At 64.4% G+C, this 57,671-nt stretch carries 49 protein-coding genes and 1 tRNA gene (1 of these 50 cut by a window edge); 27 read left to right on the top strand and 23 right to left on the bottom strand.

Features of this window, described 5'->3' with window-relative positions:
• Positions 1-170 precede the first annotated feature (170 nt).
• A complete protein-coding gene (locus tag V3B41_RS14815; protein WP_099553760.1) occupies positions 171-506 on the top strand; it encodes a Rieske (2Fe-2S) protein in 336 nt (111 codons plus the stop codon).
• 306 nt (positions 507-812) lie between these two features.
• On the opposite strand, the gene V3B41_RS14810 is transcribed toward V3B41_RS14815, so the two are convergent.
• From V3B41_RS14810 to thiS, 4 genes are all read right to left on the bottom strand, one after another.
• Positions 813-2,660 carry an SLC13 family permease gene (locus V3B41_RS14810; protein ID WP_197633144.1) on the bottom strand — a complete coding sequence of 616 codons (1,848 nt, stop codon included), beginning with the start codon at positions 2,658-2,660 and terminating at the stop codon, positions 813-815.
• 27 nt (positions 2,661-2,687) lie between these two features.
• A complete protein-coding gene (gene trmB, locus V3B41_RS14805; RefSeq protein ID WP_049429900.1) occupies positions 2,688-3,422 on the bottom strand; it encodes a tRNA (guanosine(46)-N7)-methyltransferase TrmB in 735 nt (244 codons plus the stop codon).
• On the bottom strand, positions 3,422-4,216 hold the full coding sequence (locus tag V3B41_RS14800) for a thiazole synthase (RefSeq protein WP_005410813.1): 795 nt from the start codon (positions 4,214-4,216) through the stop codon (positions 3,422-3,424). The genes trmB and V3B41_RS14800 overlap by 1 nt, the downstream gene beginning before the upstream one ends.
• A 117-nt stretch (positions 4,217-4,333) precedes the next feature.
• Complete coding sequence (gene thiS / locus V3B41_RS14795) at positions 4,334-4,534, bottom strand: sulfur carrier protein ThiS (protein WP_049429902.1); 201 nt, start codon at positions 4,532-4,534, stop codon at positions 4,334-4,336.
• 207 nt (positions 4,535-4,741) lie between these two features.
• Here thiS and V3B41_RS14790 point away from each other — a divergent pair, with 207 nt between their 5' ends.
• The 7 genes from V3B41_RS14790 (at position 4,742) to V3B41_RS14760 (ending at position 16,453) form a co-directional block, all read left to right on the top strand.
• Entirely contained in the window at positions 4,742-6,577 is a 1,836-nt protein-coding gene (locus V3B41_RS14790) for an autotransporter domain-containing protein (RefSeq protein WP_329861620.1), read from the top strand.
• Between the two features lie 117 nt (positions 6,578-6,694).
• Positions 6,695-6,768 (top strand) — tRNA-Gly (locus V3B41_RS14785).
• A 103-nt stretch (positions 6,769-6,871) separates the two neighbouring features.
• Positions 6,872-8,485 carry a site-specific integrase gene (locus V3B41_RS14780; protein WP_329861618.1) on the top strand — a complete coding sequence of 538 codons (1,614 nt, stop codon included), beginning with the start codon at positions 6,872-6,874 and terminating at the stop codon, positions 8,483-8,485.
• A 1,036-nt stretch (positions 8,486-9,521) separates the two neighbouring features.
• Positions 9,522-10,169, top strand: a complete 648-nt coding sequence (locus tag V3B41_RS14775) for a CPBP family glutamic-type intramembrane protease (protein ID WP_029379755.1) — start codon at positions 9,522-9,524, stop codon at positions 10,167-10,169.
• A gap of 359 nt (positions 10,170-10,528) precedes the next feature.
• Entirely contained in the window at positions 10,529-12,649 is a 2,121-nt protein-coding gene (locus V3B41_RS14770; RefSeq protein ID WP_329861639.1) for a peptidase domain-containing ABC transporter, read from the top strand.
• Positions 12,646-13,890 (top strand): HlyD family efflux transporter periplasmic adaptor subunit, encoded by a 1,245-nt coding sequence (locus tag V3B41_RS14765; RefSeq protein WP_134959406.1) that lies wholly within the window; start codon positions 12,646-12,648, stop codon positions 13,888-13,890. Before V3B41_RS14770 ends, V3B41_RS14765 begins: the two co-directional genes overlap by 4 nt.
• 1,117 nt (positions 13,891-15,007) lie before the next feature.
• Positions 15,008-16,453: an AAA family ATPase gene (locus V3B41_RS14760; protein ID WP_285308899.1), complete on the top strand. Its 1,446-nt coding sequence runs from the start codon at positions 15,008-15,010 to the stop codon at positions 16,451-16,453.
• Between the two features lie 145 nt (positions 16,454-16,598).
• Here V3B41_RS14760 and V3B41_RS14755 read toward each other — a convergent pair whose 3' ends face one another.
• The 3 genes from V3B41_RS14755 to V3B41_RS14745 all read right to left on the bottom strand — a co-directional run bounded on the left by V3B41_RS14755 (position 16,599) and on the right by V3B41_RS14745 (position 17,765).
• Positions 16,599-16,889 carry a hypothetical protein gene (locus V3B41_RS14755; protein WP_285308900.1) on the bottom strand — a complete coding sequence of 97 codons (291 nt, stop codon included), beginning with the start codon at positions 16,887-16,889 and terminating at the stop codon, positions 16,599-16,601.
• Between the two features lie 87 nt (positions 16,890-16,976).
• Complete coding sequence (locus tag V3B41_RS14750) at positions 16,977-17,438, bottom strand: hypothetical protein (RefSeq protein WP_285308901.1); 462 nt, start codon at positions 17,436-17,438, stop codon at positions 16,977-16,979.
• A 3-nt stretch (positions 17,439-17,441) separates the two neighbouring features.
• The gene (locus V3B41_RS14745; protein WP_134959421.1) at positions 17,442-17,765 is read right to left on the bottom strand and encodes a hypothetical protein; all 324 of its coding nucleotides are present in this window, start codon (positions 17,763-17,765) and stop codon (positions 17,442-17,444) included.
• 110 nt (positions 17,766-17,875) lie between these two features.
• On the opposite strand from V3B41_RS14745, the gene V3B41_RS14740 reads away from it, so the two are divergent.
• On the top strand, positions 17,876-18,214 hold the full coding sequence (locus tag V3B41_RS14740) for a helix-turn-helix transcriptional regulator (RefSeq protein WP_134959420.1): 339 nt from the start codon (positions 17,876-17,878) through the stop codon (positions 18,212-18,214).
• 20 nt (positions 18,215-18,234) lie between these two features.
• On the opposite strand, the gene mobQ is transcribed toward V3B41_RS14740, so the two are convergent.
• Positions 18,235-19,932, bottom strand: coding sequence for a MobQ family relaxase (mobQ, locus tag V3B41_RS14735; RefSeq protein WP_285308903.1), 1,698 nt, complete (start codon positions 19,930-19,932; stop codon positions 18,235-18,237).
• 383 nt (positions 19,933-20,315) lie between these two features.
• On the opposite strand from mobQ, the gene traD reads away from it, so the two are divergent.
• Both traD and V3B41_RS14725 read left to right on the top strand, forming a co-directional pair.
• Positions 20,316-20,681, top strand: a complete 366-nt coding sequence (gene traD, locus V3B41_RS14730; RefSeq protein WP_241873125.1) for a conjugal transfer protein TraD — start codon at positions 20,316-20,318, stop codon at positions 20,679-20,681.
• Positions 20,682-21,295: 614 nt separating this feature from the next.
• On the top strand, positions 21,296-21,517 hold the full coding sequence (locus V3B41_RS14725; protein ID WP_010481480.1) for a DUF2188 domain-containing protein: 222 nt from the start codon (positions 21,296-21,298) through the stop codon (positions 21,515-21,517).
• 374 nt (positions 21,518-21,891) lie between these two features.
• On the opposite strand, the gene V3B41_RS14720 is transcribed toward V3B41_RS14725, so the two are convergent.
• Genes V3B41_RS14720 through V3B41_RS14710 form a run of 3 tightly spaced genes read right to left on the bottom strand, consistent with a single transcriptional unit; the run spans position 21,892 to position 25,031 of the window.
• A complete protein-coding gene (locus V3B41_RS14720) occupies positions 21,892-23,370 on the bottom strand; it encodes an acyl-CoA dehydrogenase family protein (protein WP_049429904.1) in 1,479 nt (492 codons plus the stop codon).
• Positions 23,364-23,792, bottom strand: coding sequence for a thioesterase family protein (locus tag V3B41_RS14715; RefSeq protein WP_049429905.1), 429 nt, complete (start codon positions 23,790-23,792; stop codon positions 23,364-23,366). The genes V3B41_RS14720 and V3B41_RS14715 overlap by 7 nt, the downstream gene beginning before the upstream one ends.
• A 27-nt stretch (positions 23,793-23,819) precedes the next feature.
• Complete coding sequence (locus V3B41_RS14710) at positions 23,820-25,031, bottom strand: YbfB/YjiJ family MFS transporter (protein WP_329861607.1); 1,212 nt, start codon at positions 25,029-25,031, stop codon at positions 23,820-23,822.
• A 92-nt stretch (positions 25,032-25,123) separates the two neighbouring features.
• Here V3B41_RS14710 and V3B41_RS14705 point away from each other — a divergent pair, with 92 nt between their 5' ends.
• The 6 genes from V3B41_RS14705 (at position 25,124) to V3B41_RS14680 (ending at position 30,394) form a co-directional block, all read left to right on the top strand.
• On the top strand, positions 25,124-26,149 hold the full coding sequence (locus tag V3B41_RS14705; protein ID WP_329861605.1) for a helix-turn-helix domain-containing protein: 1,026 nt from the start codon (positions 25,124-25,126) through the stop codon (positions 26,147-26,149).
• A 67-nt stretch (positions 26,150-26,216) separates the two neighbouring features.
• Positions 26,217-27,095: a 30S ribosomal protein S6--L-glutamate ligase gene (gene rimK / locus V3B41_RS14700; protein ID WP_005410807.1), complete on the top strand. Its 879-nt coding sequence runs from the start codon at positions 26,217-26,219 to the stop codon at positions 27,093-27,095.
• A 246-nt stretch (positions 27,096-27,341) separates the two neighbouring features.
• A complete protein-coding gene (locus tag V3B41_RS14695) occupies positions 27,342-27,818 on the top strand; it encodes a hypothetical protein (RefSeq protein WP_295546038.1) in 477 nt (158 codons plus the stop codon).
• Between the two features lie 89 nt (positions 27,819-27,907).
• On the top strand, positions 27,908-28,378 hold the full coding sequence (locus V3B41_RS14690; RefSeq protein WP_005410805.1) for a hypothetical protein: 471 nt from the start codon (positions 27,908-27,910) through the stop codon (positions 28,376-28,378).
• 8 nt (positions 28,379-28,386) lie between these two features.
• Positions 28,387-29,064, top strand: coding sequence for a response regulator transcription factor (locus V3B41_RS14685; RefSeq protein WP_005410804.1), 678 nt, complete (start codon positions 28,387-28,389; stop codon positions 29,062-29,064).
• A complete protein-coding gene (locus V3B41_RS14680; RefSeq protein ID WP_049429909.1) occupies positions 29,027-30,394 on the top strand; it encodes a HAMP domain-containing sensor histidine kinase in 1,368 nt (455 codons plus the stop codon). The genes V3B41_RS14685 and V3B41_RS14680 overlap by 38 nt, the downstream gene beginning before the upstream one ends.
• 205 nt (positions 30,395-30,599) lie before the next feature.
• Here the strand turns inward: V3B41_RS14680 and coaE are convergent, their stop codons facing one another.
• Genes coaE through V3B41_RS14665 form a run of 3 tightly spaced genes read right to left on the bottom strand, consistent with a single transcriptional unit; the run spans position 30,600 to position 33,353 of the window.
• On the bottom strand, positions 30,600-31,211 hold the full coding sequence (gene coaE / locus V3B41_RS14675) for a dephospho-CoA kinase (RefSeq protein WP_329861601.1): 612 nt from the start codon (positions 31,209-31,211) through the stop codon (positions 30,600-30,602).
• A gap of 11 nt (positions 31,212-31,222) precedes the next feature.
• A complete protein-coding gene (locus V3B41_RS14670; protein ID WP_049429911.1) occupies positions 31,223-32,086 on the bottom strand; it encodes an A24 family peptidase in 864 nt (287 codons plus the stop codon).
• Between the two features lie 7 nt (positions 32,087-32,093).
• A complete protein-coding gene (locus tag V3B41_RS14665) occupies positions 32,094-33,353 on the bottom strand; it encodes a type II secretion system F family protein (protein ID WP_197613900.1) in 1,260 nt (419 codons plus the stop codon).
• Between the two features lie 352 nt (positions 33,354-33,705).
• Here V3B41_RS14665 and V3B41_RS14660 point away from each other — a divergent pair, with 352 nt between their 5' ends.
• The 3 genes from V3B41_RS14660 to pilB all read left to right on the top strand — a co-directional run bounded on the left by V3B41_RS14660 (position 33,706) and on the right by pilB (position 36,655).
• Complete coding sequence (locus V3B41_RS14660; protein ID WP_059035220.1) at positions 33,706-34,140, top strand: pilin; 435 nt, start codon at positions 33,706-33,708, stop codon at positions 34,138-34,140.
• A 151-nt stretch (positions 34,141-34,291) separates the two neighbouring features.
• Positions 34,292-34,699, top strand: coding sequence for a pilin (locus tag V3B41_RS14655; protein ID WP_197633135.1), 408 nt, complete (start codon positions 34,292-34,294; stop codon positions 34,697-34,699).
• Between the two features lie 222 nt (positions 34,700-34,921).
• Positions 34,922-36,655, top strand: coding sequence for a type IV-A pilus assembly ATPase PilB (gene pilB, locus V3B41_RS14650; protein ID WP_197633134.1), 1,734 nt, complete (start codon positions 34,922-34,924; stop codon positions 36,653-36,655).
• A gap of 110 nt (positions 36,656-36,765) precedes the next feature.
• Here the strand turns inward: pilB and V3B41_RS14645 are convergent, their stop codons facing one another.
• Positions 36,766-38,139, bottom strand: coding sequence for a sigma-54 dependent transcriptional regulator (locus V3B41_RS14645; protein ID WP_329861595.1), 1,374 nt, complete (start codon positions 38,137-38,139; stop codon positions 36,766-36,768).
• 60 nt (positions 38,140-38,199) lie between these two features.
• Positions 38,200-39,813: an ATP-binding protein gene (locus V3B41_RS14640; RefSeq protein ID WP_295546019.1), complete on the bottom strand. Its 1,614-nt coding sequence runs from the start codon at positions 39,811-39,813 to the stop codon at positions 38,200-38,202.
• Between the two features lie 357 nt (positions 39,814-40,170).
• Here V3B41_RS14640 and sucC point away from each other — a divergent pair, with 357 nt between their 5' ends.
• From sucC to V3B41_RS14625, 3 genes are all read left to right on the top strand, one after another.
• The gene (gene sucC, locus V3B41_RS14635) at positions 40,171-41,340 is read left to right on the top strand and encodes an ADP-forming succinate--CoA ligase subunit beta (protein WP_004154430.1); all 1,170 of its coding nucleotides are present in this window, start codon (positions 40,171-40,173) and stop codon (positions 41,338-41,340) included.
• Between the two features lie 21 nt (positions 41,341-41,361).
• On the top strand, positions 41,362-42,237 hold the full coding sequence (gene sucD / locus V3B41_RS14630) for a succinate--CoA ligase subunit alpha (RefSeq protein WP_005410793.1): 876 nt from the start codon (positions 41,362-41,364) through the stop codon (positions 42,235-42,237).
• A 238-nt stretch (positions 42,238-42,475) separates the two neighbouring features.
• A complete protein-coding gene (locus tag V3B41_RS14625) occupies positions 42,476-44,110 on the top strand; it encodes an NAD+ synthase (RefSeq protein WP_106549571.1) in 1,635 nt (544 codons plus the stop codon).
• 113 nt (positions 44,111-44,223) lie between these two features.
• Here the strand turns inward: V3B41_RS14625 and V3B41_RS14620 are convergent, their stop codons facing one another.
• Both V3B41_RS14620 and V3B41_RS14615 read right to left on the bottom strand, forming a co-directional pair.
• Positions 44,224-45,417, bottom strand: a complete 1,194-nt coding sequence (locus V3B41_RS14620) for a lipase family protein (protein ID WP_049429148.1) — start codon at positions 45,415-45,417, stop codon at positions 44,224-44,226.
• Positions 45,418-45,612: 195 nt separating this feature from the next.
• A complete protein-coding gene (locus V3B41_RS14615) occupies positions 45,613-46,500 on the bottom strand; it encodes an outer membrane protein assembly factor BamD (protein ID WP_024956778.1) in 888 nt (295 codons plus the stop codon).
• Positions 46,501-46,612: 112 nt separating this feature from the next.
• Here V3B41_RS14615 and rluD point away from each other — a divergent pair, with 112 nt between their 5' ends.
• Genes rluD through V3B41_RS14595 form a run of 4 tightly spaced genes read left to right on the top strand, consistent with a single transcriptional unit; the run spans position 46,613 to position 49,311 of the window.
• On the top strand, positions 46,613-47,602 hold the full coding sequence (gene rluD / locus V3B41_RS14610) for a 23S rRNA pseudouridine(1911/1915/1917) synthase RluD (RefSeq protein ID WP_019660164.1): 990 nt from the start codon (positions 46,613-46,615) through the stop codon (positions 47,600-47,602).
• Positions 47,602-48,372 (top strand): peptidoglycan editing factor PgeF, encoded by a 771-nt coding sequence (pgeF, locus tag V3B41_RS14605; RefSeq protein WP_329861590.1) that lies wholly within the window; start codon positions 47,602-47,604, stop codon positions 48,370-48,372. Before rluD ends, pgeF begins: the two co-directional genes overlap by 1 nt.
• A gap of 20 nt (positions 48,373-48,392) precedes the next feature.
• Positions 48,393-48,899, top strand: a complete 507-nt coding sequence (locus tag V3B41_RS14600) for a DUF4166 domain-containing protein (RefSeq protein ID WP_049429150.1) — start codon at positions 48,393-48,395, stop codon at positions 48,897-48,899.
• On the top strand, positions 48,874-49,311 hold the full coding sequence (locus V3B41_RS14595) for a thiol-disulfide oxidoreductase DCC family protein (RefSeq protein WP_197633131.1): 438 nt from the start codon (positions 48,874-48,876) through the stop codon (positions 49,309-49,311). Before V3B41_RS14600 ends, V3B41_RS14595 begins: the two co-directional genes overlap by 26 nt.
• A 121-nt stretch (positions 49,312-49,432) precedes the next feature.
• On the opposite strand, the gene V3B41_RS14590 is transcribed toward V3B41_RS14595, so the two are convergent.
• The 5 genes from V3B41_RS14590 to V3B41_RS14570 form a co-directional block, all read right to left on the bottom strand.
• Positions 49,433-50,734 carry an OmpA family protein gene (locus tag V3B41_RS14590; RefSeq protein ID WP_329861587.1) on the bottom strand — a complete coding sequence of 434 codons (1,302 nt, stop codon included), beginning with the start codon at positions 50,732-50,734 and terminating at the stop codon, positions 49,433-49,435.
• Between the two features lie 357 nt (positions 50,735-51,091).
• Positions 51,092-52,456: an alpha,alpha-trehalose-phosphate synthase (UDP-forming) gene (gene otsA / locus V3B41_RS14585; RefSeq protein ID WP_049429153.1), complete on the bottom strand. Its 1,365-nt coding sequence runs from the start codon at positions 52,454-52,456 to the stop codon at positions 51,092-51,094.
• Positions 52,453-54,234, bottom strand: a complete 1,782-nt coding sequence (locus V3B41_RS14580; RefSeq protein WP_286074066.1) for a glycoside hydrolase family 15 protein — start codon at positions 54,232-54,234, stop codon at positions 52,453-52,455. The genes otsA and V3B41_RS14580 overlap by 4 nt, the downstream gene beginning before the upstream one ends.
• Positions 54,235-54,274: 40 nt before the next feature.
• On the bottom strand, positions 54,275-55,033 hold the full coding sequence (gene otsB, locus V3B41_RS14575; protein ID WP_049429154.1) for a trehalose-phosphatase: 759 nt from the start codon (positions 55,031-55,033) through the stop codon (positions 54,275-54,277).
• Positions 55,034-55,275: 242 nt separating this feature from the next.
• Positions 55,276-57,671, bottom strand: the 3' portion of a protein-coding gene (locus V3B41_RS14570; protein WP_329861583.1) for a TonB-dependent receptor. It continues 40 nt past the right edge of the window; the window shows 2,396 of its 2,436 coding nt (coding positions 41-2,436); the start codon falls outside the window, past its right edge; its stop codon occupies positions 55,276-55,278.

Here is a 57,671-nt window from a genome sequence, read left to right as displayed (position 1 = left end):
GATAGGCTGGGATCAGCGAAACCAGAGTATCGGGACGCGCCACTGTCATTGAGTGAAAAACTCGTTAAATATAGCCTGTGCTTATTACGGATCAATGACTTGTGTTCATGTCGCAGCCAGTCACCTGAGCAGGCATGCGACAATTCCGGTTTACCGTCCGAGCCTTCGCCATGACTACCGCCGCTGCCCTGATCGCCCTTGAAGCCATTGCCGATGGCGCGTTTGCCGAGGTCGAAGCGGTGGTTGATGGCGATGCCGAGTCGCTGGTGCTGTACCGCGACGGCGGGCAGGTCCGAGCCTTCCTGAACATCTGTCCGCACGCCGGCCGCCGCCTGGACTGGGCTCCTGGCCAGTTCCTGAAGAGCCGTGAGGGCCACCTGGTGTGCGCCGCGCATGGCGCCTCGTTCGCCCTGGACAGCGGCGACTGCATTGCCGGCCCGTGCAAGGGCGACCGCCTGCGCGCCGTGCCGGTGGACGTGCGTGACGGGCAGGTTTACCTGGCCTGAGGCCGGAAGCAGTCGAGCACGGCTCGACTCTACAAAAGCCGTGTCGACCAAGGTCGACACCCACCAGAGCGAGATCCGTGCCGACCAAGGTCGGCACCCACCATCAGCAGCATGAACCTGTCGAAGGCGGGGCACTGTGGGTTTGCGGGGTGTGAGCGGCATGGATGCCGCGACCAAGCCCCCATGGACGGGTTCACGGCGTCCCCGCAAACCCACAGTGCCCCGCCATCCCACGGAATGCACGCTGTTGCCGTTGCTTCGGCTTCTGCGGGTGCAGGGCGCAGCCCTGCCAACAAACCCCAACCCTCAGAACATCAGGTTGATCATCAATACCACCACGCAGGTGTAGATCAGCGACAACGGTCCGCCGACCCGCCACATCTCGCGCGGGGTGTAATTGGCCGGACCGGTGATCATCGAAATCACCGGGTTCGATGCCGTCATCAGGTTGTTGGACGCCGACAGCGCCACGATCAGCGCGAACGCGGTCGGGTTGCCACCGGCCGCCAGTGCCAGGTTCACCGCAATGGGCACCATCACGATGGTCGCACCCACGTGGCTGATCACCAGCGAGAACGCCGTGGTCAGCAGCGCCAGTGCCACTTCCAGCACCCAGATCGGGATACCGGTGGGCAACTTGTCGATGGTATGGCCAGCCACCCACGCCGCCGCACCGCTGGAATCCATCGCCCAGCCGAGCGGAATCAGCCCGGCCATCATGAACACCGTCTTCCAGTTGATCGAGGCGTAGGCCTCGTCCATGCGCAGCACGCCGGTCAGCAGCATGCCAGCCACGCCGGTCATCAGCGTCAGCGCCACCGGCAGCTTGCTGGTCAGCGCGATGAGGATGGTCAACGCGAAGATCGCCATCGCGATCTTGAACTTGTGCGGGCGCTGTTCGCCCGTCGGGTAGTCGGTCACCACCACGAAGTCGCGGCTGCGCGCGGCCTGCGCCAGGTCGGTCCAGATGCTGTGGAACACCAGCATGTCACCGGCGCGCAGCTGCACATCGCGCACGTCCTCGCGGATCACCTGCTTGTCGCGGTTGATCGCCAGCAGGCTGATGCCGCGCTCCTTGCGCAGGCGCAGATCGGCCGCGCTCTTGCCGATCACGTTCGAGGTCGGCGGCACCACCGCCTCGGAAATACCGGCACGGCTGGGATTGAACAGGTCGCCCAGGTGCTTCAGGCGCGAGGACATGCGCAGGAACTGGTTCTGCGCGAAGTCGCTGATCTGCTCACGCGGCCCCATCGCACCGAGCACGCTGCCAACCCAGATGCGCATTTCCGCCGGCGGCGCCAGGCGGGTGTCGTTGCCGGTCTTCAGGGCAAGCAGCAGCGGCGCGTCGTGCAGGTTCTCGGCCTCGCCCAGGGTCATGCCCACCAGCGGGCTTTCGGCACTGACCACCAGCTCGAACACATCACCTTCAATGCCGTAGGTCTTGGCGAAGTAGCTCTCGGTGCGCGCCGGCGTGACACCGTCGTTGACCAGGCTTTCTTCTTCGACCAGCTTGCGGTCGCCGTAATAGCGGAAATACAGCAGCGAGGCGATCAGCAGGGCCACGCCGATGGGCAGCGGCGCGAACATGCGCAGCGGTTCGATGGTGGCCAGGCCCGAGGGCAGGTTGTTGTTGGCCGAGGCCAGCAGATCGTTCAGCAGGATCAGCGGCGAGTTGCCGACCATGGTCAGCGCGCCGCCCATCACGATCGCCGCCGAGATCGGCAGCAGCAGGCGCTGCAGGGTCAGGCCGGTGCGCGCTGCCAGCCGCGAAGCGACCGGCAGGTACAGCGCCATCACCGACGGGTTCTGCATGAAGGACGAGTTCAGGCCGGCGATGGCCGTGGTCATCATCAGCAGCCGCTGCTCGACGCCATGGCCGCGCCGCAGCAGCCAGGCGGCCAGCCGGTTCAGCGCCCCGGTGCGGTCCAGACCCGCACCGAGGATGGTCGTGGCGATGATGCTCATCACCGCGTTACCGGAGAAGCCGCCGAAGATCTCTTCTGGCGCGATCAGGCCGGTGACACCCAGCACCACCAGCACCACCAGCGCGACCACGTCGGCGCGGATGCGCTCGAACAGGAACATCGCCATCGTGAAGCCGACCAGCCCGAGCACGAGCTTCATGTCGTTGGTCAGCGTCAGCGCGGTATCCATGTGGGGCGCGGTGTCCTCAGATGATCGTCAGGTGCGGTCGTACAGCAGGTCCCAGACGCCGTGGCCGAGCTTCTGGCCGCGGGTCTCGAAGTGGGTCTGCGGGCGCCAGTCCGGGCGCGGCACGCTGCCACGCGGGCCGGCACGGTTGACCAGGCCGGCAGTGGCATCGAGCACGTCCCACATCTGCTCGGCGTAGTCTTCCCAGTCGGTCGCGCAGTGCAGGCGGCCACCCGGGCGCAGCTTGCGCACCAGCAGGTCGGCGAACGCCGGCTGCAGCAGGCGGCGCTTGTTGTGGCGCTTCTTGTGCCACGGGTCCGGGAAGTAGATGCGCACTTCATCCAGCGCACCGTCGGCGATCTCGTTCTGCAGCACCTCCACGGCATCGTGGTGGTACAGGCGCACGTGGTCGGCGTTGTCCTCGGCCAGCGCGTTCAGCAGGCGACCCACGCCCGGGGCATGCACTTCGATGCCGATGTAGTCGCGCGACGGGTCGTGCTGGGCGGCGAAGCGCAGCGCGGCACCGTTGCCGAAGCCGATTTCCAGCACCTTGTGCGCCGGGCGGCCGAAGGTGGCATCCAGGTCGCGCGGCTGGCCGTTGTAGTCGATGCCGAAGCGCGGCCAGCGTTCATCGAACGCGCGCTGCTGGGCGGGAGTGAAGCGGCCCTGGCGCAACACGAAGCTGCGCACCTCGCGGCGGCCCTCGCTCACAGTGAAGGGCTTGGGCGGGGCCTTGGAGCCGGCGCTGTCAAAAGGATTGGTCATCAGCCGATCAGCCCATCCACCGGGGAGGAGGCGCTGGCGTAGCGCTTGCGCGGAATGCGCCCGGCCAGGAAGGCCTCGCGGCCGGCCTCGACTGCCTTGCGCATGGCGCTGGCCATCAGCACCGGGTGGCGTGCACCGGCAATGGCGGTGTTCATCAGCACGCCATCGCAGCCCAGCTCCATTGCGATCGCCGCGTCGGAGGCGGTGCCCACGCCGGCGTCGACGATGATCGGCACCTTGGCGTCTTCGATGATCTGCAGCAGGTTGTACTTGTTCTGGATGCCCAGGCCCGAACCGATCGGCGCGGCCAGCGGCATCACCGCGGCGCAGCCGATCTCTTCCAGGCGCTTGGCCAGGATCGGGTCGTCGGAGGTGTAGACCATCACCTCGAAACCGTCCTTGACCAGCTGCTCGGCAGCCTTGAGGGTCTGCACCACGTCCGGGTACAGCGACTTCTGGTCGCCCAGCACTTCCAGCTTGGTCAGGTTGTGGCCGTCCAGCAGCTCACGGGCCAGGCGGCAGGTGCGCACGGCATCTTCGGCGGTGTAGCAGCCGGCGGTGTTGGGCAGGATGGTGTAGCGCTCCGGCGGCAGCACGTCGAGCAGGTTCGGCTCCCCCGGGTTCTGCCCGATGTTGGTGCGGCGGATCGCCACGGTGACGATCTGGGCGCCTGCAGCCTCGGTGGCCAGGCGGGTTTCTTCCAGATCCTTGAACTTGCCGGTGCCGGTCAGCAGCCGCGAGCCATAGGTCTTGCCGGCGATCACCAGCGAATCGGGGGAGACATGAACGTTCATGGCGCGATTATCGCCTATCCGCCTGAAGATGGGGTCATACAGCGGGCAGGGCCGAGCATGGGGTCAGAGCCCTTTGCCACCGGCAAAGGGCTCTGACCCCTGAAGACCCGCGCAGCCTCAACCCCCGCCCAGTGCGTGCACGATCTCGACCACATCACCCTCGGCCAGTACATGTTCGCCGTGGCGGCTGCGGCTGACGATTTCGCCATTGACCTCCACGGCCACCCGGCGCTGCAGCAACTGCTCGGCCTCGAGCAGGTCGTGGACGGTCGCCGAAGCGGGCAGGGTGCGGGGTTCGCCATTGAGCTGGATGTTCATCCGCGCATTGTCGCCGATAGCCCGCCGGGATCGGAACGCTTGCAAATTGAACGGGGCGCCAGCTCCGGCACAGCAGGTTTCCCGGTGATCGGGCGACAATCCATGCGGCGGCGCAGCGTGAGCAAAACGCGGCGCAGTGAAACCATTCACCGTGCGCCGGCGTACGTGCGCCGGGTCCCCAATGATTTCCCCACAGGAGTTTCCTACATGCAGCTCAGCAAACACCCGATCCGCTCCCTGATGGCGGCCGCGATCGCGCTGGCCGCGCTTCCGGCCATGGCAGGCGAATCCCCGTATTCCAAGGCCGTGTTCTTCGGCGACAGCCTGACCGATGCCGGCTATTTCCGCCCGCTGCTGCCGGCCGATGTGCGCCCGGTAACCGGCCAGTTCACCACCAACCCGGGCTGGGTGTGGTCGCAGCAGGTCGCCAACTACTATGGCCTCAATGGCGCCGCCAATGGCAACGGCCAGAGCGGTGACAACTACGCGGTCGGCGGTGCCCGCGTCGGCGTGGACGTGGCGAGTCCGATGGGAACCATCCCGTCGCTGAAGTCGCAGGCGGCCCGTTATCTGGCTGCCAATGGCGGCAAGGCTGACGCCAATGTCCTGTATACGGTGTGGGGCGGTGCCAATGACCTGTTCGCCGCCGCCGCTGCGCCGACGCAGGCACAGGCCATCATCGGCGCCGCCGTCACCGACCAGATCGCCCTGGTCGGCGCGCTGAAGCAGGCCGGTGCCGAATACGTGCTGGTGCCGAACCTGCCCAACGTCGGCCTGACTCCGGCCTTCCGCGGCCCGAATGCCGCCGCTGCCACCGCGTTGTCGGCCGGCTACAACAAAGCGCTGTACGGCGGGCTGAAGCAGGCCGGTATCGAGTTCATTCCGCTCGATACCTTCACCGTTCTGGGCGAAGTCGCCGCCAATCCAGGCATGTATGGCTTCACCAACGTCACCAGCACCGCCTGCAAGATCGATCCGGCCAACTCGACGCAGAGCATCCTGACCTGCAATCCGACCAGCTACGTCAGCCCGGATGCGGCCAACACCTATCTGTTTGCCGATGGCGTGCATCCGACCACGGCGGGCCACCAGCTGCTGGGCCAGTACGCGGTCTCGGTGCTGGAAGCCCCGCGCCTGCAGCAGGTGCTGAGCCACTCGGCGCAGACCATTGGTCGCTCGCGTGCCGACCAGGTCAGCATGCACCTGGGCGGTCGTCCGGCCGACGGCCTGTCCTGGTGGGGTGGCGTGCGCGGTGACCTGCAGCGCTACGACCACGCGGATCTGTACGACGGCCTGGCGCCGGCCGGCCTGTTCGGCATCGACTGGGCGCGCGACGGCATGGTGGTCGGCGGCTTCGCCGGCTTCGGCCGCCTCAACGCCGATTTCGGCAACAGCCGTGGCGACTTCACCCAGAAGGACACCACCGCCGGTCTGTTCGCCGGCTGGTACGGCGATCGCATCTGGGTCAACGGCCAGGTCAGCTACACCTGGCTGTCGTATGACGTGAACCGCAAGGTCCAGCTCGGCCCGGCCACCCGCGAGCACGGTGGTTCGCCGGACGGCAGCAACCTGACTGCCGCCCTGAACGCCGGTTACGAGTTCGGCACCGAAGGCGGCTTCCGCCACGGTCCGATCGCTTCGGTGATCTGGCAGAAGGTGAAGATCGATGGTTACACCGAAAGCGCTGCGGCCGGCACCCTGGCCACCGCGCTGGGTTACGACCGACAGAACGTTGACTCGACCGTTGGCCGCATCGGCTGGCAGGCCCGCTTCGATGGCGGCACCCTCAAGCCATACGCGCAGCTGACCTACGACCATGAGTTCGAAGACACCAAGCAGGCCAGCGCATGGCTGCAGACGCTGCCGGAACTGGGCAGCTATCGCGTGCCGGGCCTGAACTTCGACAAGAACTACGCCACCGTGGTGCTGGGTGCCCGTACCGAGCTGTTCGGCCTGCAGAGCAACTTCGGCCTGAGCGCTTCGGCCGGGCAGAAGCGTGCCCAGGACGCGACGCTGTTCGCCAACTTCAGCGGCAGCTTCTAAGCAGAAACCAGGCGGGGTCGGATCCCTTTCGGCAACGAAAGGGCTCCGACCCCGCTCTGATGCGGGGGGGCACCATTGCACAACACCGGCCCCAGCGCATAGACTTTCCACCGCAACGCGGGCGTAGCTCAATGGTAGAGCTGTAGCTTCCCAAGCTACTGACGTGGGTTCGATTCCCATCGCCCGCTCCATTTGACACCGGATCTGCGCCTAAGTTGTTGATAGCGCACGGGTGATTTGGCAGAAGAACGAACGCTCAAACGACCTGTCCAGGTATCGTTCGAGGTATCGTTTTTGCCCAAGCCGCTGCTTCTTTCTCGTCCCAGTGGGCTATACGCCCGCTTTCTTGTGCCCATCGATTTGCGTGCCGCCATCGGTTCGCGCTTCCTCGTTCGTCCTCTCCATGAGCCTGCCGGCGATAGGGCACGGCTGGTGGCCGCCTGCATGGGCGTGGCACTCTCTCAGGCATTCGAAGCGATACGCCAGGGGGACGCGGTGGATCTGAAGAAGGCACTGGAAGCTGCACGTGCTGCTGGACGCAGGGACCTGATCATCAAAGGCATGACCCTGCGCAACGGAACGCATGTTGCTGAGGCTCAGCTGGAGACACTCCAGGACGTGGAGATGCTGGAGCGGCTGATGGGGCAAGTGGCGGAGAAGGATCCGCTGGCTGCTGCGTTGGCCGGCTACCTGCCTCAGGTGCCCAAGTCGGCTACGGTCCCGTCAGGACCACTGCTCTCCGTCTGTATCGATAAGCATCTGACCAGCTTGGGAAAGCTGGCGCCGAAAACCATCATCGAAAGTCGGCACAGCCTGCGAATTCTGTTGGGCCTTGTTGGGGACATTCCTGTTTCCACACTGGACGCTGACCACGTGCAGGCCTTCATGGACGCGGTGGAGCATTGGCCTAGAAACGCAACCAAGCACAAGCTGTATCGCGACCTCAGTGTCCTGGAGGTTCTCGCGCTCTCCAAACGCAACGGCGAAAAGGCACCGGCCAGTGCCACGCTCAGCAAGCATTGGGACAGATTGAGGGTGTTCATTTCGCACCTGCGCAAACAGCGGCTTCTACAGCTTGACCCGATGGAGGGCATCGCCTCACCGTCGGAACGGCGAGGAGTGGAGGAGCCGGAAACGGGTCGCCCGTTCACTCATGACGAACTGAAAGCAGTGTTCGGATCGGGTTTCTTGCGCTGGGCCTCGAAGTATCCGCATCGCTTCTGGGGGCCGATATTGGGTCTATACAGCGGCGCGCGCGTGAACGAAGTGGCGCAGCTGCGCGCAGCAGATGTGATGCATGTGAATGGGGTTGCCGGCTTCCTGGTCACAACTCTGGGAGAAGGAAACAAGGTCAAGAACACGAGCTCACTTCGGTTCGTTCCATTGGCGCAACCGGTGTTGGATGCAGGTTTCCTCCATTTCGTAGATGAGGTGCGAGCGTCCGGCGTGGATCGCCTTTTTCCGGACCTTCCCAACAGCACAGGATTGGGCTTTGGGCGTCAGCTGTCACGGCAGTTTTCGACCTACATCAAGCGGCAAGGCATCACCGAAGAGGGCATGGGATTTCATGCCTTTAGGCACTACTTCATTACCCACATGGATCGAGCGCTGTTGGCCACCGGCATGGAGGTCGGCGCCCGGGACGTGGCCATTGGCCGCATCACCGGACATGGCAAACCGCCCAAATCGGTCTTGCGGAAAGTCTACGTGGACAACAGTGGGTTGGCCGTGCCAGCGGCAGTTCAGCCAGAGACCTTGCCTCTGCGGGTGGAGACGTTGGCGATGTTCAATCCGCCGGTGACCCTGCCGTCGCATGTGCCGGGTCAATTTGGGGAGAACTTGCAACGGGCCGCTACGGAAGCCAAGCGAATTGCGCGAGAGGCAAAAAGAAACAAAACATCCGCATGACTGCCGCGGTTGGGATGGCGTTGGCCCGGCAAGACGTGGAAGCCGATGAGGCGCGGTTTCCACTCACTTCGAAAGCAGAAGTTCAGCCTCTCGGACGCGCAGGCATACCGTCCGAGTTGCGGGTCCAGGTGGTTGAGCGAGCTGACGACGAGCACCAAGCCACGTATAGCCACGAATTCACCGTCCAAGAAGATCTGCATGGCCCGGGCGCGAACACCCCTGGGCTGGCAGTGCTGGACTTCAACTTGAACCTACCGGTTCTCAAGGCACTCCTGTCCGAAGGTGCTCCGCGAAAGCGTGCGAAAGCAAAGCCCGAGCACGCTCCAGCCTGAGGCGGCAGGAGCAGGGCAAGAGTTTGGCTTCCGTCGGAGCTGGCCAGACGAGGCATTGGTCGGCCCACTGCGAAGCCACAGGTGCATCAAGCAACACAGTGGCCCGAGGCAGCCTCGGCTGCGGACAGTCTGCGAACATATATTGTTATGTCATAACATTTCAAGTGGCCTCAGTTGGATTGTGCGGAAGGGCCGTCACAGTCTTGAATGAAAGCGCCTGCTGGGTGCACCAATGTGAACCACGAAGGCCACAGCGCGTCGCTGACGAAGCTCCGGCGCATCGAGAATATTGGTTAACTCGATGCCGCCACGCTTGGTCTCGAGGCGAATTCGCAACTCTCATTACTCCGACAGCATCGCAATGGAGGCTATATGCGTGATCTTAGTCAATTGGAACTTGCAGAAGTGTCAGGCGGTACGAAGGGCATCAACATTCAGATTGGTTCGAGCGAAGGAAGCCACGTCAGCGGAACTCTCCACAGCTTCATGGAGACCGCGTATATGTATGGAAGGGTTGCGCCCTTCAGTGGAATCGGCGCTGCTGGTCTAATCTACCATCACCTCATGGCTCAATGATCCAGAATGCCTGATCGGGCGCCAGCGTGAATACGAGGCGGAACCTCTGAGGCACAATTCAGGATGATGTAGGCGCGTTAGCTAAGGCCCAGGCCCAATTCCGGGCCTGGGCCCTCGGGAGAAAGTTCTTGCTCAGGAGAATCGCGCACTGGAGGCCTCGCCCCATAGCGGAGAACAAGATATTCGTAGCTGCAATTGCAACTGTGGGCGCCGGTGCGGCACTTGGAGTTCTGAAATACTTCGACGTTTTTGGATCAAGAGCGATCGTCGAACTTCTCGCCTTCGCGGTTTGTGTCTGGCTACTTCCCAATGAACCCAGGAGAGAGTGGACTTTCCGGCTTGGCGCTGCCTTGGTTGCCATTGGGATCGCTGGAGGCGCGATTTGGGTTTACGTCGTTGGAATCCCTGCAATACCGCACACAAAATTCATCCCCTTTAGCGAAATTCCAATCAATTTCTATGTTCTTGGCTTGATTTCGACCTGCATCATCGGACCTCTTTTCGAGGAGAAGGTAGTGAGACACCTGCTCTTTGATGGCGTATCTCACTACTTCGGGCGCGTATTGGGAGCCATCGTGGTTAGCGCGGCATTTGCTGCGGTTCACGTCGACGCCGTTATCTCGTCATTCCTATTTTCGATACTGCTATGCATTTTGGCCTATCCATTCAACCTGAGCACAACCCAGCTGGCGACAGTCCACGGCACAATAAATCTCACAATAACGCAGTGGGTCATATTCTACCCGACGCTCAGGGACTACGGAATTCAGTCGTGAACACCAGCGGACCTTCCCATGCAGCGCCGTGCGTTCAAGCCAGCGACTCGCGCAGGCAAGCACGAATGTCAACCCGGAGGAGCCTTTGATTCAAATGACCAAGCACAGTGACGCAAATATCCTTGCTTTCGCTCTTGTAGCAGCCTTTGCTTTTTTTGTGGCTGGCTACCACGGCGGGAAATACCTCGCAAAGCAAGAAAATTCTGATAAGCGATCGGGACAGTCTCAATAGTTTGAATTCACGATTAAAGGGGCGGGGTGTTCTACCCCGCCCTTCTCGCATTACGCGCAATTCTGCAGAGCTTTCAGCAACTACCCTGTTCAATTCGCCATTTCTATCGATAGAGAGATGTGATCTTATTGACGCCGTGATTCAATCCGAGGCAGCGGAGTGCGGCCTTGCATGCCTGGCCATGGTTGCGTCGCATCATGGCAACAACATTGGACTGCGGGAACTCCGTCGTCGCCATGCCCTTTCGCTTAAAGGCGCGACGCTTGCTCAGATCATTGAAACTGGAGGCGCGCTCGGCTTTCGCTGCCGCCCCCTGCGCTTGGACTTGGAGCATCTGAGCCAACTTCAACTGCCCTGCATTGCGCACTGGGACCTCAACCACTTCGTTGTGATCAGCAAGGTCCGTCGCAATGGCGTGACCGTTCTGGATCCGGCCTTTGGCAAACGCAGGCTTTCTCTGGATGAGGTCTCGCGCCACTTCACCGGAATTGCGCTGGAGTTGCATCCAACTGCGGAGTTCCGGGCTACTCCTCGCCCACCGGCCGTCTCGCTCGCGCAGCTGACAGGAAAGATCGATGGGCTTTGGAAAGCGCTTGCCCTGCTGCTGCTTCTGTCCGTTGCTCTTCAGGTGTTCGTCCTGATAGCGCCATTCTTCATGCAATGGACCGTGGATCAAGCCCTCATTGCCCATGACAAGGACTTGCTGACCGTGCTGGGCACCGGGTTTGCCCTGGCACTGCTGCTGCAGGTCTGTATTGGGCAGATCCGAGGCCGAGCAGTCATCTACCTATCAAATCGGCTCAATCTGCAATGGACCGGCAACGTCTTCCGGCACCTGTTGCGTTTGCCCCTGGACTTCTTTGAGAAGCGCCATCTGGGTGATGTCACCTCACGGATGTCGAGCGTCCAGGCCATACAACGAACGCTGACAACCAGTTTCGTCGAAGCGTTCGTTGATGGCCTCATGGCGGTGGTGACGCTGGGAATGATGCTGCTCTACAACTGGAAGTTGGCGCTGGTCACATTGCTTGCAGTTGCTCTGTATGCAATCGCGCGTGCTTGTGCCTTTGCGCCTTTCCGAAGAGGAACAGAAAAACAGTTGATCGCAGGGGCACGGCAGGAGAGCCACCTGCTTGAGTCCATTCGTGGAGTTCAGTCGGTGAAAGTTGCCGGTCGGGATTCCGTTCGCCAAGCCGGCTACTTCAATCTCATGAATGAAACGGTCAATCACGACATTTGGCTAGCAAAGTTTGGGCTGAGCTTCGGCGGGGCCAATCAGTTGCTGTTTGGACTGGAGCGCATTGCGGTAATTTGGCTGGGAGCACTGCTGGCGATGGAGAACGTCTTCTCCGTCGGTATGCTGATTGCCTACCTCGCCTACAAGGACCAGTTTTCACAGAGGATAGGAACCTTGATCGACAAGTGGGTGGAGTTCCGCATGCTCCGCCTGCATGGCGAGCGGCTCTCCGACATTGTTCTTGCCGAACCAGAGTCCCTCCCTTCAAACGCAAGTGACCTGCTGCCGGACGGCATCCGAATTGAGGTCGAAGGGCTTGGATTCCGCTACGCCCCCGGAGAGCCCTGGGTGCTGAGGAACTGTAGTTTTGTAGTGGATCCTGGTGAGTCAGTCGCCATCATCGGTCCATCTGGCTGCGGAAAGACCACGCTGATCAAGATTCTCCTCGGCCTTCTTCAGCCGACGGAAGGTGAGATCCGCATCGGAGGCGTGACCTTGTCAAAGGTCAGCGTAAGCGAGTATCGCCGCATGATCGGCGCGGTGATGCAGGATGACCAGCTCTTCGCGGGAAGTGTCAGCGAGAACATCGCCTTCGAAGACGATCACCACGATGAAGCCAGGGTGCGTGAAGCCGCAGAGTTGGCCGCCGTGCATGACGACATCGCAGCGATGCCCATGGGCTACAACAGCCTGATCGGCGACATGGGGACGACCCTCTCTGGCGGTCAGAAGCAGCGGGTGATCCTCGCACGCGCCCTGTATCGCAAGCCCCAGTTGCTCTTCCTGGACGAGGCAACCAGCCATCTGGATGTTGCGCGGGAAAGGCTGGTGAATGAAGCCGTCCGACAGCTCGAACTGACCCGGGTGATCATCGCCCATCGCCCAGAGACCATCGCCAGTGCAGACCGGGTGCTGATCATGCACGCGGGCGCGGTAGCGCGCGAGTTGGTGCAGAACGCATCAAGCTCCGCGAAAGCCGCACGGGACGGCCTTGAGGAGGTCCTCGCATGAGCCGCCTCTTCCGCAAGGAAGCCATCGATGCCCAGCGACGAAGCTGGCTCGGTGGAGTGTCCCTGGCGCAACCGCTCCGTTTCTGGATTCTTGCGGTGTTCGCAGCGATGGCTGCCTCGGCCATCGTCGGCTTCCTCTACCTGGGCGAGTATTCACGCAGATCCAGGGTTATGGGCGAGCTTGTGCCTGATCTCGGGCTTTCCACCGTGGTCGCTCCGTCGGCTGGCGTGGTTGCGAGACTGGATGTCGAAGAAGGCGACCACGTCCGGCGCCAGGACGGGCTGCTGACGATCAACGTGCCGCGGGTCACCTCCTCAGGGCAGGATGCCGTGTCCACGTTGCTTGACGCACAGCGCTCCCGTATGACCAGTGTGGAGGCGATGAGCGAGTTCCAGGACAGGCAGCTCGCGGCACAACAGGAGGGAGCCAAGGCCCAACGCTCGGCGATGCTGCGCGAGCTTTCGCAGATTGAGGCAGAGATCCACACCCGCGGCGAGCAGGTGCGAATTGGTCGCGAGACCCTCGCCCGATTTCGGAGCGTCGAAGATGAGCGCTACGTAAGCCTGGTTCAGATCAACCAACAAGAGCAATCGATACTCGAGGCGGTCAACGCGCAACAGGCACTTCAACGCCAAGCGACCTCGATTCGCCGGAGCCTGGCCGAACTGGAACAGCGGCTCGCAGAAATTCCGCATCAGAGGCTCTCGGCCAAGGCGGCCTCTGAACGTGATCTGGCTGCACTGAGCCAGGAGACCGTTCGGATGGAGGCTGACGGAGAGTTGTTGCTTCGCGCACCGGTTACTGGATTGGTGGCAAATCGTCTGGTTGAGGCTGGCCAAGCGGTGCAGCCGGGCCAGCCCATTCTCAGCCTGCTCCCCCAGGGGTCCGAGCTCCGGGCACAGCTGTTGGTGCCCAGTTCGGCCATTGGGTTCGTCAAATCGGGCGACAGAGTTCTCCTGCGCTATCAAGCCTATCCTTACCAGAAGTTCGGAGCCCACGAAGGAACGGTCATCCGCATCTCTCGCAGCGCGTTGACGGGAGCCCAGGAGGGCAGCGATGCAAAGCAGTCCCTGTATCGAGTTCTGGTCTCGTTGGACCAACAGGGAGTGCTGGCATACGGGAAGATAGAGACGCTCCGCCCGGGCATGCAGCTTGAAGCCGATATCATGGGCGAGCGTCGCAAGCTCTACGAATGGCTGTTGGAGCCCCTCTACTCCGTGACTGGAAAACTGGGAGGCTAGTAGCGGGTGCTAGCGATGCTGTCCCGAAAGTCAAAGTCGTTTGTCACCGGAAGAGAAGCGGATAGACGACAACTGCGGTGCCAGCAGCGCTGGTCAGCACGCCCAGCAGTTCGGCCTGCGCCGTAGCCGGCGGCGTTGAGCAAGCAGTTGGCGGCTTGGGTCAGGCGGCGTTGGTCGGCGGTCGTCATGCCCAGTGTTCAGCGCATTTTCGCCGATGTGCAAGGGCAAGCTGCGCAAAATTTTTCGCCGGATCTGCTTATCCAAAACAGGAAAAGCGTGCAGAAGTTTTCCCTTAAGCTCTAATAGCTTTGCCAAAGCCCCCCTGCTTTGCCCTTCGGCTGTCGGGTCCCCTCCGGGTCCCCTCCAGCCGAAGGGCAAAGTCTCCCCATACCCCGCTGACTAAAGCGGTGGGGTGACTTGGCCTCTGCGTCGGTCCCGTGGCGGCGACCCCAGCACTTCAGGGCGCGGTGATTCCCTAATCTGCACCGCTTCGACAGGTTCACGCGATTAGTCGCGCCGGGTCCGGGTCCTGTCACCCCCATGCGAGGGCGTCTCTCCGGTGTTGCTTTACTTTTCCCGTGCCCAAGCGCGTTTTTCCTGGGGCTTCTCCTAGCAACGAACCATGGTAACGGGACCGCGAATGGGAGACGCTGCTGGGGCCAGATTGAGCACTCCCCAGTTACCATCGACATCTGCGTTACCTGGCTGGCGCGAGTTGCCAGGCCATACCGCGCCCTATGTCCCCTCGCTTTAAAACCGGTGCACGCTGGTGATGGTCAGTCCAAGCCCGCACTGGGCTCCCAGGATTGCGTTGTGCACCGCCGGTCACTCCACCGGCACCGTGATACGGCTACCAACGGCCTTTGAGCTGGACTGACAGGGAGGAGAGGAAGAGAGGGAGGCTTGCGGTCCATCCGAGGCTTGCTAATGTGTGCTCAAGGGGCACTGCCTGGGCATGTCGTAGCTGTCACTACCTTGCTCGCCTCCGGGTCGTCCAACCCGGGGGCCATGAACTCAAAGTAGAGCGCCCTGGGGCTTTGTCAAGTCTAGGGCGCTTTCATTTGCAAACGCGTGCCGTGTTGTGCATCAATCTACAAAGCATCCAAAGGGGGACTCAATGAATTACGGAGAAATTCAGCGCATTCGAGAGCAATTTCAAGGGGGTCTATGGCCTCAATTTTTGGATCGTGTCGATATCAAGGGACTACGAGGTTGGCAAGGGCAGTCCGTTCATTTCAAATTCCCAGTAGCAGCGATTGTTGGGGAAAATGGAGCGGGTAAAAGCACCGTCCTAAAAGTTGCTGCGGCCGCATACGAGAAAACGAAAGTCTCTGGATACTATCCGTCTGACTTCTTCTTGGATACACACTGGGATACTCTAAGTGATGTTGAGTTGGGCTATGCCATTAAGCTGGGAGAAAACACCGTAGGCTTCAAAATTAGGAAGCCGACTAAGCGCTGGAGCTTTCCCGAAAAGCGTTACTCGCGTCGCATATATTGGTTTGACGTGGCAAGGACGCTGCCGCTTGACGCAACTGCTGGTTACGCAAAGGTAGCTCGACTCGCTGCCGGCGAGATAGCGACAGAGGAACTAACAGAGGAGTATCGCGGGAAACTATCCTACATTTTGGGGCGGGAGTATCAGGGGGCACGTTTCGCTACGCCTGACGTCAATGAGAAGCGCGCCGTGGGTCTACTGAGGCGCGAATTTGGAGAAATTTCTCAGTTCCATCAAGGTGCGGGCGAAGATACATCGTTGGATTTGATGAGAGCTCTCCAAGAGGTTCCTCAGAATTCTCTCATCATAGTTGATGAAGTGGAAGCATCCCTTCATCCCAAAGCGCAGCGCAGGTTAATTAACTTCCTTATTGAGCTGAGTCGCCTGAGGCGCGCACAAGTGATTGTATCGACCCATAGTCCCTACATACTGGAAGAGTTGCCGCCTGAAGCACGTATTTTGCTTTTGCCCACTCCGGCTGGACCAAGCGTGGTCTATGGGGCTAGCCCGGAGTTCTCTTTGACTAAGCTTGACGACGTCGCGCACCCGGAAGCCTTCATCTACGTTGAGGACGGATTCGCAGAAATATGGGTCAGAGAGATTGTTGCATCACATGTGGAAGGTGGCGACCTCCTTTCCCATATTAAGATTTCTGCTGTCGGCCCTGCAAATGTAGTTACCATGATGGGTAAATTGGCTTCGGAGGGCAAGTTGCCGCAGCCAGGACTGGGAATTCTCGACGGAGATCAAGAGTTGAGACCTGGGTGTGTGAAGCTCCCTGGTGAGAAAGCGCCAGAGCAAGTGGTCTTTGAGGGTTTGCGCGAGAAAAATTGGGGCCTTCTACATGAGCGCTTTGGAATTGGCGCAGGAAGCCTCCATGCCTATCTTGAAGACGCCATGCTTAACCCACATTTCCATGCGTGGCCGGAACTTGTTGGCGACAAAATACTGAAAAGCAAGACCAATGTATGGGAAACCATGGCGACGGAATGGTGCAGGCACTGCCTCCTAGATGATGTTCGTGACCAAATTGTCAAGGCGATCAAGGAAACCCTTCCGCACTGATTTGAGTTGCGCATCAATAATTTCTTTGTGTGGGCGCTGAATCATCTTTATCGGTGCTGTGCCCCCACGAGCTTCTCCTTCATGCATGGAGGAGAAGCCCCGGAAATGCCTCGAATCCGGGGCTCCATTCTAGATTTTAATAGCTCTAGAACTCCGGCATCTCGGTGATATTGAATCCCCTTTCATTGTGGGTGATGCGGAGTATGAATTCAATTCTTTCGCCAAGTTTTATTTTGTCTTTATTCAACGTTCCAGAGAATACATCGTGTCCTTCTATCAGGAGCTTCACGACTTCTTCGGATTTTGTGGCACCCAATCGCTTCCATCGCCACTCTTTCTTATCCTCATTGAAATAGTGTTTCCAGATAAGAAGTTCCGAGACCCGGTCATCATCCGGATTTTCACGTCTCACGGCTGTAACGCAGAATTTAGTCATGCTTGCCCCCTGTCATGGTTTGGTGCGCCAGAAGAGTCCGCGCCCTATATAGATCAGGTTGCCGGTGCGAGTTTCAAGTCCAGCGTCCTAGGCAGATGTTGAGCGCACAAGGAAGAACGCAGCACCACCTAGTATGGGCAGCACGACGTGCGCAGGAGCCAGCGTCATGCTCGCAAGTGCCGCCAGGCCTCTCACGAGGTCTGCATCGGGAAACACATCAGCGAAGCCACTGACTAGGAACACCAGCATGTGGACGGCAATGACCCCGGCCCAAGTCCAAAGGAAGCCCCGCCAGAAGCCCCCGCGCGGGAGGTTTTGTTCTGCGAAATGGGGAAAAGGCTGGCGGTTGATACACGCCCGTCGTCGGTTGGCTCGATGGGTGATCCAGAAAAGGAAGCCCAGCACCAGCCAGGTGCCAATGCCTGCCAAGACCACCAGCCACCCAAATGAGCTTCCGTTCTGGAGCATCTCCAAGCCGCCACCGACGAAGACGAGACCGGCTCCCCCGAGAAGAACCGACGCGCAGCCCACGTTCGCGTAGGAGTTCATCGGTCAGGGCCTGTGTGCCGTCCAGTTGCCGTTGGCCTTGCTGAAACGAACGGGCTCCACGATAGGGCGCACCAGTTCGGCGCCTGACACATTGAGGACCACCTCTCCGCCAAGGTCACAAACAACCCCATCGGCCGGGGCGGCGTCTCGGCAGTCCGAAAGCTGGAAGTCCCGATAGCCGGTCACGGTCATCGATCCGCTGGAAACCTGGGTGAAGGTGGTCCCGATGGCGGCCTGGGCTTCTTCAACGGACGGTTGATTGCTGCTGCATCCAGAAAGGCTCACAGCGGCAATCACCGATGCGAGCACGGTGCAAACGGTCTTCATGATCAATTCCTTGGCTGTCCGCCGGATGGCGGCATCTGCCATATTGGCAGATGCGTGCCTTATCATGCCAGTCCGTGCAGACTAAGGAGCTGATCCATTGCCCGTCCCCTATGCCCGCTCCGTTGCCCGCAATCTCTGTCTTCGGCCTGCGCCTTCGTGCAGCGCGTCAGGCCGCCGGGTTGTCGCAGGTCGAACTGGGGGCGCTGATCGGCATGAGTGAGAAATCGGCTTCGTCGCGCCTGTCCCGCTACGAACGTGGGGAGCGAGAGCCCGACGGCGAAACCCTGGAAGCCCTAAGCAAGGCGCTTGGCGTGCCGCCAGCCTACTTTCACGCCAGCTCGGATGTGTTGGCGGAAGTCATCCTATTGGTGGCCCGACTGCCCGTTGAGCGGCAGAAGGAGGTGTTGGGCCTCATCAAGGGATACACGGGCGACAGCGTCACACCCTGACAGGACCTGCACTTGCGTTCTTAACGCGGTTCCGACCGTCGAAACCGCGGGGGCTCCAACCGCGGAGGCAGAAAACCGGTGCCCGCCCCAGGCTGCTTGCTGGGTGATCGCTTAATTGTGGGCGACGGGGCCGCAGGCGGCCACTGATCGGGGAACCGGAATTCCTCGGTCGGGTGCGAATTCTGGAACGCCTGGACCAACCGCTGGCGTTGCCGCTCGGCTTCCTTGGTAGCCGTTTCCAGGGAAGCCAGGGCGAGTCGCTCGGACTGCTTGGCCACGGCCACTTGGTCTTCGGAGAGCTTGGCTGCGTCCTGCAGGTCCCGAAGGGACTTGGGCGTCCAACCCAGGCGGTCGGCCAGCTTGCCGGCGCCCTTCAATCCCGCCTGGCCTTTGTCCCGATAATGGCGCGCATCGTGCCTATCGCGTCGGGCCTGTTTGACCTCGGCGGTGGCTTGGTCCCGCAACACGGTGGCAACCTGGGCTTCGCCTTCCGCGTGGAGGTAGTCTCGGGCCAGAGCGCGGGGCAGCGGGTCGGCGTGGTGCTGCCCCCAGGCCAATGCCTTGTTCAGGAGGTCAGCCAAATCCTTTTCCAGGGTGGCCAGCCAGGCGTTGGCCACGCGCGCCACCTGCTCGCTTTCCTTGGAACCGTTGCCGATCACTCTCGTGTGGACTTGCGGAGCCAGCCGGGGCGCTGCCCCTCCCACCCGATGACCGGCCACCTTGGTGGCGCGCTGGGCCTTGGACGACCCGATCTGGTGGGAAGCCGGCCGTTTCGCAGGTGGCGGGACATCAATCTTTGGTGGGACGGCGGGAATGGTCTGGGCCAGTTTGGCCCGGCCTGCCTCGCTGCGTTCCAAAAGGGCGCGGGCATGCAAAGCCTGCTCGTCCACCTGCTGAAGCCGCCCATCGGCGGAGGCCTGGGCTTTGAGTTCACGAAAGCGATCGGCCTGGGCTTGGGCCTGCTGGGCGTTCTCGGTGCGCACCCGCTGGACACGTTCGGCGCGGGGGCTGCGTTTGCCCCGACGGGCGGTGGCGGTCGCCGTGCGGCCCACCTTGGGTTCCGGTTGGCGGTCCAACTCGGCGGCCCGAGCAAAGTCCCCGGCGTTGGCCGCCGCCACTTGCTGGTCCAGCAAGCTGCGGTGGTCCACGCGTGCGAACAAGCCTGCACGTTCCAGGTGCTGGTTGATGGTACTCGCCACTTTTGCACGAACTTCTTCCACCGCGCCGGTCTTGCGGTCGTCCAGTTCACGGGTTTTCGCGCCCAGTCCGGTGGGCTCCATGCGCCGGGTAGTTGCCAGGATGTGCACGTGGTGGTTGCGCTCGTCGGCGTTCTTGTCCGGCGCGTGGATGGCGAACATCGCCGCAAAGCCGAACCGCTTCACAAGGTCGGTGGTGAGGTCGCGGGCCAGGTCGGCGCGCTGGTCGTCGGTCAGCTCGTGCGGCAGCGACACCAGAAACTCCCGCGCTACCACGCTATTCTTGCGCGTCTCGGCGGCTTCGGCCGCGTTCCAGAGTTGGGCCGGATCGCGGGCCCACTCGGGGGAGCCTGCTGGGGCCAGAATGCCCGAGGCGACCACACCGTTCTTGCGCGTGTAGTCGTGCCGCTCCCCCGTGCGCAGGTCAGTGAGATCCAAGCCCGCGCGATAGGCCGCACCGGCCACGGCGCTGGCGCCCTGGCTTCGACTGACGGTTTTGATTTCGCAACGGTAAATGGCCACGCGGTCCCCAGGCTTTGGAAGGCCCGCCAGTCCCCACTTGTGGGGGCGTCCGGCGGAAGGGGGCAGCGAGTGCGTAAGCGCTCGCGGGGTGTCGGGGGCGAAGCCCCTGACCGCGGGCAAACTCGAAGAGTTTGCATAACCGCGCTCTTGTCGTTTTCCTCGGGCGCTTCGCACCCTTTGAAAACCACTTGAGAACCGGGCTGCTCGCTGCGCTCGCTGGCCCCTGTATCCAGCGTCCCATGCACGCAAAAACTGTCAACTTTTTAGCCAAAAGCAAAAGCGGCGCTCGCTGCTCGCTCGCGCCAGGGAATGGGGCGTTGCCCCCTTGCCTTCGGCCAATTTTCTGGTTGCATGGTTTATCTGGGGCTGGTTGCAGGTGTGTTGTGGCGGACGTTGAAAGACAAAAACTAAAACTATCGAAACTGTTGGACGTGGCCGCCAAAGAGCATGCCAAGCTCATGGTGGCCGAGAAGCAACAGAAAGCACGGGAGGCCCGCCAAGCGGCCCGGGAGAAAGCCAAGGAGCGCGCCAAGCTGTTCCGCAGCGCCGATGCTCATCGAAAAATCGTGCTGGGCGGACTGGTTATCGCTGCTGGCGTGGACAGTTGGGATCCGGCAGAAGTTGTCGGAGGATTGTTGGTTGTAAGCGAGCAGCTGTTGCTACAACCGAACCGACGCAATGCTCTGCGCGAAAAAGGCATCGCCCATTTGGAGGCGAGGGCTGCTACTCGAAGGTCAGGACAATCATGACTTGGACGCCATTACACGAGGCCGTGGTCATGGGCGATGTTGCCGCGCTCAACGCTGCACTGGCCGCGACCATCTTCCCTGACCCGCGCGACCGCCACGGTCAGACACCGCTTCACTTCGCCGCCCATCTGGGAAACGTTGAGGCAGTGTCCGCGCTGTTGCTGGCTGGTGCTTCCCCGAATGCACGCGATCGCCATGCCCAGACCCCGCTTCACTTGGCAGCACGCTCAGATCACTTTGGGTCTTCCGGACCCGCCGCGGCGGCTCTGGCTGCGCTGGCCGATGGGCGCCCCTGGACGTCCGTTCACGCCACTAGGTTCCTGGAGGCGTGGGAACGGCGTGACCCTGCCGCCACGTGTGCGACGCTCCTTACCGCAGGCGCTGAGCCAAACGCCCCGAATTGCCGACACGAGACGCCGTTCGGTCTGGCTTATCCGCGAGCTTTGACGGCTTTCCTCTCAGCGTGAATTGAGACGCGTTTGCGACATCCGCGGCTGCGGAGTGAATTAGCGTGTTCTTTTTGTGAATTAACTATATCTGGTGTTGATTTTGTAATTTTTACCCAAGATCATGGGTTTGGGCGGTCGTCGCCCAAAACCATTGTCGAGGTCGAAATGGGCAAGAATCAGCACGTGGTGAAGCGGCCGGATGGCTGGGCGGTGCGTGGCGAAGGCAACTCGCGCGATACCTCTCATCACCGGACCCAGGAAGAGGCAAGGCAGCATGCGCGTGAGATTGCCATCAACCAGCGCAGCGAAGTGGTGATCCACGACCGTCAGGGCCTTATCCGGGACAAGGACAGTTACGGGAACGACCCAAATCCTCCCAAGGGTTGATCAACAAGGCCGCCGTTTGGCGGCCTTGTCTTTTGCTGGAGCTTGGGTTACCGACGGGGCAATGCGCACTCGAGCCATCCCCACCAGTGGGAGCAAGTGGACGCATTGCCCTGCTGGTTGCTGGCCCTTCTGCAAGCCTGTTAGGCTTCCAGGTATCGTTTGAGGTATCGTTTTTCAGTCGAATGTTCCGGACATTTTTCTTATGGAACAGTCGGTTAAGCGGATTTGGGTTCGATTCCCATCGCCCGCTCCACCCTGCGGTCTGGGCCAGTATCAGATGCTCCGGGTTTCCGCACAGCCCTGTGGTTCAACCTGCAGTTTCCACGTTGCTGCGCCACGCGGTCCTGCCACAGCTGCCGTTGATCGACGCTGCTTCATGCGCATGCGTCGCTCTGCACGTAATCGAGCTCTTCCCGCAGCGCATTGAGATTGAGCATCAGCAGTTTTGACGCCTGTCGAATGTCGCGACGGTCGTAGCGTGCCTGTGACTCGTGGTCGCGCGCCACCAGACCCGCTCCGGGCATCTGGTGCAGGCGCTGTGCGCGGCGCACCAGGCAGTCCAGTCCGAAGATCCGCGACAGCATCCGCCCCAGAACAACCCGGCCTGCCTGGTTGAGGTTCTGCGTATCGATGTCGTAGAACTGGGGTGCCTGAGCCGCAGCGAAGCGGCTGTAGGGGTTGGCCTGCAGGACGTCGCGCAGATTCGCGAACCCGCCAACATGCATCTCATGCAGGGCAATGTCGGCCAGGTGTTGGCACAGCAGATCATTGGTTCCATCGAAGATCGTGTACACCCGTGCATCCAGCAGGGCGTGTGCAGCGATGTTGTCCGCACCGGTGCGGTAGCCTTCTCCGCCGCACAGCTGTTGGTAGTCGATGGCGGAATCCAGCATCAGTTCCGACGACAGCACCTTGGTGGCCAGGGAGGCGAACATGCTGCCGGAGATATCGCAGGTGTAGTCTTCTTCAAGCAGAAGATGGTGGTAAAGCGCGTTGCAGATCACGTAGTGGTTGCGGATGCGCGACACTTTGTAGCGCACGTATTCGATGTCATACAGGGAGCCTTCGCCGATCTGTCGGTTCTGCGTCTGCGACAGCGCTTCCCGGTAGAGACGGCGCAGAAAGCCGCTGGACATGGCCGCCTTGCTGAACCTCGACGCGCACAGGATCTCGGCTGTATCGCCCAGTCCCGTGCGACGCTTGTCGAGCCGCCGATGGGGGGCGACCCGGATGTCGATTTCGTTCAGCCCGTACCCCAGGTTCTTCAGGCCCAGGCTGTCGTAAACCTCGGTGGTAACGAAGCCACCGTCCGAGCGCCGGTGCACGAAGTAGCCGAATTGCTTTCCGGCGTACTGGCGGGCGCACACGATCCACCAGTCGGCCTGTGCGCTGAAGGCCTGCCAATGCTTGCTGCCCCGCACGTAGTAGCTGCCATCCTGTTCTTCATAGGTAGTCTTCATGCGCGACAGGCTCGAGCCATGCTCCGGCTCGGTGAAGGCGATGCCGCCGATCACGGGGTTTTCGAGGAAGTCCTCGAAGACCTCCGCCTGCAGCCGGGACGATCCGCTGAGCGCTACGTTGCGCAGGAAAAGCACGGTTACGATCATCGTGTACATGCCCAGCGGCAGGTTGTACTCCGACATCATTTCAATCACTTCGCACATTTCGCGGTGGTTGTGCCGCCCCTCGTGCGACACCGGAATAGCGGGCAGGCAGATGCCCTCGTCCATCAGTTGCGCCCAGCGCTCCTTGGGCAGCGGCTCCTGCGGCAGCGCATTGCTGTCGAACACGGGCAGCAAGTTCTGGATCTGCCGCAGGAAGCTCTCGGTGTCGCGGTGGGTCTTGTTCAGCATGATGGTTCCTTCATCGCAAGTGATTGGGCGTACTCCTCGGTGAAGAAGATCGACAGGGCGCGCCGTCGCGTGCCGTCGATCTCCTGCGTAGCGTTGGCGGCGTAGTCGAAATGGACCATCACGCAGCGTCCGCTGGCGACCTGCTGGCCGCATTGGAAGGCGTTCTGCACGATGGACAGGGACGACCGGCCGATCGCATCAATGCGGGTGTCGATCTCGACGTCGTGCTCTGCGCGGATCTGTTTCAGGAAGTCGACCTCATAACGGCGCAGGATCAGACTGAGATCGCGCATGTTTCCGGTTTGGCTGAAATGCAGGAAGATCGGAAGGCGGCCATGCTCGAACCACACCGGCAGCGCGGTGTTGGTGACATGCCCGAGCACATCGACTTCGGAAAATCGCGGAGAGATGACAATGCGCACACGGAGCTCCTTGGAGGCTGGTGAGGTTCATCCGGCGCCGCGCGGGGCGCGTGCCGCCCACGGCAGGGCGACGGCGGCGACATGCAGCGCGGCACTGAGCCATAGCGCTCCATCCAGACCGGTACGATCGGCCACTGCGCCGGCGGCCACCGGACCGATGGCCTGGCCGGCGGCGAAGGCGAGGTTGAACAGAGCCATCGCGCGGCCTATGCGCGCTGCGGGCAGGTTCTGCCGGACAAGGACCGCGATGGCGGCTGCAGCGATGAAGACGCTTGAGCCGAACACCGCAGCGGAAACAAACAGGCCCGTCGTGCCGCCCAGCAACGGTGCCAGCGTGCCCAGCAGTGACACCGCGCAGCACGCTGACAGCACGTGCGCGCCAGGCCATGCACCCAGCGCGCGCCGCCAGAGCATTCCCGAACACAGGATTGCGATGCCCAGCACCGTCCACACGGCGATGCCCTGCTGCCAGGACAGTCCGTGGTCGCGCAGCCACGCAAAAATGAAAGTGAGATAGATGATGTAGCCACCGGCCCAGCAGAAGTAGGCTGCCAGGCAGGCACCCAGGTGCCGAAGTTGCAGCGGCGCATGGTCGTGGGCTTCAGTGACGGCGGTTGATTCCTGTATCCGGCCGGCCAGTGTCATTGGCCATATCGAGGCGAGAAGCCCAACGGCCCCCAGCACCAGCCACGCCGTTGGCCAGGTTGCGGCCCCATGGATGGCCAGCAGCGGCGCCACGGCCAGGCCGGCGGCAATGATCCCGATGCCGGCGCCGCCGAAGAACAGACCTGTTGCCGCTCCGCGACGGTTGGGTGCATGCCGGTAGTGCAGCAGCACGAGCGTGCTGCCGCAGGCCGAGACCCAGGCAGCGCCAACGCCGTTGAGCACGCGTTGGGTGCTCAGCCAGGGCAGGGCACCGCTGGCGCCGGTCACGGCGAGAGTGAACACGCACAGCCCCAGGCCTGCCTGGAACAAGCGGCGTGCGCTGACCCGGTGCAGAAGCGCATAGGCGGTGCCTGCTCCAAGCACATAGCCGAGCGCATTTGCCGTGTTGAGCCAACCCGCCTGCGCATAGGTCCATTGCAGATCCTCGCGCATGGCGGGAAGCAGCAGTGCGTAGGCAAATCGCCCCAGGCCGTTGGCAACCGCCATCGACAGGCACAGGGCGAAGGCTGGCCACAGTGATGGCAGTACTGCAGGCGAGCCCATCAACACCGTGCTGCGTGGCTCTGTCTGCATTGCTCAAGCCTCCGATGTGATGACCGCGTGACTTATTAAAGCGTTGCTGGTCTACACTGCGAGGTGTCTTGATTGACAAAAAACAATCCAGAATGGACAACCCTGAATTCATCATCGCGGTGCTCGACGGGACGTTGGCTGCCAGCGTGGGCGCGACACTCGATGTACTGGATTTCGCCAATCGCTCGGCCGAGCGCCTCGGTCAGCCGGCGCTGCGCTGGCGCGTGGCAGGCAGCCGTCGCCAGTTGCGGTTGAGCAATGGCATGACGCTGAAGGCCGATCCGCTGTCCAGCATCGGCGATGGGGCTGCCGGCGTACTGGTCATACCCAGCCTGGGGCTGGACGGCATGCTCGATGCCAACGGGCACGAGCCATGTGGACTGGACGCCCGCTACACCGACGGTATTGCATTGCGCCGGTTGGCCATGCCGGATGCCCAGCATCTGGCACGCTTGGCTGCCCACTTCCACGCGAGCGGGGGCAGGGTCTGCGCCAGCTGTTCGGGGGTACTGGTGCTGGGGGAGGCTGGATTGCTCGACGGCCGTCGTGTCACCAGTCATTGGGCATTGGCGGGCCTGCTGCGTCGGCGCTTCCCGCAGGCACGGCTGGATCCGGCCTGCATGGTGGCAGAGGAAGGTCGACTGACCACGGCAGGAGCAGCAATGGCACAGATGGATCTGATGCTGCACCTGGTGCGCCAGTACTCCGGGCGTGACGTTGCCGAGGCGGTCATGCGTTTCCTGCTGGTGGACAGCCGCACCACCCAGGCTCGCTACATGGCCTGGCAGGATGCCGACCACGATGACGACACCGTGCGCCGTTTCGAATCGTTGATCGAAACCAGCCTGCCGCATGCTCTGGGCATGGAAGAAGCGGCCCGGCGCCTGCACCTGACGGCGCGTACCCTGGCCCGACGCGTCCATCGGGTTACCGGCAGTTCGCCAAGGGTGCTGGTGCAGACAGTACGGATGCGGATGGCTCAGCGGCTTCTGGAGCGGACAGATCTTTCGGTGGAGGATGTGGCCGAGCGGGTTGGCTATGCCAATGCAACGTCGCTGCGGAAGCTGACGTTGAAGATGACGCAGCTGACACCGGCACTGTTGCGCCAGCGGCTCTGAGTACATCCATCATCGCAGCGCCACACGCCCGCGCTATGCTGCGCGCCTGCCGCCCGATCCTGCCGCGATGAAGCTCGCCATCCTGTCCCGCAACAGCTCCCTGTACTCCACCCGCCGGCTGGTCGAGGCCGCGCGCGCGCGCGGCCACACCGTGCGCATCCTCGACCCGCTGCGCTGCTACATGCGCATCGCCGCCGATGGCTTCTCGATGCACTACAAGGGCCGGCCGATGACCGGCGTGGACATGGTCATCCCGCGCATCGGTGCCTCGATCACCCGCTACGGCACCGCAGTACTGCGCCAGTTCGAACTGATGGGCGCACGTACCCCGAATCCGTCCGACGCGATCCTGCGTTCGCGCGACAAGCTGCGTGCGCACCAGCTGCTGGCGGCCAAGGGCATCGACATGCCGGTCACCGTGTTCGGCGACAACCCCGACGACACCGTCGACCTGTTGTCCATGCTGGGCCCGCCGCCGCATGTAGTGAAGCTCAACGAGGGTACCCAGGGGCGGGGCGTGATCCTGACCGAGAAGGCCAGCGCCTCGCGCGGCATTGTCGAGGCCCTGCGCGGGTTGTATGCCAATTTCCTGATGCAGGAGTTCATCGGCGAAGCCAAGGGGGCCGATCTGCGCTGCTTCGTGGTCGGTGACCAGGTGGTGGCCTCGATGCAGCGGCAGGCGCCGGAAGGTGACTTCCGCTCCAACCTGCATGCGGGGGGGACGGCGGTGGCGGCCAAGGCCAGCCGTGCCGAGCAGCAGGTGGCGGTGCGGTCGGCCAAGGCACTGGGACTGTCGGTGTGCGGGGTGGACCTGATCCGCTCCGCGCGCGGCCCGCTGGTGCTGGAGGTCAACTCCACGCCGGGGCTGGAAGGGATCGAGGCTGCCTGCGGGGTGGACGTGGCCACGCGCATCATCGAGCACGTCGAGAAGCTGAAAAAACCTTGAAATTTCAGTTGCTTGAGATTCTCATGGGCGGATGAGGCCGGCTTTAACAAGCCTTTAATCGGCCCGCGCGTAGGCTTCAGCGAACCGCAGCTCTGCCTCTCAGCAGGATCGGTATCGGGATACAACTTCAGACCCAGGCGGGGGCAACGCCTGGGTCTTTTTTATGCCTGCCCGGCGTCCCTTGTGGAGGCAGCGTGACGGCCGTAGAGTGGCCCCCATCGTTCCTGGATGGATCGGAGGCTGGCGATGTACCGCATCACGATGATCGCGTTGTTGCTGGGCCTGGCCGGATCTGCTGCGGCCAAGCCGGAGAAATCCGTTGTGCAGATGGACCGGCAGTCGCCGGTGGCCGAGCAGGTACGCCAGGTCGAAAAGGCCCTGGATGATGGCGATTACAGCGAGATTTCCGCTGATGACCGCAGCGAGGTGCGCCAGGCACTGGCCCGGATCACCGCGCGGATGGGAGGCCACCAGAGCCTGCAGGAACTGCCACCGCAGGTGCAGGGGGAAGTCTTCAACGACCAGGAGCGGATCAATACCCTGCTCACCCGCGCCCATGAGGACAGCCGGCAGATCTGCCAGCACACGCGCACCACCGGCAGCAACATGCCGAAAAGCCGCTGCCTGACGGTGGCGGAGCGCCGCCGGATCGAAGAAAAGGGCAAGGCTCTGTTGAACGACCAGCGCACCTTCAACAACTTCAACCCTGCCAGCTCGCGGTAGGGCCACCGCTGCCCCGACCATTGGCACTTGCTGGCGTGAAGGTGGTGCGAATAGAGTCGGGATTCGCCACAGACAAGGATTTGTTTGCCATGAAACAGGCTTTGATGTCGGCCGTCCTGTTGTCAGGACTCGCCTTGGTCAGTACCGCATCGGCATCCAGGGGCAAGGACGTGTTCGTGCCCGGTCAGCCGCTGCAGCAGCAGATCGCGCGTATCGAGGTGGAGCTCAAGGACGGCGAAACCTATTCGGAACTCAAGCAGGACGAGCGCACCCGCGTCAACGACGCCCTGGCACGCATGCGGGCGGCGGTGGAGCAGTACCCGGCACGTGATTCCATGCCTGAACCGGTGCAAACCCAGGTCTTCAACGATCAGCAGGTCGTGAACACGGTTTTGACACAGGCGCGTGAAGATAGTCGTCTAATATGCCAACGTGAAAAGCCCATCGGTTCCAATCGGACCACGACGCAGTGCATGACCGTTGCCGAGCGCGCTCGGCAGAAGGAACGGGCTCAGCAGGACATGAGGCAGGTCATGCGCGCCGGCAGTACAGTCAATTAGAGGTGACAGTGAGAATCCTGGTAATCGAAGACAACAGCGACATTGCGGCCAACCTGGGCGACTATCTGGAGGACCGGGGGCATACGGTGGACTTCGCGGCTGACGGGGTCACCGGCCTGCATCTGGCCGTGGTGCACGAGTTCGACGCGATCGTGCTGGATCTCAACCTGCCAGGCATGGACGGCATCGAAGTCTGCCGCAAGCTGCGCAACGAAGCGCGCAAGCAGACGCCGGTGCTGATGCTGACGGCCCGCGATTCGCTGGACAACAAGCTGGCCGGCTTCGATTCCGGTGCCGATGACTACCTGATCAAGCCGTTCGCGCTGCAGGAAGTGGAAGTGCGTCTGAACGCCCTGTCGCGCCGCGGCAAGGGCGTGCAGACCCGCGTGCTGGAAACCGGCGATCTGGAGTACAACCTGGACACGCTGGAAGTGCGCCGCCAGGGCAAGCTGCTGCAGCTCAACCCGACCGCGCTGAAGATCCTGCAGGCGCTGATGGAAGCGGCGCCGGCGGTGGTGACCCGCCAGGAGCTGGAAACCCGCGTGTGGGGCGAGGAACTGCCCGACTCGGATTCGCTGCGCGTGCATATCCATGGCCTGCGTGCGGTGGTCGACAAGCCGTTTGAAGTGCCGCTGATCCAGACCCGCCATGGCATCGGATACCGCATCGCCACCCCGGAAGCCTGATTCCGTGGCAACCAAGGGGGAGCGCCGGCGCACGCCATACAGGCGGCGCCTGCGCAGCCGCATCATCGTCTCGTTCGTGTTGTTGGGCTTCTGCCTGACAACACTGTTCGCGTTCGCCACCAACTGGGCCCGCCTGCGCGTGGAAAACCAGCTGGTGGAAGAGCTGATGAACCGCAACATCGACGAGTACGCGCGGCGCTACTACGAACACCCGGGCCACAACCCGGACGCGCCGGTGCTGCAGATCCGTGCGTATGCCTATTCCAAGGACAAGTTCGACCGGGTGCGCGAAGAGCGCGCGCAGTGGGCGGGCTTCTCCGATGGCATCCACAGCGTCAGCGGCGACGAACACGGCGAACCCTATTCCTACAAGCTGGCCGTGCGGAAGACGCCCGACGCCTGGTTCTTCCTCGCCTATGACATGACCGACAGCGTGCGCGGTGGCAAGCAGCTCAACCGCGCGCTGGTGTTGTCGGTGCTGGTGTTCAGCGTGCTGTCGCTGGTGCTGGGCTGGTGGTCGGCGTCGAAGGTGATGAAGCCGGTGTCGGACCTGGCCGCGCGGCTGCGTGCGTACCGTGGCGGTACCAGTGAACCTGAGCCCTTGGCGCCGCGTTTCCCCGATGACGAGGTGGGGCAGCTGGCACAGGCGCTGGACGATTATTCCTCGCGGCTGACCGAAGTGGTGCAGCGCGACCGTGAGTTCAATGCAGACGTCAGCCATGAACTGCGCACGCCGCTGGCGGTGATCCGCGGGGCCACCGAGCTGCTGCTGACCCGGCCCGGCCTGGACGAGAAGGTGCTGCAGCGCCTGCAGCGCATCCAGCGTGCCGAACAGCAGTGCAGCGACCTGATCGGCGCATTGCTGCTGCTGTCGCGCAACGAGCGCGGGCAGGGCACCAGCAACGTGGCGCGCGTGGCCGAGCAGCTGCTGGATGCGCACCGCGCGCAGCTGGGCGGCAAGCCGCTGGAGCTGCTGCTGGAAGGCGAGCGCAACCTGGTGATCGATGCACCCGAGGCGGCGCTGTCGGTGGCGCTGGGCAACCTGATCGGCAACGCGGTGAAGTACTCACAGGACGGCGAAGTGCGCGTCTTCGTCGGCACCAATTCGGTATCGGTGACCGACAGCGGCCCAGGCCTGAGCGAGGAAGATGCAGCCAAGCTGTTCCAGCGTGGCTACCGCGGCACGCACGCCGGCCATTCGCAGGGTGGCGGCATCGGCCTGTCGATCGTCAGCCGTCTGTGCGACCTGTACGGCTGGCAGGTGAGCGTGCGCCCCGGTGGCGAGCGCGGTGTGATCGCCACCCTGACGTTCTCGCCGAAGCCCTTGTAAGCGCCTGCCTCGTGTAGAGCCGAGCCTGCGCTCGGCTGCCCTGGCTTTCCGGAGCCGAGCATGGGCTCGGCTCTACAGTAGATCCACGCCACGCGTGGATGCGCTCCGGCAGTGCCGGCCGCTGGCTGGCAACCAGAGTTACAGTAGATCCACGCCATGCGTGGACGCGCTCCGGTAGTGCCGGCCGCTGGCCGGCAACCAGGGCTCACCCCCCGGCCAACCCCAGATACCGCGCATGCAGCTGTTCCACCTGCGCCTGCAGGTCCTCCGGCCGTCCATCATTGACCACCACGTCATCGGCCAGCGCCAACCGCTGCGCGCGGCTGGCCTGGGCGGCGATCATCCGGTCAGCCAGCGCAGCGTCGATGCCATCGCGCTGCATCAGGCGGGCATGCTGCACGGCTTCCGGCGCATCCACCAGCAGTACCCGGTCCAGCCACGGGTATGCCTTCCGCCCACCGACCTCGGTCAGCAGCGGAATGGCGGCAATCGCATACGGGCTTTCAGACTGCTCGCACTGCTGTTGCATCAGCAGGCGGATGGCCGGATGGGTGATGGCTTCCAGCGCCGTCCGCTCGGCCGGATCGGCAAAGACGTGGGCGCGCAGGCGACCCCGGTCCAGGCTGCCGTCGGCCAGCAACATGCCGGCGCCGAAGCGCTCGGCGATGCGGGCCAGGGCCGGGCTGCCGGCGGCGACCACGGCCCGGGCGGCCAGGTCGGCGTCGGCCACCAGGATGCCCAGCGCCTCGAAGCGCCGGGTCACCTCGCTCTTGCCGGCGGCGATGCCGCCGGTCAGGCCAACCACGTAGCGGCTCATGGGGACTTCCCTCAGCGCAGCCCGCTCATCACCATGTACTGCTCCACCAGCGGCGCACCCCACATGAAGTACAGCCAGCCAGCAATGGCCAGGTAAGGGCCGAACGGAATCGGCGTGGCGCGGTCACGGCCCCGGCTGTACAGCCAGATCGAGCCGATGATGGCGCCCAGCACCGAGGACAGCAGGATGATCGGCAGGATGCCCTTCAGGCCACACCAGGCACCCAGGGCCGCCAGCAGCTTGAAATCGCCGTGGCCCATGCCTTCCTTGCCGGTCAGCTGCTTGAACAGCCACCAGACCGTCCACAGCGACAGGTAGCCCACCGCCGCGCCCACCAGGGCGGGCTTGGCCGGCATGTAGAGGTTGTCGATGCTGCCTATCAGCCCCAGCCACATCAGCGGCAGGGTGAGCTGGTCGGGCAGCAGCTGGGTGCGCAGGTCGATGCCGGACAGCGCGATCAGGAAGCAGGTCAGCACGATGGCGCCGAAACCCTGCCAGCCGAAGCCGAACTGCCAGACGCAGGCCACCACCAGCAGCGAGGTCATCGCCTCCACCAGCGGGTACTGCAGCGAGATCGGCGCCTTGCAGTGGCGGCATTTGCCGCCCTGGATGATCCAGCTGAACAGCGGGATGTTCTCGTACCAGCTCAGCTTGTGCTTGCAGTGCGGGCAGTGCGACGGCTCGACCACGATCCCCGGCGGGGGCGGTTCATAGAAGTCCGGTTCCTCCAGGACTTCGCGCGCATCGCGCTTCCACTGCCATTCCAGCCGCTTGGGCAGGCGCAGGATGACGACGTTCAGGAAACTGCCCAGCAGCAGTCCGAAGGCGGCCGCGGCGGGGTAGCCGAGGCCAGGATGCTGGTCGAGAAAAGCCATGTATGTGTTATCCGACGACGGCGCCGAGTTTGAAGATGGGAAGGTACATGGCAATCACCATGCCGCCCACAATGGTACCAATGAACACCATGATCATCGGTTCCAGCAGGCTGCTCAGGGCATCCACCGAATTGTTGACCTCCTGCTCATAGTACTCGGCCACCTTGAACAGCATGGCGTCCAGGGCGCCGGCCTCTTCGCCGATGCCGGTCATCTGGATGACCATGTGCGGGAACAGGTTGGTCTGTTTCATCGACATGTTTACCGGGTAACCCACCGAGACGTCGTCACGCATGCGCAGCACCGCCTCTTCGTACACGGTGTTGCCGGTGGCACCGGCCACGATGCCCAGCGCCTCCACCAGCGGCACACCGGCCTTGAAGGTGACCGCGGTGGTGCGCGAGAAGCGGGCGATGGCGCTGTTGTGCATGATCTGCCCGATCACCGGCACCTTCAGCACGAACCGGTCCATCGCGTGCTGCATCTTCGGCGAGCGCTTGTAGGCCATGATGGCACCGACAGCGGAGCCCACCACGATCAGGAATATCAGCCACCACCAAGACACCATGAACCGCGAGAGGTTCACCACCAGCTGGGTGAAGGCGGGCAGCTCGGCGCCGAAGCTCTTGAACACGTCCTCGAACTGCGGCACCACGAACACCAGCATGATGCCGCTGACCAGCATGGCCACCACGACCACCATGATCGGGTAGAACAGCGCTTTCTTGATCTTGCCCTTCAGCGCTTCGATGTTCTCCTTGTAGGTGGCCACCGTGTCCAGCACGGTTTCCAACACGCCGGCGCCTTCGCCGGCCCGCACCAGGTTGCGGTACAGCTCATCGAACTGCACCGGGTGCTTGCTGACCGCCTCGTACATCGAGGAGCCGCCCTCGATGTCGGTGCGGATGGTGTCCACCAGCTTCTTCATCCGCGGGTTCTTGTGCCCGCTGGCGATGATGTCCAGCGCCGACACGATCGGCACGCCGGATTTCATCATCGTGGCCATCTGCCGGCTGAAGAAGGCGATGTCCTTGGGCTTGACCGGGCTGCCGGCGGCACCGAACAGCGGTTTCGACTTGGGCTTGACCTGGCCCGGGTTGATGCCCTGGCGGCGCAGCTCGGCGCGCAGCAGGTTGGCGTTCTTGGCCAGCTGCTCGCCCTTCATCTTCACGCCCCGCTTGTCGGTCCCCTCCCAGACAAACGGCTGCAGTTCCATGGTGGCGCGCGCCACCGGCTCTTTCTTGATCGCACTGCGACTGACAGACATGTTGGCTCCCCAAGACCCGCCATCCCCAGGCGGGTAACTAGCCATCGATGGTAGCGGGTTCAAGGCCGGATGGGCAGTTGGCAGGCGGCCCTGCGTGCGATTTCGTGCCGGGTGCCGACCAAAGGTGACGTACTGCGTCACATTGCCGCGTCCATCGCAGATTCGGAAGCCGGGGGTTCCCATCGGCGAAATTGCTGCCATCATGGGCGCGGGGAAATCCAGGGGGAGGCGTGCCGGGGTTGGCACGCAACCTGCGTTGATCCACCCGCAGGGCATGGGGCCCGCTCAACCGGCACAGCCCGGTCCGATCCCGTGCACTGAACTCAACCACCACTATCTTGGGGATGTACCAATGAAGAACCAGAAGGGCTTCACCCTTATCGAACTGATGATCGTCGTCGCGATCATCGCCATCCTGGCCGCCATCGCACTGCCGGCCTACCAGGACTACACCGCCAAGTCGAAGGTCACCGCTGCGCTGGCCGACCTGGCTTCGCACAAGACCCAGTTCGAGATGGAAAAGAGCGCGGGCCGTGCGCCGACCTTGGCCGCCGCTGGCTTCCAGGCCAACAACACCGGCTCCTGCTCGACCATCGCCGTTGACGACGATGGCATGACCTGCACCATCCGTGACCCGGGCACCCGCATCGGTGCCGGTTCTACCCTGGCGCTGACCTATACCGATACCGTGACCGACGCCACCGGCGCGATCACCACCCCGGGTGGTTTCTCCTGCGTAGTGACCGTGATGGACGACAAGTTCATTCCGAAGGGTTGCACCAAGTAATATGCTCGGCTGAGTCGCGTGGTAGCGCTGATGCTTCCACGCTCTCAAGAGAGAAAACACAAGGCCCGCTTCGGCGGGCCTTGTGCTGACTGGAGTGCGAATCCCGGTCAGCACGCAGCAATGGGGATTGCTGGAACCAATAGGGGGAGTCATGCACACACAGAAAGGCTTTACGCTCATCGAGCTGATGATCGTGGTGGCCATCATCGCCATTCTGGCGGCGATTGCGACGGTGGTGTTCCAGCCGTACATCATTCGCACCCAGCTGACCGCGGCATTGGCCGACATCACGCCGGGCAAGACCAAGGTGGAAATTCTCATCAATGAAAGCCGTTCGGCCAGCCTGGTGACGCCCGCCTACATCGGCGTGGCCCAGAACGCCCACTGCTCCAATGTCGAAGCCGAACTCAGCGAATCCGGTGTCGGCCACATCAGCTGCACCCTGAAGGGGCACAGCGTGCTGGACGGCAAGGACCTGATCCTGCGCCGCTCCGCCGAGGGCATCTGGAGCTGCGATGGCAGCGCGTTCGAAGCGCGCTATCGCCCGACCGGCTGCTGATCACACTTCAGCGCTTCAATGGGATGCTGGCTGCCCCTTGACGGGGCTATCATCCCCGGGGGAGTCAGGATCGTGCCTGCCGGGCCGGGAGTGCCGGGCAAGGCAGTGTTGCTCATGGATTGGCAATGCCGGTGGCCATTGGGTCGCGGCGGGTTCTGCTGCCCCGTGCGGTGTCCGTGCAAGACGCACGGCATGGCATGACCCCATGAGCCAAGGATTCATATGAACGCTGTCACCACCGCCAATCTTGTGGGCATCACCGGCCTGGCCCGTCGCCTGGTGCAGGACGGGGCCCTGGACGAGGCCACCGCCCGCGACGCCATGGCCAAGGCCGCGGCCGCCCGCCAGCCACTGCCAACGTGGTTCGCGCAGAACAAGCTGGTCAATGCCTCGCAGCTGGCCGCCGCCAATGCGGTCGAGTTCGGCATGCCGCTGTTCGACGTGTCCACCTTCGACGCCGGCCAGAACGCGATGAGCCTGGTCAGCGAGGAGCTGCTGCGCAAGCACAACGTGCTGCCGCTGTTCAAGCGCGGTGGCAAGCTGTTCGTCGGCACCAGCAACCCGACCCACTCGCTGGACGAGATCAAGTTCCACACCAACCTGGTGGTCGAGCCGATCCTGGTCGACGAGGACCAGATCCGCCGCACGCTGGAACAGTGGCACGCCAGCCATGACACCCTCGGCGATGCCCTGGGTGGCGATGACGATGGCATGGGCAACCTGGACGTGGCGGCCGGCGACGAGGATCTCGGCGCCACCGGCGGCGATTCCGGCATCGACGCCAAGGGCGACGACACCCCGGTGGTGAAGTTCGTCAACAAGGTGCTGGTCGATGCGATCCGCAAGGGCGCCTCGGACATCCACTTCGAGCCCTACGAAGATGATTACCGCGTGCGCCTGCGCATCGATGGCCTGCTGAAGATGGTCGCGCGCGCGCCGGTGAAGTTGAACCAGCGCATCGCCGCCCGCCTGAAGGTGATGGCACAGCTGGACATCGCCGAGAAGCGCGTCCCGCAGGACGGCCGCATCAAGCTCAACCTGTCCAAGACCAAGCAGATCGACTTCCGCGTCAGCACGCTGCCGACCCTGTTCGGCGAGAAGGTGGTGCTGCGTATCCTCGATGGCAGCGCGGCCAAGCTGGGCATCGACAAGCTGGGTTACGAGCCGGACCAGCAGAAGCTGTTCCTGGATGCCATCCACAAGCCGTACGGCATGGTGCTGGTGACCGGCCCGACCGGTTCGGGCAAGACCGTGTCGCTGTATACCGCGCTGGGCATCCTCAATGACGAGACGCGCAACATCTCCACCGCCGAAGACCCGGTGGAAATCCGCCTGCCCGGCGTCAACCAGGTACAGCAGAACAACAAGCGCGGCATGACCTTCGCCGCGGCGCTGCGCTCGTTCCTGCGACAGGACCCGGACATCATCATGGTCGGCGAAATCCGCGACCTGGAAACGGCGGAGATCGCGATCAAGGCCGCGCAGACCGGCCACATGGTGCTGTCCACGCTGCACACCAACGATGCACCGCAGACCATCGCGCGCCTGATGAACATGGGTATCGCGCCGTACAACATCACCAGCTCGGTGACGCTGGTGATCGCCCAGCGCCTGGCGCGCCGCCTGTGCGGCAACTGCAAGCGCCGGTCCAGCCTGCCCGAACATGCACTGCTGGCCGAAGGCTTCACCCAGGCGCAGCTGGATGCGGGCATCGAGCTGTACGAGGCCGTGGGCTGCGACGAATGCACCGAGGGCTACAAAGGCCGGACCGGCGTCTATCAGGTCATGCCGATGACCGATGAGATCGCCACCATCGTGCTGGCCGGTGGCAATGCGCTGCAGATTGCCGAGGCGGCGCAGCAGATCGGCGTGAATGACCTGCGCCAGTCGGCGTTGAAGAAGGCCGCGGCGGGCATCACCAGCCTGGCCGAGATCAACCGCGTCACCAAGGATTGATGCAACGCGGTTTTCCGTAGAGCCGAGCCCATGCTCGGCTCCACAGTAGATCCACGCCATGCGTGGATTACGTGGCCCCAATCACCGCGCAGCCGAGCATGGGCTCGGCTCTACTCCATCCCCAGCTTCTTCAACTTGTAGCGCAGCGCACGGAAGGTGATGCCCAGCTGCGCGGCAGTACGGGTCTTGTTCCAGCGGTTCTCTTCCAGCGCACGCTGGATGGCGCTGCGCTCGAGCTGCTCGATGTAGGAGGGCAGGGCGGCGCTGCCCGGCTGCAGGTCGGCCACCGCTTCGGCGGGCGCCGCGCTGCCGGGTGCACGCGGCGCGTGCTGCGGCAGGCGCAGGTCGTCGGCGCCGATGCAGTCTTCCTCGGCCAGGGCCAGCGCACGTTCCAGGATGTTCTCCAGCTCGCGCACATTGCCCGGGAACGCGTACTGCGCCAGCGCTTCCAGCGCCGACGGCGCCAGCAGCGGGGTGGCACGGCCGTGGCTGCGGGCCAGGCGGGCCAGCACGGCGGCGGCCAGTTCGGGCAGGTCCTGGCGGCGCTCGCGCAGCGGCGGCACCTTCAGTTCGATCACGTTGATGCGGTAGTACAGGTCGTGGCGGAAGCGCCCGTCCTCGACCAGCTCGGCCAGATCCTTGTGGGTGGCCGAGAGGATGCGGACGTCCACCGGCTCCTCGTTGGCCGCGCCCACCGCGCGCACCGACTTTTCCTGGATCGCGCGCAGCAGCTTCACCTGCATCTGCAGTGGCAGCTCAGCCACTTCGTCAAGGAACAGGGTGCCGCCGTGCGCCGCCTGGAACAGGCCGGGCTTGTCGGCGTGCGCGCCGCTGAAACTGCCCTTGCGGTGGCCGAAGAATTCGCTCTCCATCAGCTCGCCGGGAATGGCGCCGCAGTTGACCGGCACGAACGGGCCGGCCGCGCGTGCACCCTGGGCATGGATGGTGCGTGCGACCAGCTCCTTGCCGACGCCCGACTCGCCGAGGATGTAGACCGGCGCCTGGCTGCGCGCGACCTTGCCGATGGTGGTGCGCAGCACATCCATGGCCTGTGAGTGGCCAAGCAGGCGCCCGCCCTGTTCGGCGTTGGGGCCCGGTGCCGGGCGCTCGGCGCTGTTGAGTTCCAGCGCGTGCTTGACCAGTCCGCGCAGCACCGAGATGTCCACCGGCTTGCTGACGAAATCGAACGCGCCGGCCTTCAGCGCCTCCACGGCCAGATCCATGCTGCCGAACGCGGTGATCATCGCCACCGGCGTGCGCGGGTAGTGCTGGGCGATCTCGCTGACGAGCTCGATGCCGTTGCCATCCGGCAGGCGCATGTCGGTGATGCACAGGTCGTACGGATTGCTGGCCAGCAGCTCACGTGCCTCGGCCAGGTTCGCGGCGGTACTGATGCGCAGCCCCATGCGGCCGAGGGTCAGCACCAGCAGTTCGCGGATGTCGCGTTCGTCGTCGACGACGAGGGCGCTGCGGGTTTCATTCATGGGCGTGAAAGATAAACGAGGGGGCTGGAAGCGACAAATGTTTGACGCACAGGATGGGAATCAGCTGGGCAGCAGCGTGTGTGGACCGGGCAGCACCAGGCGGAAGCAGGAGCCGCCGGCCGGCACCGCGATGTAGTCCAGGCGGGCCTGGTTGGCCCGGCACAGTTCGCGCGCGATGTACAGGCCCAGTCCGGTGCCATGCTCGGACGTGGTGAAGAAGGGCCGGAACAGCTGCGCGGCCACGCTCTCGGGGATACCCGGGCCACGGTCCATCACGTCGATCACCGCGCTGCGTTCGTGCTGGGCCACGCGCAGCCGCACCCGTGCCGGCTGCTGGCCGATGCGGCCGTACTTCAGCGCGTTGTGCACCAGCACGGTCAGCACCTGGTAGAGATGCTTGGTGTCGACCTGGGCCATCACCGAGGTATCGCTGATGATCGGTTCGATGCTGTCGGTCTCCAGGGTCTGGCCCTGCTTGTACTCCAGCACGAAGCGGCGCACGAAGGCGACCAGGTCCACGTTCTCGGGCGTGGCACGCTCGCGCCTGGCCAGGCCCAGCACGCTTTCGACGATGCCGTTGGTGCGCTGGCACTGCTGGCGGATGATCTGCAGCAGGCGGCGGTCGCTCTCGTTGAAGCCGGTACCTTCCTCGAGCAGCTGCACGGCATAGTTGATCGCCGCCAGCGGGTTGCGGATCTCGTGGGCGAGGCTGGCCGAGAAGCGGCCCATCGCGGAAAGTGTGAGCGATTCGGCGCGGCGCGAGACCACGCTGGAATCATCCAGGAACACCAGCGCAAGGTCGCTGCCGGCCAGCAGGCGGGCGAAGCGCGGCTGCACTTCCGGCTGGTCGGGATTGAGCTGCAGCGGCAGTTCGTCCTGTGTCCAGCCATTGCGCCAGCGCTGCAGCCGGCGCGCCAGTTCCGGTGCGGCGCTGGCCAGGTCCAGGCGTCCGCTTTCGCCGTTGCCGTCGTTGTCGCCCAGCAGCATCGAGGCGGCTTCGTTGGCCAGGGTGATGCGGTTGTCGGCGTCCACCACCAGCACGCCGGTGCGCATGCGGCGGATGATCAGTTCGTTGATCTGGAACAGGTTGGCCACTTCGTCGCCGCGCTGGTTGGCCAGTTGCTGGTTGCGGCGGGCGCGGTTGCCCACCTGGTAGCTGATGAAGGCCAGTGCCAGGTAGCTGGTGGCGAACATCGCCAGTTCGGCCAGGGTGCGGGTGGGGTCGCCGCCTTCCAGCAGCTTCCATGTGTACTCCACGCCGGTGGCCAGGCTGGCGGCCAGCGCCAGGCCCAGTCCAAGGCTGAGCGGGAGCAGGGTGGCGGCGGCGGCGATGTTGAACAGCAGCGACATCGAGATGCCGGCACTGGCGCCGGGCAGGGCGTGCGACAGCAGGGTGGCGGCCACGATATCCACCAGCACGCCGCTGACCACGATCGGACGCAGCCAGCGTTCGTTGCGGCCGAGTGCCAGGGCCAGCAGCGACAGGGCCAGGTAGATGACCGCAACGACGTCGGCCAGCCGCGGGTGATGGGCTTCGCCGACCATGGCCGACAACGGGCTGTAGAGCAGGGCGGCGATGACCGTAGCGATCAGCACCCGGTACAGCGCGAAGAAATACAGTTCACGCCGCGGAATCGATTCGATGCGGTCGATCAATGAAGCACTGGGTGACACGCCGGAACTCCCCTTCTGGCTGCCTGGGTCTGGATTCTGCGGCGGGCCTGGCCGGCGCCCCCTGAAGCCGGGCCGGCACGTCGCGTTTGCGAAGGGCAGTATAGGGCCCCCGGCCGGGCGCCGCCGAAGTGGCCCGGATCGCGCATTTGGCCCGGTGCGGACACCGGTGGCCAGCCCCGGCCCGGGTGCAACTGCCTGAATGATGGTGGAAATCTGCCCGCGTCCGGCGTTTTGTACAGACTTCTTTGCGCCCCGGCGCCGGCTCGGCCACAATAGTGGGCCCGCCGCGGTCCATGCCGGCGCCCCGCCGGGGCCCTGAGGAATTGCGTGCGGTCGTTCCTATTCCCACGGTGACGCATGAATTTCCACGAATACCAGTCAAAACAACTGCTTGCCGAGTACGGCATCCCGGTCCCGGCCGGCAAGGTCGCTGCGACCCCGGACGAAGCGGTTGCCGCTGCCAACTCCCTGGGCCAGGGCCCCTGGATGGTCAAGGCGCAGATCCACGCTGGCGGCCGCGGCAAGGCTGGCGGCGTCAAGTTCTGCAAGACCACCGACGACGTGAAGGCCGCTGCGGCCAAGATGCTCGGCACCAAGATGGCCACCTACCAGACCGCAGGCGTCGAACTGCCGGTCAACCTGGTGCTGGTGACCACCGCCGGCGAGATCGTCAAGGAACTGTACCTGTCGGTGCTGGTCGACCGTGGCACCAAGACCATCACCTACATCGCCTCTTCGGAAGGCGGCGTGGAGATCGAGCAGGTCGCTGCTGAAACCCCGGAGCTGATCCACTCGCTGAACGTCGACTTCGTCGAAGGCGTGCAGGGTTACCACGGCCGTGATTTCGGCTTCAAGCTGGGCCTGACCGCCAAGCAGGCCGGCCAGTTCGCCAGCATCATGGTGAACCTGTACCGCCTGTTCAACGAAAAGGACCTGGCCCTGGTTGAAATCAACCCGCTGGCCATCCTGGACGACGGCAACCTGTACGCGCTGGACGGCAAGTTCGACAGCGACGACAACGCCGCGTTCCGCCAGAAGGCCCTGGTCGCCATGCGCGACAAGACCCAGGAAGATCCGACCGAAGTGATCGCTTCGGAGCTGGACATCAACTACGTCACCATGGACGGCAACATCGGCTGCATGGTGAACGGCGCCGGCCTGGCCATGGCCACCATGGACGTCATCAAGCTCAACGGCGGCGAGCCGGCGAACTTCCTGGACGTGGGCGGCGGTGCCAACAAGCAGCGCGTCATCGAAGCCTTCAAGCTGATCCTGTCCTCGGACAAGGTCGAAGGCATCTTCGTCAACATCTTCGGCGGCATCGTCCGCTGCGACATGATTGCCGAAGGCATCATCGCCGCCGTGAAGGAAGTGGGCGTCAAGGTTCCGGTCGTGGTGCGCCTGGAAGGCACCAACGTGGAAGAAGGCAAGCAGCTGCTGCGTGACAGCGGCATGGCCATCATCCCGGCTGACAACATCAACGATGGCGCCAAGAAGATCGTTGAAGCTGTCAAGAACGCCGCCTGATACCGACACCAAGGAATTCCAATGTCTGTTTTGATCAACAAGAACACCAAGGTGATCGTGCAGGGCTTCACCGGCCAGCAGGGCACCTTCCACGCCACTCAGATGATCGAGTACGGCACCCAGGTTGTCGGCGGCGTGACCCCGGGCAAGGGTGGCACCACCCACATCGACCTGCCGGTCTTCAACACCGTTGCCGACGCCGTGCAGAGCACCGGCGCCAATGCCTCGGTCATCTACGTGCCGCCGCCGTACGCGGCTGACGCGATCCTGGAAGCCGCTGCTGCCGGCATCAAGGTCATCGTCTGCATCACCGAAGGCATCCCGGTGCTGGACATGCTGCGCGTCAAGAACGTGCTGACCCGTTCGCATCCGGACACCGTGCTGATCGGGCCGAACTGCCCGGGCGTCATCACTCCGGGTGAGTGCAAGATCGGCATCATGCCGGGCCACATCCACCAGCCGGGCAAGATCGGCATCGTGTCGCGTTCGGGCACCCTGACCTATGAAGCGGTCAAGCAGACCACCGAAGTCGGCCTGGGCCAGTCCACCTGCATCGGCATCGGTGGTGACCCGATCAACGGCCTGAACTTCGTCGACTGCCTGAAGCTGTTCAACGAAGACCCGCAGACCGAAGGCATCATCATGGTGGGCGAAATCGGCGGCGACGCCGAGGAAGCCGGCGCCGAGTACATCAAGAACCACGTGAAGAAGCCGGTCGTCGGTTTCATCGCCGGTGCGTCGGCGCCGGCCGGCAAGCGCATGGGCCACGCCGGTGCGATCGCCTCGGGCGGCAAGGGCACTGCCGAAGGCAAGTTCGCTGCCATGGAAGCTGCCGGTGTTGTCACCGTCCGCTCGCCGGGCGACCTGGGCGCTGCCATCGCCAAGCTGGTGAAATAAGATTGTTGCCGGCCTGCGGCCGGCACGATCGGTAGAGTCGACTGTTAGTCGACTGCTCTACCTGCTTCAATAGAAAAGCCGCCCTCGGGCGGCTTTTCTGCGTCTGGCGGCCGCCTGGTCGGCCCATCCACGCACGGCGTGGATCTACTGAGCCAGGGCTGTCCACGCAGTGAGCGCGCCCGGCGCGCGCATGGCGCGGCGTTACAATGGCGGCATTGCAACCACAGGCTGGATTCCCATGGCTTCGATCCGCATCGCGATGGCGCAGTTCGACTTCCCGGTCGGCGATGTCGCCGGCAACACCGAGCGCATCATCGAGATGATCGGCCAGGCGCGCGACGAGTACGGCGCCGAGCTGGTGATGTTCCCCGAGCTGGCGGTGAGCGGCTATCCGCCGGAAGACCTGCTGCTGCGCCCGGGCTTCCTGTACGAGTGCGAGCAGGCAATGACGCGCATCGCTGCGGCCTGCCGTGGCATCACCGCTGTGGTCGGCTGGCCGCAGGCGGCTGGCGCGGTGGTCTACAACGCCGCCAGCGTGCTGCGCGATGGCCTGGTCGAGCAGACCTACCGCAAGCGTGAGTTGCCCAATTACGCCGTGTTCGACGAACGCCGCTACTTCGATGTCGATCCGGACGGCGGCAGCTGCGTGTTCGAGGTCAACGGCATTCCGGTGGGTCTGCTGATCTGCGAGGACCTGTGGTTCGCCGAGCCGTTGGCCGACACCGTGCGCGCCGGTGCGCAGCTGGTGGTGGTGCCCAACGCCTCGCCTTACGAGCGCGGCAAGCACGCCCAGCGCGACGCGGTGCTGGCCGCACGCACCCGCGAGAGCGGGGCGGCGATCGCCTACCTCAACGTGGTGGGCGGCCAGGACGCGCTGGTGTTCGATGGCGCCTCGGTGGTGGCCGATGGCGACGGCACGGTGCACCCCGCCGCCGCCGCCTTCGTCGACCAGTGGCTGGTGGTGGAGTACGACGGCGAAACGCGCCGCTTCATGCCGCACGTGTGGATGGACGATGGCGACGAAAGCATGGATGCACTGGCGTGGCGTGCCGTCACCCGCGGCATCCAGGACTACTGCCGCAAGAACGGCTTCAGGAAGGTGTGGCTGGGCCTGTCCGGTGGCATCGATTCGGCACTGGTACTGGCCATGGCGGTGGACGCGATGGGGGCGGAGAACGTCACCGCGGTGCGCCTGCCGTCGCGCTACACCGCCGGCCTGTCCAATGACCTGGCGGCCGAACAGTGCCAGGCACTGGGCGTGAAGCTGGAAGCGGTCTCGATCGAGCCGGCGTTCAAGGGCCTGATGGAATCGCTGGCGCCGATGTTCGAGGGCACCACGCCGGACGTGACCGAAGAGAACCTGCAGTCGCGCAGCCGTGGCGTGATCCTGATGGCGCTGGCCAACAAGTTCGGCGGCCTGCTGCTGACCACCGGCAACAAGAGCGAATACGCGGTGGGCTACGCCACCATCTACGGCGACATGTGCGGTGGCTATGCGCCGTTGAAGGACCTGTACAAGACCGAAGTGTTCGGCCTGTCGAAGTGGCGCAATACCGTGGGCGGTGCACCGGTGATCCCGCCGGCGGTGATCAGCCGCCCGCCGTCGGCCGAACTGCGCGAGAACCAGCTGGACCAGGACTCGCTGCCGGCCTACGACGTGCTGGACGGGATCCTGTACCGCTACATCGACCAGGAGCAGTCGCGCACGGAGATCGTTGCCGCCGGTTACGACGCCGCCGTGGTCGACCGCGTGCTGCGCCTGGTGCGCATCAGCGAATGGAAGCGGCACCAGGCCGCGCCAGGGCCCAAGGTCTCGCGTCGCGCGTTCGGCCGCGAGCGTCGTTACCCGATCAGCAACGGCTACAAGGGCTGAGGTAGCGGTGGGGGGGAATGCCGGCCGCTGGCCGGCAACCCGTTGGCCCCTCTCCGGTGGGTGCGGACCTTGGTCCGCACGATCGTCGAAGATCATCCACGCATGTCGTGGATCTACCGTGCGGCGTCCAGCAGTTTTTCCAGGCCGGTGGCTTCGGCGGCTTCGTCGAAGCGGGCATCTGCCAGGCGTGCTTTTACGAAGGCCACCCCGTCAGCGGTGGCCGCATCCAGCGTGGCGCGGTGGTCGACCGGATACTGGCGGAAGGCCACGGGTTCGCCGCGCAGGGCCAAGCCGGCGGCATACAGCAGGGTGGTCAGATAGGGCACGTCCTGATCGCGCGTGCCGTGGGCCAGCATCAGCGGCTGGGCGAACCCGTGCCGTGGCACGCCCAGATAGTCGTGCAGCAGCGTCCAGATGCCCGGCACCGAGGTCAACGGCGCGCTGAACATCTCGCCGGTGCTGGCGCCCTCCAGCTGTGCCGCCAGATCGGTCAGGCAGTGCTGTCGGGCCAGGGCAATGCGTGCCCGCCCCTGCGGGCTCAGCACGCGGTCGATCTGCGGCGCCACCTGCAGCAGGCCATCAAGCAGATAGGCATGGTAGGCATTGAGTGCGCCGGGATTGGCGCTGCGGCTGTCGGGGCGCATCACCAGTGCGGTCATCTCCACGGCCGTGGGCGTGCCTGCGGTGAAGCTGCCCTTGTACTGCAGGCCGGGGCCGGAATAGGCGGCAGCCTGGTGGCCGGCGCTGAGCGCCGCGGCACCGCCCTGCGAGTAGCCCACCGAGACCCAGCGCGGTGACAGGCGGCTGCCCAGGAACCGATGGCTGGCCTTGACCATGTCGATGCTGTTGCGCGCGGCGGTGCGTACATGCAGGTAGGCGTGATCGCCGGGGCTGCCGAGGCCCTGATAGTCGGCCGCGACGACGGCGTAGCCCTGGGCGAGGAAGGCGTCCAGGAAGCGCCCATCGCGTTCGGCGTGGGTGGGGCCGGAACGGGAAGGGGCGCAGTGATCGGCAATGCCCTGGGTGCCATGCGCCCAGGCAACGACCGGCCAGCCGCCCGCTGGCGCCGTGCCTGCCGGCAGATAGAGCAGACCGGTGCCCTGCGCCAGCCGGTTGTGATGATCGGGCGTGCGGTAGCTGAGCAGGTACGCCTGGGATGCCTTCGAGGGCACCCAGGCGGCACGATAGGGCGCTGCGCTGAGCAGCTCGCCCGGCTCTGAGGCCTGGACTGCAGCGGGCAGGGCCAGCAGGGTGGCGGCGAGGGTGGCCAGCAGGGGCCGGGTGCGGGAAACGGTTGAGGTCTTCATTCGGACTCCAGGCAGGCGGGAATGGCCGTGCGCTGGAGTGTGGAGGGCCGTGCGGGTCCGGTTTGGGAACGGCATCGCAACGGCGGCCGATTCGTAGAATTCCTAATACCCCAAGTCCAGCGGGGCGCCCGCCATCCACGCATGGCGTGGATCTACCGGATAAAGAAAGGGCCCCTTGCGGGGCCCTCTGCTTTCTTATTTCTTTTCCAGTCGCGCGTTGCGCTGGCCGGTGCTGGCGGACTTCTCGCCGGCGAACGGGTTCAGCTTGCGGATCATCCACGGGTACTTCGGCCACTTGCCTTCCAGCCACGGGTGGTCCGGCTGGTTCAGCTGCAGGACGCGGCGGGCGTCGTCGGCCAGGGTCTTGTTGCCCAGGTGGGTGTAGGAATCGGCCAGGACGGCGACGGCGTCGTACTGGAACGCGCTCTGCGGATAGGTTTCCAGCAGGTAGTTGGCGCGGCCGGCGGCCGAGACCCAGGCGCCGCGGCGCATGTAGTACAGGGCGTTGTCCAGCTCGTGCTGGGCGAACACGTCACGCAGCTCCAGCATGCGCTGGCGCGCATCGGCGGCGTAGCGGCTGTTCGGGTAGCGGTCGACCACGATGTTGAAGTCCGAATACGCCTGGTGCGGCGTGGACAGGTCGCGGCGGCTGGCGTCCAGCGACCATACGCGGCGCAGGAAAACCGTACTGCGGTTGGAGTTGGCCAGGCCGCGCAGGTAGTACAGGTACGCGATGTTGCGGTGGGTCGGGTAGGTACGGATGAAGCGGTCGATGCTGGACACCGCATCGTCGTGCTTGCCGGCCTTGTACTGCGCGTAGGCGGTTTCGATCATCGCCTGTTCGGTATACGGGCCGTACGGATACTGGGCCACGAGGCGGCGGAAGCTGGTTTCAGCCCCGCTCCAGTTGCCACCCTGCATCAGCTTGTGGCTCTTCTCGTACAACTGTTCGACCGGCGTCCCTTCATCGGGGCGATCGCCCTTCTTGGCGCCACGGTGGCAGCCGGTGGCGGCGATGACCAGCACCAGCAGCAGGGCGGTGAGGCGGACGGGCGCGGAGAGCATGGAGGAGCGTCGGATCATGAGGTCGAGGCGGGACGCGGCTGGAATACGAAGGGTCGATGATAGCCTAGTGTCCTGTCCAGCGACTGAAACCGGCCGCCGGGACCCCAAAATTTCAAAGAATGCCCCTGCCATGTCTGAACAACCCTCTGAATCGGCCCGCCAGGCCATCGTCCCCGACACCGCTGCCGGCCGCCGTTTCGACGCCGTGGTGGCCGAACTGTTCCCCGAATACTCGCGGTCGCGCCTGACCGAGTGGATCAAGGCCGGTGAGGTCCTGCTGGACGGCGCCCAGGTGCGCCCGCGCGATCCGCTGCGCGGCGGCGAGGTGGTGACCCTCAACGTGGTGCTGGAAACCCAGACCGACGCCCAGCCGGAGGACATCCCGCTGGACGTGCTGTTCGAGGACGAGCACCTGCTGGTGATCAACAAGCCGGTCGGCCTGGTGGTGCATCCGGGGGCCGGCAACCACAGCGGCACCCTGGTCAACGCCCTGCTGTTCCGCGACCCGTCGGTGGCGGTGCTGCCGCGCGCGGGCATCGTGCACCGCCTGGACAAGGACACCAGTGGCGTGATGGTGGTGGCCAAGACCCTGGAAGCGCAGACCGCGCTGGTCGAGCAGCTGGCCGCACGCGACGTGCACCGCCAGTACCTGGCCATCGTGATGGGCGCGCTGGTGGCCGGCGGTACCGCCGATGCCCCGATCGACCGCCACCCGCGCGACCGCCTGAAGATGGCGGTGCGCGAGGACGGCAAGGAGGCGATCACCCATTACCGGCTGCGTGAGCGCTTCCGTGCCCACACCGCGCTGGAGTGCCGCCTGGAAACCGGGCGTACCCACCAGATCCGCGTGCACATGGCGCACGTTCGCCATCCGATCATCGGTGATCCGCTGTACGGCGGTGCGCTGAAGCTGCCCAAGGGCGCCAGCGATGAGCTGGTGGCCGCGCTGCGTGGCTTCAAGCGCCAGGCCCTGCATGCCGAGACCCTGGAGTTCACGCACCCGATCACCGGTGAGCCGGTGCGCAACACCGCGCCGGTGCCGGAGGACATGCTGCACCTGATGAAGGTGCTGCGCGAAGACAGCGAAGCCTTCGCCGCGCGCGAGCGGGACCGCTGGTAATGGACGCCGCGCTGCCGTTGCTGTGGGCCGATTGGCCGGCGCCTGCGGGCGTCCATGCGCTGACGACGCGCCGGCATGGCGCGGGCATCTCGCCGGCGCCGTTCGCGCAGTTCAACCTGGGCAACCGGCACGCGGCCGATGGTGATACCCCGGCCAACGTCGAGCACAACCGCCAGCTGCTGCAGCAGGGGCTGGCGTTGCCCTCCGCGCCGCACTGGCTGCGCCAGGTGCACAGCAGCACCGTGTTGCGCTTCAGCACGCCACCAGTGCCCGGCGCCAGCGAGCCGGTGGCCGATGCCGCAGTAACCTCGGTGCCCGGCGTGGTGCTGGCGATCCTGACCGCCGACTGCCTGCCGGTGGTGTTCGCCGCCGCTGATGGCAGTGAGGTGGGCGCGGCGCATGCCGGCTGGCGTGGCCTGGCCGACGGCATGCTGGAGGCCACCGTGGCGGCCATGCAGACGCCGCCGGCGCAGTTGCGCGCCTGGCTGGGACCGGCCGCCGGGCCGGCCGATTACGAGATCGGTGAAGAGGTCTACCACGCTTTCGTCGGCCATGATCCGGCCGCCGAGGCGGCGTTCGTGGCCACCCGCGCAGGCCACTGGAAGGTGGACCTGTTCGCGCTGGCGCGGCAGCGCCTGCAGGCCGCGGGCATGGACCCGGCGCAGGTATACGGCGGCACGGTGTCGACCATGGCCGATCCGGACCTGTACTCGCACCGGCGCGATCGTCGTACCGGACGCATGGCGACGCTGGCCTGGATCGCACCCTGAGTACGCCCCTGTTCGCACGGGTGCTGGGGCCGGCCTTCGCCACCCTGGCCGCCCCGGTGCAGGCGCTGCATGCCGCGCCGTTGCCCTGCCGTTATGCAGGGCAGGCGCGGATCGTGCGGGGACGGCACTGGCTGGTGCCATTGCTGGCCGCAGTGGCACGTTTGCCGAACAACGGCGATGCGCTGCCGACCGAGGTAGCGTTCAGCGCCCACGGGCAGGGCGAGCAATGGGCGCGACGCTTCGGACGCTGGCCGATGGTGTCGCGGTTGTGGGAGCACGAAGGGCATCTGCACGAGCAGCTGGGTGCAGTGCGTTTCGCGTTCGACCTGCAGGCCCGCGATGGCGGCATCGACTGGACGGTGCGGCGGGTCTGGGCGTTGGGCCTGCTGCCGCTGCCAACACGCTGGTTCGGTGGCGTGCGCTGCCGTGAAGCGTGGCACGGCCAGCGCTACACTTTCCTGGTCGATGTGACATTGCCCTGGGCCGGAGCCCTGATCCGCTATGAAGGCTGGCTCGAACCGCAGTGAGGTTGCCACCGAGACCGGCCGCGCGGTGATCGTGTTCGATGGTGTCTGCGCGCTGTGCAACCAATGGGTGCGCTTCCTGCTGCGCTTCGATCGCGCGGGGCGTTACCGCTTCGCCGCGATGCAGGGCACGCAGGGCAGCGCGCTGTTGCGTGCGCACGGGCTGGATCCGCAGGACCCGGCGTCGTTCCTGTTGCTGGACGCACAGGGCGCGTGGACCGATACCGATGCGATCCTGCGCGTACTGGCGGGACTCGGCGGTGCCTGGCGTTTTAGCGGCGTGCTGCGCCTGCTGCCGCGCAGCTGGCGGGACGCGGCGTATCGCCTGCTGGCGCGTAACCGCTATCGCTGGTTCGGACGCCACGATGCGTGCCATCTGCCGGCGCCGGAACACCTCGCGCGGTTCCTGGATTGATCACCGGACGTCTGTAGAGCCGAGCCATGCTCGGCTGTTCCCGTCGAGACTACGAAAAAGGCAGCCGAGCATGGCTCGGCTCTACAGGAGCAGGTGTTTCAAGCCTGCAGCGTCGGCAGGCTCAGTCGAGCAGCCGGTAATCGATACGGCGGTTCTGCGCGCGGCCGCTGTCGCTGCGGTTGTCGGCCACGGGATGTTCCTGGCCGTAGCCCACGGCGACCAGCGTGTCAGGCTCCACTCCCAGCTCCTGCAGCCCCTGCGACACCGCTTCGGCACGTTGCTGGCTGAGATGCAGATTGGCTTCGGCCTGGCCGCGGCTGTCGGTGTGCGCACCGATTTCCACGCGCGTGCCTACTGGCGTGTCACGCAGTGCGTTGGCGACGGCTTCCAGCGTTTGCCGCGAGTCACCGGTCAGTTCGGAGGAGCCTGCGCGGAATTTCAGCGTGGTCTGGTTCAACGCGGCCACCCGTTGTGTGGGGTCGGCGTCTGCCGGCAGTTGCGCCAGTGCGGCGAGGCCCGGGCCCCACAGGCCGCTCATCTCCAGCGCCGGGAAGTCCTGGCGCAAACGCCACGAGATGGCCAGCCGCTCGGGCTCCTGCATGGAACGGGTATCGATCCGCAACCGGGTTCCTTCAAACACAAGGTGCAGGCCGTCGCCCCGCAGATGGGGAAGATCCACGATCAGGCGGTCCAGCCAGCGCGGTGCCTGCGTGTGCGGGTCCAGTGCAATGCCACCGCCGAGGTTGCGCGCGCCATGCACTGCGGAAAGCGCGTTCCAGACGCGGCGGCGGTCGCTCTCGCTGGGCAGGCGCCCGTGCACCTGTACCTGCGTGCCGTGCTGAAGGAGGGACAGGTGTGCTTCATGCAGGGCGGGCGTGTCCTGCACCGTCCACAGCGGTGTGCGCGCTTTCAGCAACAACCATGTGGTGAGGCCCAGCACCGCAACCACAGCCACGGTCCAGAGCAGGCCGCGCAGGGCCATGCCGTACATCGCACGCGAGGGCACCAGACTGCGCATGCGCCTGGGCGCGGCGTTCCTGCGTGCTGGAACGGCGGCAGCGGCCACTTCATCGGCGCTGTGCGTGGCGGACATCAGGGTGACGACGCCGGGCAGCAGGTTGCAGATCACCACACGGAACGGCCCGGGTGACATGCCGCTGCGGTGGGCGATCATGGCCAGCGTGTGCGCCCCGAGGGCGCGCTCCATTTCGCTGGCAACGATGGGCAGGCGCAGGCTGGCCGGGTGCCGCCAGGAGTGGAAGCGGGCGGCCAGGCCGGCCTGTTCGAAGCGCTGCTGCACGCCGTCCAGACCGTGGGGATGCGAGGCCACCCAGGCGGTGATCACCTCGATCACCCAACGGGTGCGATGGCCCAGTTCAAGGCGTGTTGCTGCATCTTCGATGAAACGGTCGTAAGCGGACATGCGGTGACTCCCCAGGTGTGATGTGCGCGACGCCTCGCAAACGCGGTGGCGATGGCGTGCGGTCGTTCCGGGGGCGTCACTTTGGGGAGCGGGTGTCAATGCGGAATGAAAACCGATGCGCGCTGCAGCTTTCGTTTTTGCGGACGCATGAGCGGCAGGCGTGATGGAACCGGGAAAATCCCTGTGCGAAGTGGGCTTCACACAAGGTTCGGTGTTGCACGGGGCTGCCGGAACGTCGCATTGCGGGTGCGATGATATGGTTTCATTCGCATCTACTTTAGTGCTGAAAGCGACAATTTGCGGGCCGTGCTGGCACGCCGATGACGTGTCGAACCGGCCCGCAGCGAAGGTGGTCGCTCAGCCTTCCAAAACGTCCAGATAGCTGCGCCGCCAATGGTTGATGTCGTAGGTACGCAGGTGCTCCATCATCGCGTGCCAGCGTTCCTTGCGCCTGCGCAGCGACATCGTCGCGGCCGTGGCGATGGCGTCGGCCACGCCGTCCAGATCATGCGGGTTCACCAGCAGCGCCTGCTTCAGTTCGTCGGCGGCCCCGGCCAGCAGCGACAACACCAGTACGCCGGGATCGTCCGGGTCCTGCGAGGCCACGTACTCCTTGGCCACCAGGTTCATGCCATCACGCAGCGGGGTCACCAGTCCCACTGCCGCCGCCCGGTAGAAGCCGGTAAGCGTGGCGTGGGTGAAGTTCTGGTTGACGTAGCGCAGCGGTGTCCAGTCCGGTTCGGCGTGGCCACCGTTGATGTGGCCGGCGATCTGTTCCAGCTGGCTGCGCAGTTGACGGTACTCGGTGACATCACCGCGCGAGACCGGAGCGATCTGCAGGTACGTCAGCGAACCCCGCTGGTCGGGATGGCGCTCCAGATAGCGCTCGAAGCCAAGGAAGCGCTCGGGCAGGCCCTTGGAATAGTCCAGGCGATCCACGCCGATGGCCAGTTGGCGGTCGCGCAGGCTGGCGCGCAGATTCTTCACTGCGGCCTTGGTCGCGGCAGTACTGGCCTGCCGCGCGATCAGCTCGGTGTCGATACCGATCGGGAACGCGGCCGCGCGGAAGCGGCGTCCACCTGGCGCTTCCAGTTCGCCATTGTCGAGTACGCGGCCGCCACCGAACAGGCGCAGGTAGGTCTGGAAGCGATCGGCGTCGCGCTGGGTCTGGAAACCGACCAGGTCATAGGCATACAGCGCGGAGAACAGGCGCAGGTGGTCGGGCATGGCCTGCAGCAGGTCGGCCGAGGGCATCGGGATGTGCAGGAAGAAGCCGATGCGGCAGCCGATGCCGCGCTCACGCAGCAGTGCGCCGAGCGGGATCAGGTGGTAGTCGTGGATCCAGACGATATCGTCTTCGCGCAGCAGCGGCGCGAGCTTGTCGGCGAACAGCGCATTGACCTTGTGGTAGGTCTCGCGGGTACCACGGTCGTAGTCGACCAGGTCCAGGCGGAAGTGCAGCAGCGGCCACAATGTGCGGTTGGCGAAGCCGTTGTAATAGCCATCCACCTCGCGCTTGCTCAGGTCCAGCGTGACGAATTCGATGTCGCCGTCCTTCTGCGTGTGCAGCGTGCCGCTGCCATCGCGCACGCTCTTGCCGCTCCAGCCGAACCACATGCCGCCGCGTTCCTTCAGCGCGGCGAGCAGGCCGACGGCCAGGCCACCGGCGCGATTCTCGCCGGGCACCGCCACCCGGTTTGAAACCACTACAAGACGACTCACGATGCCTCCTGCCAGGACCGCGACAGGCGCATCGCGGCGGTGATCAGGCCGACGTGCGAATAGGTCTGCGGGAAGTTGCCCCAGGCCTCGCCGCTGTCGAAGGCCAGATCCTCCGACAGCAGGCCCAGGTGGTTGCGCTGTTTCAGGAGCAGCTCGAACATCCCGCGTGCTTCATCCATACGCCCGATCGCCGCCAGCGCATCGATGTACCAGAAGGTGCAGATGGTAAAGCTGGTTTCCGGCTCGCCGAAGTCATCCGGTGCAACGTAGCGGTACAGCGAATTGCCATGCTTGAGGTCGCGGCCGATGGCCTCGACGGTGGCAATGAAGCGGGCGTCCAGCGCATCGATGAAGCCGATGTCGGCCAGCAGCAGCAACGAGGCATCCAGGCGGTGGCCGCCGAAGGTGTCGGTGAAGTGGCCGAGCTCCTCGCTCCAGGACTCGGCCATGATGCGTGCGTGGATGGTGTCGGCGCGCTCGCGCCAATAGTGCGCCCGGTCGTCGCGCTTCAGGCGTACGGCGATCTTGCACAGGCGGTCGCAGGCCGCCCAGCACATCGCGCTGGTGTAGGTGTGCACCTCGGTACGGCCGCGGAACTCCCACAGACCGGCATCGGGCACGTCGTGCAGGGCGAATGCCTGTTCGCCCAATGGTTCCAGGCGGGCAAAGGTGTGCGCATCACCCGGATCCTGTAGGCGACGGTCGAAGAACAGCTGCGTGGAGGCCAGCACCACGCTGCCGTAGACATCGTGCTGGCGCTGCACCCAGGCCAGGTTGCCGCGACGCACCGGGCCCATCCCGCGATAGCCGGACAGGCTGGGGACTTCGTTCTCGTCCAGCTTGGCCTCGAAGCCGATGCCATACAGCGGCTGCAGCGTGCCATCGGTGGTGGCCAGGTTGAAGATGTAGCCGAGGAACTGTTCCATCGTGCGCGTGGCGCCAAGACGGTTCAGCGCACGCACGACGAAGGCGGCATCGCGCAGCCAGCAGTAGCGGTAGTCCCAGTTGCGCACGCTACCGGGCGCTTCCGGAATGGAGGTGGTCATCGCCGCGATGATCGCGCCGCTGTCCTCGTACTGGCACAGCTTCAACGTGATTGCACTGCGGATGACCGCGTCCTGCCATTCCAGCGGAATGGACAGGTAGCGCACCCACTCACGCCAGTAATCGCGGGTGCGCTGGAAGGCTTCCTGCACATAGCCGCTGATGGAGCGGTTGAGCGATTCGTCCACGCCGAGGATCAGGTGGATCGGATGGTTGAGCACGAACGGCAGGCCATCACGCACGAAGCGCACCGGTACGTCGGTGGTCAGCCGCAGCACGTGCTCGGGCAGGATCCAGCGCACGTGGTTGCTGCCCCAGGTGGACTCGGGCACGCGCGCGCCCCAGTCGGCCAGCGGGCGCGCACGCACGGTGATGCGTGGGCTGCCGGCCAGTGGGCGGACCTGGCGGATCAGGCTGACCGGGCGGTAGAAGCGGTCGTTCTGGCGCCAGCGCGGTGCGAAATCGAGGATTTCCAGTGCGCCGCCATGCGTGTCACGCAGCACGGTGCGCAGGATCGCGGTGTTGGTGAGGTATTCCTGCTCGCTGTCGGCAAAGTCCTCCAGCTCGATGGCGAAGTCGCCGCCGGTCTGCTGGTTGGGGCCGAGCAGGGCGCAGAAGGTGGGGTCGCCGTCGAAGGTGGGCAGGCAGCTCCAGACAACGCGGGCATGTTTGTCGACCAGGGCGCCGAAGCTGCCGTTGCCGACCACGCCCAGATCAAGATCGGGTTGGGTCATCACGCGGTACATCTCGGTTGCGGCCGTGGGGGGGGCCGGGTCAATAGGCATTCTCACGCAGCCAGGCGTGCACGCTGCGTATGTCGGGCAGTGCGAACACCGCCGCGCTGGGTTCACGCTCGCCCACCAGCACGCTCCAGCCATGCTGGCCGTTGGCGGCATCGAAGCCGAATTCATCGGTGAGGTCATCGCCCATGAACACGGGCAGGCGACCGCGGAACGGCAGGTACTGCATCATCCTCCGCACTGCACGGCCCTTGTCGGTGCCTACGGGCACGAACTCGACGACATGGTCGCCGGGTTGCAGGCGATAGCTGGTACGCCCGCGCACGTGGCGGTCGGCGAACGCGCGGACATCGCTGGCGGCGTGCGGCGCGCCGCGCCAATGCAGGGCCAGGCCGACGCCCTTGTCCTCCACCAGCACGCCCGGATGGCCGTGGGCGAAGCGCATGGCCTGCTGGTGCAGCGCATGCAGCCATTCGGCGGTGTCGTCATCGTGCTCGTCGCGCAGTACGCGACCATCCTGGCCACGCAGTTCGTGGCCGTGAAGGCCGGCGGCAGGCAGTTGCAGTGGGGCGAACAGCGTGTCCAGCTGCTCAAGCGGGCGACCACTGACCAGTGCCACGGCACCTTCCAGGCGGTCGCTGATGCGGCCGATGGCTTCACGCACATCCGGCAGCAGCTGCACGGCATCCGGGCGCGCAGCGAATTCGATCAGGGTGCCATCGACATCGAGGAACAACGCACAGGCGTCATCCAGCAATGGCGGTGGCGGACGCAGGGGGAGCGGTTCAGCCATGCCCCCACCTTGCCAGCGTGGGCGTGTAGGGCAGGTCGAGGCAGGGCGACAGTTCGTGGTGGGTGCCGACCGCTGGTCGGGACGGAAGACGATGGGGAAACCACGACGGGGTAGAGTCGACTGTTAGTCGACTATCGCGCGCAGCGCGGGACTTTTGCGATCTGCGTGAAGAGCAGTCGACTAACAGTCGACTCTACCCCGTCGGCTCTACCCCGTCGGCTCCACCGGGTCGATTCTGCGAATCAGAACGTATAGCGGACGCGGCCGTAGTAGTACGCGCCGTTGCTGCCGATCGGCGACAGCACGTCATACGGCAGGTTGCCGAAGTAGTGAATGTCGCTGTTGGATCGATCCGGGTAGTTGTCGGTCAGGTTCTGGCCACCGATGGCCACGCTCCAGCGCGGAGTGATGCGGTACTCGACCTCCGCATCCAGCTGCCATTCGGCCTGGTAGGTCTGGCGCGGGATGTAGCCGTCACCGAAGTTGAACACGCGGGTGGCGCTGCCATAGCGGTTCACGCGGGTGCTCAGCGACCAGTGGTCGTTGCTCCAGGCTGCCGAGAAACTACCGCGCGTACGCGGCGTGGCATCGGTCAGCGTGTTGGTCTCCTCGATGCCGAACAGCACGTAGTCCGGATTCAGTGCACGCAGCTGGGCCGACGTGGCGAGCACGTTCTTCAGCGTGGTCTTCGTGTACGCATAGGTGCCGGTCAGCAGCAGCTGGCCATCGCCCAGCGACTGGCGCCAGTTGCTCACCAGCTCGGCGCCACGGGTGCGGGTGTCGGCGGCGTTGACGAAGAAACTTGCGCTCTGCAGGCCACTGACGCCGTAGTTGGCCGCCACGTAGTCGGTCAGCGCATCACCGGTGATGTTCTCGGACAGCGCAATGCGATCGTCGATGTCGATCTGGAAGAAGTCCAGCGACAGGTCGAAGTGCTCGCCGATGCGGCTGGTGAAGCCCAGCGAGGTGTTGAGCGATTTTTCCGGCTTCAGGTTCTGCGCACCCAGGCCGCGCGCGATCGGATTGTTGACCGACAACAGGCGTCCCTGCACCAGCTGACCGCCAGCGTTGTAGCCGGTGGAGGTGGACTCGTAGCCGATCTGTGCCAGCGACGGCGCACGGAAGTTGTTGGAGATGGCGCCACGCAACGCGAACGCCGGGGTGAATTCGTAGCGCAGGCCGAGCTTGCCGGTCAGTTCACCGCCGAAATCATCGTTGTGCTCGTAGCGCGCGGCCAGATCGGTGGAGAACTTCTCGCCGAACTGGCTGGACAGGCTGGCATAGGCACTGGCCACATCGCGCGACAGACGCGCCGCATCCTGCGGGGTCAGGCCGCCGCCGGCCTGCGAGCCGGTCGGGCGGTCGGTGAACGGGCCGGCCGCATAGCTGGCGGGGTCACCGGGGCGGGTCTGGTAGCGCTCGTGGCGTGCTTCCACACCCAGGCCCAGGGTGTGGCTGATGCTCTCGCTCTGGGTGAACACGCGGCTCAGGTCGAGGTTGCCCACGGTCTGCGCGTACTCGTAATCGGCAGTCTTGAAACGGGTCGGGCTGGTCGGGCCCAGCGAGGCATTGAGCGAATCGCGCAGGCGGTAGGTGAAGTCGTTCTGGCCGTAATCCAGGCTGCCGTCGTAGCTCCACTCGCCCCACTGGCCGCGCACGCCGGCCACGGCCTGCACGTCGCGGTTCTCGCCTTCGGAGATCGGCCGGTAACCGTTCGGATAGACCTGCTTCCAGTTGGCATCGCCGTCGGGGTAGCGGAAGTAGTTCGCGCCCTCGGTGTCACGCTGGTTGAAGGTGCCGAACGCGTAGAACGTCGAGGTCTGGCCGACCGGGATCTCGGTGTTCAGCCACAGGTTGATGTCCTTGCTCTTGCCATCGCCCAGCACGTAGTTGCGCTTGCCCTGCAGCACCAGGTTGCCTGGAGTCTGGTCCCACGGCGGAATCTGGTCGAAGCCGGCGCGGTTGGTGCCGTTGCGGTGCTTGTATTCCAGGCCGACGCGCAGGAAGCCGCCATCCTCGCCCAGCGAGATGCCGACCTTGGCGCTGATGTTGCCGGTCTGGCCGTCGGTGAGGGTGCGCCCGATCGGCTTGAGGTCAGTGTGGTTGGCGCCGTAGCTGGCTTCGATCTCGCCACCGTCGCCGCCGTTGTCGAGGATCACGTTGATGACGCCGGCGACCGCGTCAGAGCCGTACAGCGCTCCAGCACCATCGCGCAGCACTTCGATGCGCTTGATCGCGCTGACCGGGATCGAATTGAAGTCGACCGGGGTGGTGCCCTTGCCGATCTTGCTGTCGGTGTTGACCAGCGCGGTGTGATGGCGGCGCTTGCCATTGATCAGCACCAGCACCTGGTCCGGCGACAGGCCACGCAGCTGCGCGGCGCGCACATGGTCGGCACCGCCGGAGTTGGACTGGCGCGGGAAGTTGAACGACGGCAGCAGCGCCTGCAGTGCGCTGCCCAGCTCACCGTTGACCACGCCGGCCTTGCGGATGTCCTCGGCGGTGAGCACGTCCACTGGCGAGGTGGATTCAAGCACGGTGCGGTCGGCGGCGCGGGTGCCGGTGACGATCACCGTGTCCAGGTTGGTGGCGTCCTGGGCCAGGGCCGGGACGGCGGCGGAGGAAAGCGCGAGGGCGA

It is taken from the genome of Stenotrophomonas sp. SMYL89 (assembly GCF_036319985.1).
Taxonomy (GTDB): Bacteria; Pseudomonadota; Gammaproteobacteria; order Xanthomonadales; family Xanthomonadaceae; genus Stenotrophomonas; species Stenotrophomonas maltophilia_Q.
Note: the sequence above shows the minus strand (reverse complement) of the source record. Positions and strands in the feature narration are given on the sequence as shown.

Excerpts from the sequence above, each read along its gene's own strand:
- V3B41_RS14710 (WP_329861607.1), bottom strand. The coding sequence starts at position 25,031 with ATGCAGACAGAGCCACGCAGCACGGTGTTGATGGGCTCGCCTGCAGTA.
- V3B41_RS14595 (WP_197633131.1), top strand. The coding sequence starts at position 48,874 with ATGAAGGCTGGCTCGAACCGCAGTGAGGTTGCCACCGAGACCGGCCGC.
- V3B41_RS14745 (WP_134959421.1), bottom strand. The coding sequence starts at position 17,765 with ATGAAGACCGTTTGCACCGTGCTCGCATCGGTGATTGCCGCTGTGAGC.
- V3B41_RS14620 (WP_049429148.1), bottom strand. The coding sequence starts at position 45,417 with ATGAAGACCTCAACCGTTTCCCGCACCCGGCCCCTGCTGGCCACCCTC.
- V3B41_RS14765 (WP_134959406.1), top strand. The coding sequence starts at position 12,646 with ATGAGCCGCCTCTTCCGCAAGGAAGCCATCGATGCCCAGCGACGAAGC.
- V3B41_RS14655 (WP_197633135.1), top strand. The coding sequence starts at position 34,292 with ATGCACACACAGAAAGGCTTTACGCTCATCGAGCTGATGATCGTGGTG.
- V3B41_RS14755 (WP_285308900.1), bottom strand. The coding sequence starts at position 16,889 with ATGACTAAATTCTGCGTTACAGCCGTGAGACGTGAAAATCCGGATGAT.
- coaE (WP_329861601.1), bottom strand. The coding sequence starts at position 31,211 with ATGAGCCGCTACGTGGTTGGCCTGACCGGCGGCATCGCCGCCGGCAAG.
- V3B41_RS14670 (WP_049429911.1), bottom strand. The coding sequence starts at position 32,086 with ATGGCTTTTCTCGACCAGCATCCTGGCCTCGGCTACCCCGCCGCGGCC.
- V3B41_RS14690 (WP_005410805.1), top strand. The coding sequence starts at position 27,908 with ATGAAACAGGCTTTGATGTCGGCCGTCCTGTTGTCAGGACTCGCCTTG.
- sucC (WP_004154430.1), top strand. The coding sequence starts at position 40,171 with ATGAATTTCCACGAATACCAGTCAAAACAACTGCTTGCCGAGTACGGC.
- V3B41_RS14660 (WP_059035220.1), top strand. The coding sequence starts at position 33,706 with ATGAAGAACCAGAAGGGCTTCACCCTTATCGAACTGATGATCGTCGTC.
- V3B41_RS14580 (WP_286074066.1), bottom strand. The coding sequence starts at position 54,234 with ATGACCCAACCCGATCTTGATCTGGGCGTGGTCGGCAACGGCAGCTTC.
- V3B41_RS14720 (WP_049429904.1), bottom strand. The coding sequence starts at position 23,370 with ATGCTGAACAAGACCCACCGCGACACCGAGAGCTTCCTGCGGCAGATC.
- V3B41_RS14725 (WP_010481480.1), top strand. The coding sequence starts at position 21,296 with ATGGGCAAGAATCAGCACGTGGTGAAGCGGCCGGATGGCTGGGCGGTG.
- rluD (WP_019660164.1), top strand. The coding sequence starts at position 46,613 with ATGTCTGAACAACCCTCTGAATCGGCCCGCCAGGCCATCGTCCCCGAC.
- V3B41_RS14705 (WP_329861605.1), top strand. The coding sequence starts at position 25,124 with ATGGACAACCCTGAATTCATCATCGCGGTGCTCGACGGGACGTTGGCT.
- V3B41_RS14665 (WP_197613900.1), bottom strand. The coding sequence starts at position 33,353 with ATGTCTGTCAGTCGCAGTGCGATCAAGAAAGAGCCGGTGGCGCGCGCC.
- V3B41_RS14645 (WP_329861595.1), bottom strand. The coding sequence starts at position 38,139 with ATGAATGAAACCCGCAGCGCCCTCGTCGTCGACGACGAACGCGACATC.
- V3B41_RS14815 (WP_099553760.1), top strand. The coding sequence starts at position 171 with ATGACTACCGCCGCTGCCCTGATCGCCCTTGAAGCCATTGCCGATGGC.
- V3B41_RS14750 (WP_285308901.1), bottom strand. The coding sequence starts at position 17,438 with ATGAACTCCTACGCGAACGTGGGCTGCGCGTCGGTTCTTCTCGGGGGA.
- rimK (WP_005410807.1), top strand. The coding sequence starts at position 26,217 with ATGAAGCTCGCCATCCTGTCCCGCAACAGCTCCCTGTACTCCACCCGC.
- V3B41_RS14695 (WP_295546038.1), top strand. The coding sequence starts at position 27,342 with ATGTACCGCATCACGATGATCGCGTTGTTGCTGGGCCTGGCCGGATCT.
- sucD (WP_005410793.1), top strand. The coding sequence starts at position 41,362 with ATGTCTGTTTTGATCAACAAGAACACCAAGGTGATCGTGCAGGGCTTC.
- pgeF (WP_329861590.1), top strand. The coding sequence starts at position 47,602 with ATGGACGCCGCGCTGCCGTTGCTGTGGGCCGATTGGCCGGCGCCTGCG.
- V3B41_RS14760 (WP_285308899.1), top strand. The coding sequence starts at position 15,008 with ATGAATTACGGAGAAATTCAGCGCATTCGAGAGCAATTTCAAGGGGGT.
- pilB (WP_197633134.1), top strand. The coding sequence starts at position 34,922 with ATGAACGCTGTCACCACCGCCAATCTTGTGGGCATCACCGGCCTGGCC.
- V3B41_RS14740 (WP_134959420.1), top strand. The coding sequence starts at position 17,876 with ATGCCCGCTCCGTTGCCCGCAATCTCTGTCTTCGGCCTGCGCCTTCGT.
- V3B41_RS14810 (WP_197633144.1), bottom strand. The coding sequence starts at position 2,660 with ATGGATACCGCGCTGACGCTGACCAACGACATGAAGCTCGTGCTCGGG.
- trmB (WP_049429900.1), bottom strand. The coding sequence starts at position 3,422 with ATGACCAATCCTTTTGACAGCGCCGGCTCCAAGGCCCCGCCCAAGCCC.
- V3B41_RS14625 (WP_106549571.1), top strand. The coding sequence starts at position 42,476 with ATGGCTTCGATCCGCATCGCGATGGCGCAGTTCGACTTCCCGGTCGGC.
- thiS (WP_049429902.1), bottom strand. The coding sequence starts at position 4,534 with ATGAACATCCAGCTCAATGGCGAACCCCGCACCCTGCCCGCTTCGGCG.
- V3B41_RS14590 (WP_329861587.1), bottom strand. The coding sequence starts at position 50,734 with ATGTCCGCTTACGACCGTTTCATCGAAGATGCAGCAACACGCCTTGAA.
- otsB (WP_049429154.1), bottom strand. The coding sequence starts at position 55,033 with ATGGCTGAACCGCTCCCCCTGCGTCCGCCACCGCCATTGCTGGATGAC.
- V3B41_RS14680 (WP_049429909.1), top strand. The coding sequence starts at position 29,027 with ATGGCATCGGATACCGCATCGCCACCCCGGAAGCCTGATTCCGTGGCA.
- V3B41_RS14790 (WP_329861620.1), top strand. The coding sequence starts at position 4,742 with ATGCAGCTCAGCAAACACCCGATCCGCTCCCTGATGGCGGCCGCGATC.
- V3B41_RS14800 (WP_005410813.1), bottom strand. The coding sequence starts at position 4,216 with ATGAACGTTCATGTCTCCCCCGATTCGCTGGTGATCGCCGGCAAGACC.
- V3B41_RS14615 (WP_024956778.1), bottom strand. The coding sequence starts at position 46,500 with ATGATCCGACGCTCCTCCATGCTCTCCGCGCCCGTCCGCCTCACCGCC.